Annotated in this window: 63 protein-coding genes and 2 riboswitches (1 of these 65 running past the window's edge); of the genes, 11 read left to right on the top strand and 52 right to left on the bottom strand. The window is 38.5% G+C overall.

The features are described from left to right. The 5 genes from OXPF_RS01930 to OXPF_RS01910 all read right to left on the bottom strand — a co-directional run. A protein-coding gene (locus OXPF_RS01930) for a P-loop NTPase family protein (RefSeq protein ID WP_054873533.1) crosses the window boundary here: on the bottom strand, positions 1–784 show its 5' portion. Its footprint begins 224 nt before the window's first position; 784 of the gene's 1,008 nt are visible here — the first part of the coding sequence; it begins with the start codon at positions 782–784; its stop codon lies off the left edge, out of view. Positions 785–808: 24 nt separating this feature from the next. After that, positions 809–1,336 (bottom strand): signal peptidase I, encoded by a 528-nt coding sequence (locus tag OXPF_RS01925; protein WP_054873532.1) that lies wholly within the window; start codon positions 1,334–1,336, stop codon positions 809–811. 114 nt (positions 1,337–1,450) lie between these two features. Then, positions 1,451–1,981 carry a hypothetical protein gene (locus OXPF_RS01920; protein WP_054873531.1) on the bottom strand — a complete coding sequence of 177 codons (531 nt, stop codon included), beginning with the start codon at positions 1,979–1,981 and terminating at the stop codon, positions 1,451–1,453. Positions 1,982–2,030: 49 nt separating this feature from the next. Next, the gene (locus OXPF_RS01915; RefSeq protein ID WP_242854298.1) at positions 2,031–2,222 is read right to left on the bottom strand and encodes a hypothetical protein; all 192 of its coding nucleotides are present in this window, start codon (positions 2,220–2,222) and stop codon (positions 2,031–2,033) included. 27 nt (positions 2,223–2,249) lie between these two features. Continuing rightward, positions 2,250–3,221, bottom strand: coding sequence for a cellulose binding domain-containing protein (locus OXPF_RS01910; protein WP_054873529.1), 972 nt, complete (start codon positions 3,219–3,221; stop codon positions 2,250–2,252). Between the two features lie 411 nt (positions 3,222–3,632). On the opposite strand from OXPF_RS01910, the gene OXPF_RS01905 reads away from it, so the two are divergent. Further along, complete coding sequence (locus OXPF_RS01905) at positions 3,633–3,917, top strand: type II toxin-antitoxin system RelB/DinJ family antitoxin (protein WP_083479652.1); 285 nt, start codon at positions 3,633–3,635, stop codon at positions 3,915–3,917. Then, a complete protein-coding gene (locus OXPF_RS01900; RefSeq protein ID WP_479724479.1) occupies positions 3,917–4,294 on the top strand; it encodes a type II toxin-antitoxin system YafQ family toxin in 378 nt (125 codons plus the stop codon). Before OXPF_RS01905 ends, OXPF_RS01900 begins: the two co-directional genes overlap by 1 nt. A gap of 55 nt (positions 4,295–4,349) precedes the next feature. Here OXPF_RS01900 and OXPF_RS01895 read toward each other — a convergent pair whose 3' ends face one another. The 5 genes from OXPF_RS01895 to OXPF_RS01875 form a co-directional block, all read right to left on the bottom strand. Beyond that, positions 4,350–4,952: an ABC transporter ATP-binding protein gene (locus OXPF_RS01895; protein ID WP_054873527.1), complete on the bottom strand. Its 603-nt coding sequence runs from the start codon at positions 4,950–4,952 to the stop codon at positions 4,350–4,352. Continuing rightward, the gene (locus OXPF_RS01890; protein WP_054873526.1) at positions 4,942–5,865 is read right to left on the bottom strand and encodes an ABC transporter ATP-binding protein; all 924 of its coding nucleotides are present in this window, start codon (positions 5,863–5,865) and stop codon (positions 4,942–4,944) included. The genes OXPF_RS01895 and OXPF_RS01890 overlap by 11 nt, the downstream gene beginning before the upstream one ends. A 10-nt stretch (positions 5,866–5,875) precedes the next feature. After that, a complete protein-coding gene (locus tag OXPF_RS01885) occupies positions 5,876–6,754 on the bottom strand; it encodes an ABC transporter permease (protein ID WP_083479651.1) in 879 nt (292 codons plus the stop codon). After that, entirely contained in the window at positions 6,751–7,737 is a 987-nt protein-coding gene (locus tag OXPF_RS01880; RefSeq protein WP_242854297.1) for an ABC transporter permease, read from the bottom strand. Before OXPF_RS01880 ends, OXPF_RS01885 begins: the two co-directional genes overlap by 4 nt. Positions 7,738–7,822: 85 nt before the next feature. After that, the gene (locus tag OXPF_RS01875) at positions 7,823–9,412 is read right to left on the bottom strand and encodes an ABC transporter substrate-binding protein (protein WP_054873524.1); all 1,590 of its coding nucleotides are present in this window, start codon (positions 9,410–9,412) and stop codon (positions 7,823–7,825) included. 473 nt (positions 9,413–9,885) lie between these two features. Here OXPF_RS01875 and OXPF_RS01870 point away from each other — a divergent pair, with 473 nt between their 5' ends. Both OXPF_RS01870 and OXPF_RS01865 read left to right on the top strand, forming a co-directional pair. After that, complete coding sequence (locus OXPF_RS01870; protein ID WP_054873523.1) at positions 9,886–10,101, top strand: helix-turn-helix domain-containing protein; 216 nt, start codon at positions 9,886–9,888, stop codon at positions 10,099–10,101. A gap of 24 nt (positions 10,102–10,125) precedes the next feature. Continuing rightward, on the top strand, positions 10,126–10,881 hold the full coding sequence (locus OXPF_RS01865; protein WP_054873522.1) for a Fic family protein: 756 nt from the start codon (positions 10,126–10,128) through the stop codon (positions 10,879–10,881). Positions 10,882–11,470: 589 nt separating this feature from the next. Here the strand turns inward: OXPF_RS01865 and OXPF_RS23585 are convergent. The 11 genes from OXPF_RS23585 to OXPF_RS01820 form a co-directional block, all read right to left on the bottom strand. Further along, the gene (locus OXPF_RS23585; RefSeq protein WP_423230552.1) at positions 11,471–11,614 is read right to left on the bottom strand and encodes a hypothetical protein; all 144 of its coding nucleotides are present in this window, start codon (positions 11,612–11,614) and stop codon (positions 11,471–11,473) included. A 142-nt stretch (positions 11,615–11,756) separates the two neighbouring features. Next, positions 11,757–11,897 carry a P-loop NTPase fold protein gene (locus OXPF_RS23580; protein WP_152967680.1) on the bottom strand — a complete coding sequence of 47 codons (141 nt, stop codon included), beginning with the start codon at positions 11,895–11,897 and terminating at the stop codon, positions 11,757–11,759. A gap of 155 nt (positions 11,898–12,052) precedes the next feature. Continuing rightward, positions 12,053–13,588 carry a glutamine-hydrolyzing GMP synthase gene (gene guaA, locus OXPF_RS01860; RefSeq protein WP_054873521.1) on the bottom strand — a complete coding sequence of 512 codons (1,536 nt, stop codon included), beginning with the start codon at positions 13,586–13,588 and terminating at the stop codon, positions 12,053–12,055. A gap of 12 nt (positions 13,589–13,600) precedes the next feature. Beyond that, positions 13,601–15,058: an IMP dehydrogenase gene (guaB, locus tag OXPF_RS01855; RefSeq protein WP_152967679.1), complete on the bottom strand. Its 1,458-nt coding sequence runs from the start codon at positions 15,056–15,058 to the stop codon at positions 13,601–13,603. Between the two features lie 84 nt (positions 15,059–15,142). Then, positions 15,143–15,244: riboswitch (purine riboswitch) on the bottom strand. A 66-nt stretch (positions 15,245–15,310) separates the two neighbouring features. Further along, on the bottom strand, positions 15,311–16,726 hold the full coding sequence (larC, locus tag OXPF_RS01850; protein WP_054873519.1) for a nickel pincer cofactor biosynthesis protein LarC: 1,416 nt from the start codon (positions 16,724–16,726) through the stop codon (positions 15,311–15,313). A 13-nt stretch (positions 16,727–16,739) separates the two neighbouring features. Next, the gene (gene larB / locus OXPF_RS01845; RefSeq protein ID WP_054873518.1) at positions 16,740–17,501 is read right to left on the bottom strand and encodes a nickel pincer cofactor biosynthesis protein LarB; all 762 of its coding nucleotides are present in this window, start codon (positions 17,499–17,501) and stop codon (positions 16,740–16,742) included. 5 nt (positions 17,502–17,506) lie between these two features. Continuing rightward, a complete protein-coding gene (gene larE, locus OXPF_RS01840) occupies positions 17,507–18,319 on the bottom strand; it encodes an ATP-dependent sacrificial sulfur transferase LarE (protein WP_054873517.1) in 813 nt (270 codons plus the stop codon). A 355-nt stretch (positions 18,320–18,674) separates the two neighbouring features. Further along, positions 18,675–20,297 carry a chaperonin GroEL gene (gene groL, locus OXPF_RS01835; RefSeq protein ID WP_054873516.1) on the bottom strand — a complete coding sequence of 541 codons (1,623 nt, stop codon included), beginning with the start codon at positions 20,295–20,297 and terminating at the stop codon, positions 18,675–18,677. A 20-nt stretch (positions 20,298–20,317) separates the two neighbouring features. Beyond that, complete coding sequence (gene groES / locus OXPF_RS01830) at positions 20,318–20,602, bottom strand: co-chaperone GroES (protein WP_054873515.1); 285 nt, start codon at positions 20,600–20,602, stop codon at positions 20,318–20,320. Positions 20,603–20,842: 240 nt separating this feature from the next. Continuing rightward, positions 20,843–21,280: an ACT domain-containing protein gene (locus OXPF_RS01825; protein ID WP_054873514.1), complete on the bottom strand. Its 438-nt coding sequence runs from the start codon at positions 21,278–21,280 to the stop codon at positions 20,843–20,845. 4 nt (positions 21,281–21,284) lie between these two features. Beyond that, entirely contained in the window at positions 21,285–23,480 is a 2,196-nt protein-coding gene (locus OXPF_RS01820; protein WP_054873513.1) for an AAA family ATPase, read from the bottom strand. A gap of 186 nt (positions 23,481–23,666) precedes the next feature. Beyond that, positions 23,667–23,789, top strand: a riboswitch (cyclic di-AMP (ydaO/yuaA leader). On the opposite strand from OXPF_RS01820, the gene OXPF_RS01815 reads away from it, so the two are divergent. Continuing rightward, positions 23,790–24,362 (top strand): cell wall hydrolase, encoded by a 573-nt coding sequence (locus OXPF_RS01815; RefSeq protein ID WP_054873512.1) that lies wholly within the window; start codon positions 23,790–23,792, stop codon positions 24,360–24,362. 121 nt (positions 24,363–24,483) lie between these two features. Here the strand turns inward: OXPF_RS01815 and OXPF_RS01810 are convergent, their stop codons facing one another. From OXPF_RS01810 to OXPF_RS01800, 3 genes are all read right to left on the bottom strand, one after another. Next, complete coding sequence (locus OXPF_RS01810; RefSeq protein WP_054873678.1) at positions 24,484–25,353, bottom strand: DNA-3-methyladenine glycosylase family protein; 870 nt, start codon at positions 25,351–25,353, stop codon at positions 24,484–24,486. Between the two features lie 94 nt (positions 25,354–25,447). Beyond that, the gene (gene trxA / locus OXPF_RS01805) at positions 25,448–25,780 is read right to left on the bottom strand and encodes a thioredoxin (protein WP_054873511.1); all 333 of its coding nucleotides are present in this window, start codon (positions 25,778–25,780) and stop codon (positions 25,448–25,450) included. A 5-nt stretch (positions 25,781–25,785) separates the two neighbouring features. Then, positions 25,786–26,658, bottom strand: a complete 873-nt coding sequence (locus OXPF_RS01800; RefSeq protein ID WP_054873510.1) for an NAD(P)/FAD-dependent oxidoreductase — start codon at positions 26,656–26,658, stop codon at positions 25,786–25,788. A gap of 254 nt (positions 26,659–26,912) precedes the next feature. On the opposite strand from OXPF_RS01800, the gene OXPF_RS01795 reads away from it, so the two are divergent. Next, positions 26,913–27,554 carry an HAD family hydrolase gene (locus tag OXPF_RS01795; protein ID WP_054873509.1) on the top strand — a complete coding sequence of 214 codons (642 nt, stop codon included), beginning with the start codon at positions 26,913–26,915 and terminating at the stop codon, positions 27,552–27,554. 177 nt (positions 27,555–27,731) lie between these two features. On the opposite strand, the gene OXPF_RS01790 is transcribed toward OXPF_RS01795, so the two are convergent. From OXPF_RS01790 to OXPF_RS01780, 3 genes are all read right to left on the bottom strand, one after another. Then, positions 27,732–28,214 carry an LURP-one-related/scramblase family protein gene (locus OXPF_RS01790; RefSeq protein WP_054873508.1) on the bottom strand — a complete coding sequence of 161 codons (483 nt, stop codon included), beginning with the start codon at positions 28,212–28,214 and terminating at the stop codon, positions 27,732–27,734. 43 nt (positions 28,215–28,257) lie between these two features. Then, positions 28,258–28,662 (bottom strand): C-GCAxxG-C-C family (seleno)protein, encoded by a 405-nt coding sequence (locus tag OXPF_RS01785; protein ID WP_054873507.1) that lies wholly within the window; start codon positions 28,660–28,662, stop codon positions 28,258–28,260. Positions 28,663–29,063: 401 nt separating this feature from the next. Beyond that, entirely contained in the window at positions 29,064–32,846 is a 3,783-nt protein-coding gene (locus tag OXPF_RS01780; RefSeq protein WP_054873506.1) for a phosphoribosylformylglycinamidine synthase, read from the bottom strand. 122 nt (positions 32,847–32,968) lie between these two features. Between OXPF_RS01780 and OXPF_RS01775 the strand changes: the two genes are divergently transcribed. After that, the gene (locus tag OXPF_RS01775) at positions 32,969–33,853 is read left to right on the top strand and encodes a LysR family transcriptional regulator (protein WP_054873505.1); all 885 of its coding nucleotides are present in this window, start codon (positions 32,969–32,971) and stop codon (positions 33,851–33,853) included. A 1-nt stretch (position 33,854) separates the two neighbouring features. On the opposite strand, the gene mnmL is transcribed toward OXPF_RS01775, so the two are convergent. After that, on the bottom strand, positions 33,855–34,817 hold the full coding sequence (gene mnmL, locus OXPF_RS01770) for a tRNA modification radical SAM protein MnmL/YtqA (RefSeq protein ID WP_054873504.1): 963 nt from the start codon (positions 34,815–34,817) through the stop codon (positions 33,855–33,857). A 3-nt stretch (positions 34,818–34,820) separates the two neighbouring features. After that, positions 34,821–35,216: an adenine nucleotide alpha hydrolase family protein gene (locus OXPF_RS01765; protein ID WP_054873503.1), complete on the bottom strand. Its 396-nt coding sequence runs from the start codon at positions 35,214–35,216 to the stop codon at positions 34,821–34,823. 271 nt (positions 35,217–35,487) lie between these two features. On the opposite strand from OXPF_RS01765, the gene OXPF_RS01760 reads away from it, so the two are divergent. Further along, positions 35,488–35,904, top strand: a complete 417-nt coding sequence (locus OXPF_RS01760) for a ferritin family protein (protein ID WP_152967674.1) — start codon at positions 35,488–35,490, stop codon at positions 35,902–35,904. Positions 35,905–36,143: 239 nt separating this feature from the next. Here OXPF_RS01760 and OXPF_RS01755 read toward each other — a convergent pair whose 3' ends face one another. The 9 genes from OXPF_RS01755 to OXPF_RS01715 form a co-directional block, all read right to left on the bottom strand. After that, on the bottom strand, positions 36,144–37,334 hold the full coding sequence (locus OXPF_RS01755; RefSeq protein WP_152967673.1) for an aspartate aminotransferase family protein: 1,191 nt from the start codon (positions 37,332–37,334) through the stop codon (positions 36,144–36,146). A gap of 13 nt (positions 37,335–37,347) precedes the next feature. Then, the gene (gene argB / locus OXPF_RS01750) at positions 37,348–38,193 is read right to left on the bottom strand and encodes an acetylglutamate kinase (RefSeq protein ID WP_054873501.1); all 846 of its coding nucleotides are present in this window, start codon (positions 38,191–38,193) and stop codon (positions 37,348–37,350) included. Positions 38,194–38,206: 13 nt separating this feature from the next. Continuing rightward, on the bottom strand, positions 38,207–39,439 hold the full coding sequence (gene argJ, locus OXPF_RS01745) for a bifunctional glutamate N-acetyltransferase/amino-acid acetyltransferase ArgJ (RefSeq protein ID WP_054873500.1): 1,233 nt from the start codon (positions 39,437–39,439) through the stop codon (positions 38,207–38,209). A gap of 18 nt (positions 39,440–39,457) precedes the next feature. After that, positions 39,458–40,498: an N-acetyl-gamma-glutamyl-phosphate reductase gene (gene argC, locus OXPF_RS01740; RefSeq protein ID WP_054873499.1), complete on the bottom strand. Its 1,041-nt coding sequence runs from the start codon at positions 40,496–40,498 to the stop codon at positions 39,458–39,460. Between the two features lie 271 nt (positions 40,499–40,769). Then, entirely contained in the window at positions 40,770–41,264 is a 495-nt protein-coding gene (locus OXPF_RS01735; protein WP_242854295.1) for a nucleoside deaminase, read from the bottom strand. Positions 41,265–41,392: 128 nt separating this feature from the next. Further along, positions 41,393–42,535, bottom strand: coding sequence for a pyridoxal-phosphate-dependent aminotransferase family protein (locus tag OXPF_RS01730; RefSeq protein ID WP_054873497.1), 1,143 nt, complete (start codon positions 42,533–42,535; stop codon positions 41,393–41,395). 92 nt (positions 42,536–42,627) lie between these two features. Beyond that, a complete protein-coding gene (locus OXPF_RS01725) occupies positions 42,628–43,977 on the bottom strand; it encodes a glucose-6-phosphate isomerase (RefSeq protein WP_054873496.1) in 1,350 nt (449 codons plus the stop codon). Positions 43,978–44,163: 186 nt separating this feature from the next. Beyond that, the gene (tatC, locus tag OXPF_RS01720) at positions 44,164–44,907 is read right to left on the bottom strand and encodes a twin-arginine translocase subunit TatC (RefSeq protein ID WP_242854294.1); all 744 of its coding nucleotides are present in this window, start codon (positions 44,905–44,907) and stop codon (positions 44,164–44,166) included. Between the two features lie 12 nt (positions 44,908–44,919). After that, positions 44,920–45,132, bottom strand: coding sequence for a twin-arginine translocase TatA/TatE family subunit (locus OXPF_RS01715; RefSeq protein ID WP_054873494.1), 213 nt, complete (start codon positions 45,130–45,132; stop codon positions 44,920–44,922). 353 nt (positions 45,133–45,485) lie between these two features. Between OXPF_RS01715 and OXPF_RS01710 the strand changes: the two genes are divergently transcribed. Beyond that, positions 45,486–45,893: an FMN-binding protein gene (locus tag OXPF_RS01710; RefSeq protein ID WP_054873493.1), complete on the top strand. Its 408-nt coding sequence runs from the start codon at positions 45,486–45,488 to the stop codon at positions 45,891–45,893. Positions 45,894–46,286: 393 nt separating this feature from the next. On the opposite strand, the gene OXPF_RS01705 is transcribed toward OXPF_RS01710, so the two are convergent. The 8 genes from OXPF_RS01705 to OXPF_RS01670 all read right to left on the bottom strand — a co-directional run bounded on the left by OXPF_RS01705 (position 46,287) and on the right by OXPF_RS01670 (position 51,381). Continuing rightward, complete coding sequence (locus OXPF_RS01705; RefSeq protein WP_054873492.1) at positions 46,287–46,514, bottom strand: thioredoxin family protein; 228 nt, start codon at positions 46,512–46,514, stop codon at positions 46,287–46,289. 21 nt (positions 46,515–46,535) lie between these two features. Then, positions 46,536–47,501 (bottom strand): permease, encoded by a 966-nt coding sequence (locus OXPF_RS01700; RefSeq protein WP_479724480.1) that lies wholly within the window; start codon positions 47,499–47,501, stop codon positions 46,536–46,538. Between the two features lie 86 nt (positions 47,502–47,587). Continuing rightward, a complete protein-coding gene (arsB, locus tag OXPF_RS01695) occupies positions 47,588–48,643 on the bottom strand; it encodes an ACR3 family arsenite efflux transporter (RefSeq protein WP_054873490.1) in 1,056 nt (351 codons plus the stop codon). Positions 48,644–48,656: 13 nt separating this feature from the next. Next, the gene (locus OXPF_RS01690) at positions 48,657–49,067 is read right to left on the bottom strand and encodes an arsenate reductase ArsC (protein ID WP_054873489.1); all 411 of its coding nucleotides are present in this window, start codon (positions 49,065–49,067) and stop codon (positions 48,657–48,659) included. Between the two features lie 29 nt (positions 49,068–49,096). After that, positions 49,097–49,456 (bottom strand): ArsR/SmtB family transcription factor, encoded by a 360-nt coding sequence (locus OXPF_RS01685; protein WP_341441813.1) that lies wholly within the window; start codon positions 49,454–49,456, stop codon positions 49,097–49,099. A gap of 152 nt (positions 49,457–49,608) precedes the next feature. Next, positions 49,609–50,103: an arsinothricin resistance N-acetyltransferase ArsN1 family A gene (locus tag OXPF_RS01680; protein ID WP_054873487.1), complete on the bottom strand. Its 495-nt coding sequence runs from the start codon at positions 50,101–50,103 to the stop codon at positions 49,609–49,611. Positions 50,104–50,114: 11 nt separating this feature from the next. Further along, complete coding sequence (arsM, locus tag OXPF_RS01675; RefSeq protein WP_054873486.1) at positions 50,115–50,924, bottom strand: arsenite methyltransferase; 810 nt, start codon at positions 50,922–50,924, stop codon at positions 50,115–50,117. A gap of 13 nt (positions 50,925–50,937) precedes the next feature. Next, on the bottom strand, positions 50,938–51,381 hold the full coding sequence (locus tag OXPF_RS01670; protein WP_054873485.1) for a MarR family winged helix-turn-helix transcriptional regulator: 444 nt from the start codon (positions 51,379–51,381) through the stop codon (positions 50,938–50,940). Positions 51,382–51,557: 176 nt separating this feature from the next. On the opposite strand from OXPF_RS01670, the gene OXPF_RS01665 reads away from it, so the two are divergent. Beyond that, positions 51,558–52,532 carry an arsenic resistance protein gene (locus OXPF_RS01665; protein ID WP_054873484.1) on the top strand — a complete coding sequence of 325 codons (975 nt, stop codon included), beginning with the start codon at positions 51,558–51,560 and terminating at the stop codon, positions 52,530–52,532. Here the strand turns inward: OXPF_RS01665 and OXPF_RS01660 are convergent. After that, on the bottom strand, positions 52,527–53,102 hold the full coding sequence (locus OXPF_RS01660; RefSeq protein ID WP_242854293.1) for a GNAT family N-acetyltransferase: 576 nt from the start codon (positions 53,100–53,102) through the stop codon (positions 52,527–52,529). The genes OXPF_RS01665 and OXPF_RS01660 overlap by 6 nt on opposite strands. 240 nt (positions 53,103–53,342) lie before the next feature. Here OXPF_RS01660 and OXPF_RS01655 point away from each other — a divergent pair, with 240 nt between their 5' ends. Further along, positions 53,343–53,612, top strand: a complete 270-nt coding sequence (locus OXPF_RS01655; protein WP_054873483.1) for a hypothetical protein — start codon at positions 53,343–53,345, stop codon at positions 53,610–53,612. Between the two features lie 82 nt (positions 53,613–53,694). Here the strand turns inward: OXPF_RS01655 and OXPF_RS01650 are convergent, their stop codons facing one another. From OXPF_RS01650 to OXPF_RS01630, 5 genes are all read right to left on the bottom strand, one after another. Continuing rightward, positions 53,695–54,618, bottom strand: a complete 924-nt coding sequence (locus OXPF_RS01650; protein WP_054873482.1) for a hypothetical protein — start codon at positions 54,616–54,618, stop codon at positions 53,695–53,697. Between the two features lie 210 nt (positions 54,619–54,828). Continuing rightward, positions 54,829–55,518, bottom strand: a complete 690-nt coding sequence (locus OXPF_RS01645) for a bZIP transcription factor (RefSeq protein ID WP_054873481.1) — start codon at positions 55,516–55,518, stop codon at positions 54,829–54,831. A 253-nt stretch (positions 55,519–55,771) separates the two neighbouring features. Continuing rightward, a complete protein-coding gene (locus OXPF_RS01640) occupies positions 55,772–56,323 on the bottom strand; it encodes a nucleotidyltransferase (RefSeq protein WP_054873480.1) in 552 nt (183 codons plus the stop codon). A 189-nt stretch (positions 56,324–56,512) separates the two neighbouring features. Beyond that, positions 56,513–56,854: an NUDIX hydrolase gene (locus OXPF_RS01635; RefSeq protein WP_054873479.1), complete on the bottom strand. Its 342-nt coding sequence runs from the start codon at positions 56,852–56,854 to the stop codon at positions 56,513–56,515. A 70-nt stretch (positions 56,855–56,924) separates the two neighbouring features. Continuing rightward, a complete protein-coding gene (locus OXPF_RS01630; protein ID WP_054873478.1) occupies positions 56,925–57,371 on the bottom strand; it encodes a YbaK/EbsC family protein in 447 nt (148 codons plus the stop codon). Between the last annotated feature and the right edge of the window lie 300 nt (positions 57,372–57,671).

Raw genomic sequence — 57,671 nt, 5'->3', positions numbered from 1 at the left:
CCACGGAATATATGTTTTTATCCCGTATTATAACCAAAATTTTATCATAATTGAATCTGAGATTGTCAACAGTGCCTTTATATATTAATCTTCCATCTGCTATAAAAGCTGTATGGCTGCATGTTTTTTCAATTAAAAGAGAGTTTTGGGTGCCTAGTATTAATGCTTTTCCTTTGTCCCTTATAAGTACCGATATTTTTTCAATTGCATTAATAAGTGTCTCATCGAATTCATACTCGGGAAAATTATACACAATCATCATACAGTCCGAATAAGCTGCAGCAATCAATTCCACGACAGCATTCTCTTCCTTTGTCAGCATTCTGTTGGGCGTCAATGATAAATTACCAAGGCCAATATCGATTATGAATTCAAAAATTCTATCCTGAAGCTCCACTTTATTGACCTTTTGTTTACCCATGGCGAACATCAGAAATTCCAGCATATTCATATTATTATAAATCATGTTGGAGTTTCCTATGTAGAACACATGCTTAAGTATGGTTCTTTTATTCCGCATCATGCCCCGCTCTATCAGTACGCATTTGCCGCAGTCGTAGGGCCTTATGTTAGCCATTATCTCCAGCAGCAGCTTTATTTCATAAGAGGATCTTCCGTTAATACCCCAAGCTTCGGACCTTTTAATCAGCAAATTTATATCCTCAAGAACACGCTTGGGTTCTTCGTTCTTATAGAAAAAATATTCGGCGGATGAAATATTCTCCATAGATACGATATTCTGCACCGGACTTTCACCTGTATTGTATTTTTGATTATGCTTCATATATGCATCTCCATCATGGCAGACCTATGTTAAAGGGATTTTCCCTATAAATACCGCCAATACTCTGTCAGGAGTAAGTAGCTCCCGGTCTGTAGAATTCCGGGGATTATCTCCTTTTGTGCGGTATGCAATGCCTCTATTTTCATCAGTTACAACCTCGACAATTCTGTGAGTAACGATATATCCTGAAAGATTTTTAAATGTTACTACATCATTTGTTTTAAGGTTATCAGGGTTTTTTGCCTTACGGCACAAAATTACCGAACCGATATTAAAAGTCGGCTCCATGCTGCCTGATTCCACGACAAAAAGATGAAAACCTAAAATCCCGGGAATTTCTCCCCTGGTCTTAGCAATATTGACATATACAATAGCTGTCGTAAGTGACAGAACCACGGAGAGGAATGCAATCCAGCCGAATATTTTAAAAACAAGTTTATTTCTTCCCGGACTCCGCTTGCCGCCTCTGCCGGATTGTCTTTCCTTTTCCGCCATTATCTCTTTTCGCATTGCTTCGATTTGTTCCTGTGTAGTAAACTTAGTCTGCAACATCCCTCCGCCTTTCCTTAATTGTTGTTATAAGAGATCGATTATAGTATGCCCCAATTAATATAAAAAAGCTGACCGGTTCAAATGGAACCAGCCAGCTTTTTTATCATTCAATTTTTACTTCTGTGTACCCGTTACAGATACTTGGACAGCTGTCCCGTAATCTGCTCCGGCGTAGTTTATATCAACTGCATCATTGCTTGGCCAATTAACAGACACAGTATATACCTTTTCCTGTCCATTGGCATTCAAACTAAATTCATCGGCAAATGTTATCAGCCCGTCTGCTGTAGTGCTACCTACTATAGTACCATCTGAGTTTTTAACGGTAAACACAAGAGGTGCTATAACTTCTTTACCGTCAGCAGCGATAATATCAACATTAAAGTTCATATCCATAGCTGTTTCACTTACTACAGATCCGTTATAATTCTTTACACTGAACTTCCATTCTGTTGTTTCACCGGGGGCCATATTCACATTTTTTATAAATGTGTCTGTCCCGCCTTCCATAAGGACGAATTCCTTAGCGACCACGCTGCCTTCCGCAAGGTTATCGATGGAAGTGGTATACATTGCAAGAGTTCCAGCTGTAATTGAAGCTGTTAACAGCAAAGCAAAGGCAATAGCTACAAGCATTTTTTTCATATTGGTGCCCTCCTATAAATTTTAAGATAAATCCTTTTATTCTTAATTATTATTTCATATCAATAATTGCCTGTTCCTGCACTTGATTGGCTTCATTTCTTTGATTATCCTTGCTTAAATCTGCGGCTACTTCAACGCTAAAACTGGATTCGGAAGTATAATTTGAAAGAGTTCCTACTGTTGAGGAGACAAATGCCGCACCGATAAGAACCAGTATCAATAGAATTTTTACTCTCATCATACGTACCTCCTCATCAATACAATTACGTTAATTCAGCGAAGATTTGCCAAATTCATAAGTTAAATCAACATTGCTGCTGGGAGCCATATTGCTGCCGCCAACGCTTATATTTCTTATGGCTTCAGTTCCATTGCCGATGGCCGGCCCCCTGAAGGATACGCTCTGTCCGGGCAGAATATCATCTGTTGCCACATTGTTGTATCCAGGGTTTATGAATTTATAAGAGCCTTCCGGCAATCCGGATACCATCCTGGCATTGCTCCATGCCCGGGTAATCCTGTCTGCCGGCAGTGAAAAGGCAATTTCCCAATCTTCGATGGCCTCATCCGAATTATTGGTAATGGTCACCTTATATTCAAATTCATTAATACCGCTTTGACCATTTTGCCACGGAGCCGTTGTTTCATATCGGACGCTTATTTCACTTTCTTCATTGGGATTTTCGTTACCCGGATTGCTGCCGTCAAATGGAAGCTGTGATGCCACGGCATCAACATTAATAGTTGTTCCAAAATTACTGCCTGCATAATTGATATCTGTGTTTTTGTCTCCCGGCCAATATATTTCAATGGTATAATCCCTCTCCTGACCGCTTTCCGAAAGAGGGAAAGAGCCAATGACGTCAAAAGTACCTATGCCGGCAACACTGTTCAGTATATTTCCACCGGAATCCTTAACATTAACAACTAAGGGTTGTATAGTTTTTTTACCGGCTGAAGCATTCACATTAAAAGTAAGCTTGTAATATAAATCCGTTTCAGTGATGATATGATTTTCATAGTTCTTAACTTTAAATTGCCATCTTACGGTCTCCGTAGGTGCAATTTTTATGCCATGCTGAAAAGAATCTGTTCCGCTGCCGACAAATACAAATTCTTTAGCCACAACACTTCCATCTGCCAGATTATCAATTGAAGTCGTATACATTGCAAGGGTTCCGGCAACTAATGAGGTCGCCATTGTTAAAACCAACAGTAAAGCAAATATAATCTTTTTCATAGGACCACCTGCAATCATTTATAATATAGTAACGCTTGTTTTACACATCCTTTTGTATGTCTTTCTCTCTTCGAAATCCTGCGAGGGATATCTATTTGCTATGATATCATGGGATGAAAGGAAGGTCTAATTGTATATTAATCCATTTTTAGAATTATATATGAGTCTGAAAGCGGAGAATGGGCTAAAGATAAGACTTAGGATTAAAAATCCCGGCAGTGTTTCTAGTTGATTCCTGCCGCTTGCTGATAATGTGAGTCTTGTAAGGTTTCGGGCCGGAGATTTTCTGTCGGATGCAGGCAGGGGTATGCCGTAGCCCTAAGGTGACAGGAAATATTATATATACTCGTGCAAGGTATTTACAATGCACATATTTTATGGTGTGTTGAATATACTAAAGCAAAGGAGTTGATGATTATGGCCGATACGACGAATATAACCATCCGAATGGACGTCGAGCTTAAAAAACAGGCTGAACAGCTTTTTAACGAGCTTGGGATGAACATGACGACGGCCTTTAATATTTTCCTGCGACAGGCCGTCCGTCAGCAGCGCATTCCCTTTGACATTACTCTTGAAATTCCTAACGCCGAGACGATGTCGGCATTTGAGGAAGTGGAACGAATGAAGAAAGACCCAACTCTCGGCAAAACCTATACGGATGTTGACGGGATGATGAAGGAGCTTTTGACTTGATGTATTCCGTCAGACCGGCCTCAAAATTTCAAAAGGACTTAAAGCGCATCCAAAAGCGTGGATACAATATTGACCTTCTGACGGCGGTTATCAAGAAGCTTGCCAGCGGTGAAACATTGGATGCTGTCTATCGCGACCATCCGCTCGGTGGGAATAACGTCAGGCGCAGGGAGTGTCATATCACTCCCGACTGGCTTCTCATTTATGAGATTTCAGAAGGCCAGTTGATTTTTATATCTCACCCGCACCGGTACTCACAGCGATTTATTTGGTTGACGGAAAGCGGTTCAGTAATTGTAGAAATAGGTGTTTACCCTTCTTTCACAGGGTTTTCAGACCTGACCCTAAAATTTTTAGGGTCAGGTCGAAACCGTTGATGATGCACATTTCCCATTTGCGGAGCAAACCGCCATATTATGGCGGTCAGGCCTTTCAAAGCTCCTCAAAGTTGACTACTCTTGAACAAATGCGCTGTGCCAGGTCAAGGCTGTGGGTTATGACCAAGAGGCCCAAATTTCTTTTTTGGATAATTTTTAACATGAGCTCCCAAATCTGCGCTTGAGTTATCATATCAAGCATGGTGCTCATTTCATCTGCTATGATGAATTTAGTCCCGGGTCCCAATGCTCTTGCGATGCAAAAGCGCTGCAGCTCCCCGCCGGATAATTCGGTTGGATAGCGGTTAAGCCATTCTTTTTCTATTCCCATGTCACTAAGAAAAGAATCATCAGGAGTCCAGGCTTCGTTTAATGTCTGTCCCAATTTCCACCTGGGATTTACTGCTTTTTCGGGATGCTGGTATATAAGCTGCACCGGGCAATAGCCCTTTTGGGGCAATGGTTTTCCCTCAAAAAGGATTTGTCCTGAAATAGGCTCCAGGTATCCCGCAAGAAGCTGGGAGAGGGTGCTTTTTCCGCAGCCTGACGGCCCTACCAGAGCCACTCGCTCGCCTTTATCAACACCGAAATTAACACTATTTATAATTATATTGTCCGGACTGTAACCAAAACTTATATTTTTAGCTTCAAGTAGCATGAATGCAGCAAACCTCCCCGCCTCTAAGTTCCCTCATGGGAATCTTTTTTTCGCAAGCCTCTGTCTTCATCAAGCATCGCGGTCCGAAAAGACAACCGTCAGGCAATGCACCTGCATAGGGCTGAATCCCTTTTATTGGTTTAAAGCCATTTTGAGGGATAGCTTCCCATAATGCCTTTGTATACGGGTGCCTCAAAGCATCGGGGCCTTTGGCAAAGTCTTCAACGGATGCAACTTCTACCGTTGTTCCCGCATAAAAAACCGCAATCCTGTCAGCATAGGACAGCGCCAAATCAATATCATGGGTTATAAGCAAAACAGCACAGCCTTCATCGGCCAGCTCACGAAAATGGCTCATAGCCATCTTAGCCATCTCTTTGCTCAAACCCGGTGTAGGTTCATCGGCAATAATAAGTTTTGCATTGCCTATGACTGCCGTGGATACCAGCACCCTTCTTGCCATGCCTCCGGAGAGCTGAAATGGAAACAACCTTTCAACTGCCTCAGAGAGATTATACTTTTTAAAGACTTCTCTTTGTTTATCTATGCTGCCGTCAACACCTGCAACCTGCTTTCCCACCCGCATCAAAGGATCAAGATATTCTACGGATTGAGGAACCAAAGCAAGCTCTTTTCCCCGCAGTTTCTTTTGAAGATTACTTGTTAGAGGTTTCCCGCAATAGAGCATTTCTCCTGCGACCTTTGCATTGTTTGGTAAAATTCCTAGAACAGCATGAGCTAATAAGCTTTTACCCGAACCGGAGGAGCCGGCGATTGCCAAAACCTCACCTTCCTTGACGGAAATATTTAAATTTGTTATTACCTCAAGATCCTTTTGTTCAAGGCCTTTATCGTACATTTTGAAAGATACAGAGAGATTTTTAACTTCCAATACAGTTTTTTTATCAGTCATATTATCCCCCCTATTCCTGTGCACTGCCGGGATCTAACAGAAGCTTTATCTGTTCTCCCAGCTTGTCAAAAAGCATAACTACAACTACAAGCAGCACTCCCGGAAAAAGCACCAGCCACCACATGCCTGTGGCAATATGCTTTAGAGCCTCAGACAAAATAATACCTATAGCCGGCGAATCGACGGAAAGTCCGAATCCTAAGAATGTGATGCCTGCTTCGTGAAGTATGGCATGTGGAAAAAGAAGTATAAGTCCGACAATAAATTGAGGCAAAACATGAGGTACAATATGATTCCATGCCACTTCCATCTTGCCTTTTCCGAATTTACGGGCAGTTTTTACAAACTGGGCCTCACGGATTTGCATAACCTCACCGCGGATAACACGGGTTAAATTTGGCCAATGAGTGAGAGCAACACCGATAATTATTCCCTTTAAGCCTCTTCCCATCATAAAGGAAATCAGCATCAAAAGCACCATATGGGGGATTCCCATAAACATATCCACAAAATAAGAAATAATTTTATCCACCCATCCACCTACGCTGGCTGCTATAAGCCCAAGCAACAGTGCGATAAAGGCGCTGACTGTAGCTGCAAGAGTTCCTATAAGAATACTGGTTGAGAGCCCTTTTATCGTACGGTAGAACATATCTCTTCCTAAATAATCTGTTCCGAAAATGTGCTGCAGAGAGGGAGCCAGCTTTTTAGCGCTGTAATCCGGGGCATATAGTTCAGGATTCATTGTGATGCCTGTAATTGCGATAATGAGGAACAATAAAATGATAGCTCCGGCAAGAATGATGGTTTTTGTCCTTCGGTTCAGCGTCACTTTGGAAGCAGCTTTTGTCTTCTGCTTTGCAGCTTCTATGACTGCATTTTCACTCATCTTAGCTTACCCCCTTCCCTTATCTGAGGATTCAGCACTCCATAGAGCAGGTTTGCTGTAAGATTGCCTATAAATACAAATAATACCGAAAACATTGCAACACCCAGGAGCAAAGGAACATCGCCTCTTAATCCTGCTATACTGGCAGCACTGCCTAATCCCGGGTAGGAAAATACATTTTCAGCGAGAACGCTTCCGCCGAAGAGCTCACTGAAGGAAGCAAACTGCAGCGTGATTGCAGGAATCGCAATATTGCGCAGTCCGTGACGTTTTATGAGCGTCCAATTGCTTTCACCTCGAGCCTTTGCAAACAATACGTAATCGCTCTTCAATACATCTATCATCTTCTGCCTTGTATGCAGAGCAATTGAAGCTACTCCGGTAACACTTAAAGTAAAGGCCGGCAAAACAAGATGGTAGATTCTATCCCAAATGGTTACATCTGCTGCCGCCTTCCCTATCGGGACAGCAAGACCTATGGGGAACCATCCCAATGAAATGGCAAAAACCATTAAAAGCAATAGCCCAATCCAAAATGTGGGGGTGGAAGAAAGAACAAAGCAAAAGGTTTTGATACATTTATCGAAGAGGCTGCCTTCCATGGCACCGCAAAGTACACCTAAAACAAAGCCCAGTATGCCGGACATTGCCCAGGCAACAGCCATCAAGACAAGGGATGCCACAAAGCGTTCACCTAAGATTGCAGCGACGGGTTTTTGAAAAGTAGGTGACATTCCCATATCACCTTTCAGCGTGTTTTTAAGCCATGTGACATATCTCTCGGCCGGTGGTTTGTCCAGGCCCCAATGCTGTGCTACCAAATCCTTCTGCTCCTGGGAGACCCCGGACTCGGCGCCTACAAAGGAAGTTACCGGGTCAATGGGAGCCGAAACTATCAGCATAAAGCTAACCAAACTTACGCCTAACAATAAAAGAAGCATTCGAAATATTGTGGTGGCGGAGTACTTTAACATTCGATTCATAGAGCCCCTCTTTTCCATGAAGTTTATACAAGAGGCAGCGCCTCTTGTATACTACTTACCGCATACAGCGGCAAATTTCATTATATTATTCAAATTTCCACTCATTTAAGTTTTGTACTACCGGTGTGCCATGTCCGTGCGGATGTATTCTCTGGACACCAAGGCTTAAACCGTCTCTTACGAAATAGGAATGATCGATATTTACCAGCCACAGATACGGGAAATCAACATTTGCGCCGGTTGTGCCGTCATATTGTGCTTTTTTAGCATATTCTATGGCTTCTTCTTCAGTAGTTGATGCTATCATTTTATCTAAGTATTCATCGACTTTAGGATTATCGTACATGGGCGAATTTCCAAGGTTAACTATGTCTATTCCGCCAAGTGATGAATGGAAGGCGTTAAAAACATCCTTATAGCTGTAATCACCTGTACCTATACAGGTAGGAACTGCTCTTGCTATTTTCTGTGCCGATGCCCAATCCATTGCTTCGGCAACTATGTTTATACCCAGTTTTTTAGCGTTTTGACTTAAAGCTACCGCCAGATTATAGCGCTGTAAATCATCTGTACGTCCGGTAATCTTAAATTCGCATTTTATGCCGTTTTTCTCACGGATTCCGTCACCGTCAGAGTCAACCCATCCTGCATCCTCAAGAAGCTTCTTTGCTTCTTCAACTTTTCCGTCAGTAAAGGCAGGTTCCAGACTTGCCCATGGCAAGCCTTCAAAGCGAACCCAGCTTGGTGTACCTACACCGTTTAATGCATTATCGATGATTTCCTGACGGCTTATTCCTATGTTTAATGCTTTTCTTACCGCCGGGTCTGAGGTTACATTGCTTCCTACCGTCACACCGGAGGAATTAACGGTTTCAGGAATGGTGGGCAGATTAAAGCCGCGGTTATCCGAGGTTTTTATTGTTACGATGTGCATTCCGTTTACTTCTTCTGATGCATATTCCGGATTGACCATAACAACATCAAGCTCGCCGGATTTTGCCGATGCAAGGGCTGCTTCTTCATCCAGGCTCAGGAATGTAATCTGCTTGAAGGGTGATTTTATTCCATAATAATATTCGTTGGGTTCAACAATGAGCTGCTGGTTTATATCAAGCTGCTTTACCTTAAATGGTCCGGTTCCTATGGGATTTGCGGCATATGTATCACCATATGCATGTTCAGGCACTATTCCAATGAGAGCGGTTGTCCTTATGAAAGGTGAATAAGGCTTATTTAATGTGAACTTCACTTTGCCGTCAATCACTTCCGCTTTTTCAAGCATTGTAAGATCTACACTGGAACCGCTGGTTTTTGCGGTCATGTAAGTAAATACTACATCCTCGGGAGTCAAAGGCTCGCCATCGGAAAATTTAACATCGTCTCTTATGGTAAAAGTATAAACTAAACCATCATCACTTACTGTATAGCCGGTGGCAAGGTCATACTCGGTTTGTACATCTGTGTTTATTTTCAATAAAGCTGTATGAAAGATACTGGTTCCATTGCTGCCATAACCTTTACATGGATCATAATTTCCTCCGGTTAATCCGCCTACGGAGACAACTAAAGAATCCTTTGCCGATGCTTCATTTGGTTTGTTGTTGTTGGCACAGCCTGCCAACTGGGATACTGCAAGCATAATTATCAGCAGAAAAGAAAGTAATTTTTTGTTCATTTGAATATCCTCCCTAAAATATTGTTTTCTACCCTTTCACTAATCATACCTTGACTTTACCTAAATACTTTTTTCTGCAAAAAATAAAAAGGCATAACATAAATGTTGTGCCTTCTGGCAACGATATAACCGTTCATTGGCCATATTTATAATATTATTTTTTACTGATTAAAAGTCTTTTAGATAATTTACCCAGCCATTTCTATGGCAAGCCGCAATTTCGTATCACGGTTATGCTGTAATTATATCAACTAACATTATTTTGTGTCAATCAAGTGCTTCCATTTGCGATAAAAATTACAATATTTTGACTACATTCTTTGATGTATACCGATGGATTCAATTTCAATCATGCGGTAAACTTTACTCCGATGAATTTCAGTGATTTTAACGTTTTTAAATAAATATTAAATATATTTGTTGATTACTTAAATATATTCGTTTATAATGAAGTTATGAAAGGAGTTGATGCCGTGGCAGTGTCTGAACAGCTTAAAATCCTTTGTGTAAAACTGAACATCAGCGTCTCTGAGCTTGCCCGGCTATCCGGAAAAAGTCCGCAAGCTTTCAGTCAGAAAATGAAGCGCGAAAGTTTCACTGTTGATGAATTAAAGCAAATTGCCGAATCATCAGGCTGTAAATATATAGGAGCCTTTGAATTGCCTAATGGCGAGAGGGTAGAATATTAATGGATTGGAGGATGGTGATTCTGAATGAAGATAATTGAAAAAATCGACCGCTGCCACGAGGCTATAAGTGCAGTTCGTCCCTTTGAAGGACACATGTTAAAGCAACTTAAGGACTACTACCGTATCGGTCTTACCTGGTCTAGTAATGCCATAGAGGGAAATACCCTTACCATCAGTGAGACTAAAGTAGTACTTGAAGACGGTCTTACCGTTGCCGGCCGGCCGCTTCGGGATTTATATGAAACGGTTGGTCATGGAAATGCTTATAATTTCATGTTCACCTTAATAAGAGAAAATCGTATTTCTACGACAGATATAAAAGCTATGCATCGACTGTTCTTCAAGGAGATTGACGAAGAGAATGCCGGCATCTGGCGTAAGGAGCCAATCATAGTCACAGGGACTGATTATGCATTCCCGCATCCGGGCGAATTGGATGGGCATATGAGTGAACTTGAAGACTGGATTGCGAAGGAACGCAGCAAATATCACCCTGTAACCTTTGCCGGACTGCTTCATCTCAAGTTCGTAAGTATCCATCCGTTTATTGATGGAAATGGCAGAGCCAGCCGCCTCATCATGAACCTTGCGCTCATTCAGGACGGCTACCAGCTGGCTATCATTCCTCCGGTACTCAGAGCGGAATATAACGATGCTATACGACAGTATCAGAACAAAGGAAATCCTGAACCCTTCTGTGATTTCATCGCTGAGCGGGTGTATGAGACGCAAAAAGAAATCATGCGATTGCTGCACATCCCTTTACCTGATATAAAATAAAAAAGCGAAAGGATTCTGCAATTTTGCGGGTGAAAATCTGACCTTGAATTCGGGTTGTCATGCTGATGTCGGTTTTTTACCAGATACTAATCCTTGGCGGTGTCATTTCTTTACAACGTTTAAAAGTCAAACCTCGAAAAATCATGATTTTTCGAAATAGTATATTTTTAGCGCTATAGATAAAAATATGCCCTGTAAATCTTTTAAAATCAAGGTTTACAGGGTCCTTATCCAGCTATTCCCACTCGCAAATTCAAAGCTTGTTCTAAACAATTCTGTTCAGATTCCATGATAGGTTTTTACTCCATTTGATACCAGTTATCCACCTTCTACGGGGTTCACTGATATTGTGTGTGTTATCAACTTGATTGCTCTGTGAATATACTCTATGTGCTTTGATTCACCGTTACCCTAAGCATTTACTCCTTCAACAACCCTTCTACTCTAAGATATTCTAGAAATTTGTTGTGTATATGCTTGTCTTCGTTCATCAATATCTGCTTCGGAAAAGTTTTCCTTTTACGTCAATTGGCGATACTCTTTAATTATACTTGCGGGATGCACTTTCCCTTTCGCATCGGTATACCCATTATAGTATTTTCTTATCTTCGAATCTATAATCTGATGCGCGGATGTTAATGGATTTCTCAAGCAGAATCTTGTTGCCTAATTCTTCAAGCTTTTCAGGATTCCGAAGTTTGTTTCCCTTGTTGTGCCGCTCTTTAGCATAGATATGCTCAATGTCAAAGCCGCTGCTATCAGAGGGCGGCCGTTTTTGTCCCTCAAACGTAAACGCATACCATGTAATCAGTGACCGCGTTACTCTAATTCTTCCATATTAAACAGAGAATTGTCAACTTCTCTTCTGCTAATTTTTATATTGCACTGACCAACCGGAAAATTAAACAAATTTGTTCATTAGAAAGTCTATCAATATCATCAATTACTGCCAAAATTCTCGAATCTAATTCTCTTAACGGTTTTTCTACTTCTTCTTTTCTAGGACAGTTTAGAATGGCGCTTTATATAAACACAAAAAGAGCTAACTGGCACTCAAAATCAGTTAACTCTTTTTCTATGAATAATATAATAGTATTGTCAAAACGTTGCCATAAGGTTATTGCTAGCCTTACAAACCCACTTGTATCAAGTGTTTACAACGTTTATGGTATCATTCCCACTCTATTGTTGCCGGCGGCTTACTGGTGATATCATAAACCACTCTGTTTACGTTTGGTACTTCGTTTACTATTCTGCTTGAAATCAGGCCGAGTACTTCATAGGGAACCTTTGCCCAGTCGCTGGTCATGCCGTCGGAGCTGGTTACGGCTCTTAGGGCTATTGTGTAGGAATAGGTCCTTTCATCACCCATTACTCCTACGCTTCTTATGTTGGGAAGGCAGGCAAAGTACTGCCATATTTCCCTGTCCAGGCCTGCTTTTGCAACTTCTTCTCTTAATATTGCATCGGCCTCGCGGACAATATGAAGCTTATCTTCTGTGATGTCACCTAATACCCTTATTGCTAGGCCCGGGCCCGGGAAGGGCTGTCTCCATACTATGTGTCTTGGAATTTTAAGCTCTTCTCCCACTTTTCTTACTTCGTCTTTGAATAATGTCCTCAAGGGCTCGATTAGCTTTAGGTTCATGTCTTCGGGAAGGCCGCCTACGTTGTGATGGCTTTTTATTGTTGCCGCAGTTTTTGTTCCGCTTTCAACAACGTCAGGATAAATGGTTCCCTGTACAAGGTAATCTATGTCACCAAGCTTGTTGGCTTCTTCCTCAAATACCCTTATGAATTCTTCGCCTATGATTTTTCTTTTCCTCTCAGGGTCGGATACCCCTTCTAATTTCTTTAGGAACCTGTCTTTGGCATCAACCCTTATAAGGTTCATATCAAACTGGCCCTTAAAGGTCTTTTCTACTTCATCGCCTTCATCTTTTCTTAATAGTCCATGGTCGACGAATATGCAGGTGAGCTGCTTTCCTACAGCCTTGTGAACCAGGACTGCTGCAACGGAGGAGTCAACTCCGCCGGAAAGTGCGCATAGTACTTTTTTGTCTCCTACTAAGGCTTTTATATCCTTAACCTGCTCATCGGTAAAGGAACCCATGTTCCAATCGCCTTTTAAGCCGCATATTTCAAATAAAAAATTCTTTATGATTTCTTTCCCCATAACGGTATGTTCAACTTCCGGATGGAACTGTACACCGTATATGCCCTTTTCTTCATTTTCCATTGCCGCAACGGGACAGGTGGCTGTTGTTGCAGAAATCCTGTACCCTTGGGGGATGGTGGAAACATGAAGGGTATGGCTCATCCAGCAAAGGGATTCTTCATCTATATCCTTAAAGAGCTTGCTGGACTTATCAAATTTTATATTGGTTCTTCCGTATTCCCTGGCTTCACCCTTTTCAACCTTACCTTCAAACAAATGGCCGATTAACTGGCAGCCATAGCATATTCCAAGGATGGGTATGCCAAGTTCAAACACTATTTTATCTATGGTTGGAGCACCCTCGTCATGTACGCTGCTGGGCCCTCCGGTGAAGATAATGCCCTTGGGGTTTTTCTCCCTTATTACTTCAACAGTTGTATCATAAGGTAATATTTCGCAATATACGTTATTTTCTCTTACTCTTCTTGCAATGAGCTGGTTATACTGACCTCCAAAGTCGATTACCAGCACCAGTTCTTTTTTATCCATATTATTCCTTCCTTAAATACCGGCAGTGTAGTTTGGTGATTCTTTTGTTATCTGAATATCATGAGGATGACTTTCTCTTAATCCGGCTGCAGTAATTGTAATGAATTTAGCGTTGGTTCTCAAATCCTCTATGGAAGCTGCACCGCAGTAACCCATGCCCGAGCGAAGGCCTCCCACCATCTGATATACAGTGTCTGCAAGAGGTCCCTTATACGGCACTCTTCCTTCAACGCCTTCCGGCACCAGCTTTTTAGCGTTTTCCTGGAAGTATCTGTCACGGCTTCCGCTCTGCATAGCTCCTAATGAGCCCATCCCCCTGTATACCTTAAAGCTTCTGCCCTGGAATATTTCAGTATCTCCGGGGCTTTCGGCAGTTCCTGCAAAGAGGGAGCCTATCATTACAATACTGGCTCCTGCAGCAAGGGATTTTACTATGTCCCCTGAATATTTAATTCCGCCGTCGGCTATAACAGGTATTCCGAATTTATCGGCTTCTTCCGCACAGTCAACAATTGCGGTAACCTGGGGAACGCCCACTCCTGCAACAACTCTGGTTGTGCATATGGAGCCGGGGCCTATTCCTACTTTGATACAATCTGCTCCTGCATTTATCAAGTCTCTTGTAGCTTCAGCAGTTGCAACATTACCTGCAATTACCTGCAAGGTTGGATAAGCTTCTTTGATTCTCGATAAACCTTCTATTACTCCTCTGGAATGGCCATGGGCAGTATCCAATACAACTACGTCTACCTTTGATTCAACTAGGGCTTTAACCCTATCCAGCATATCTGCGGTTACGCCTACTGCTGCTCCTACAATAAGCCTGCCGTTACTATCCTTGGCAGAATTGGGGAACTCGATGGCTTTTTCTATATCTTTTATTGTAATTAGTCCTCTCAGATTGAAAGCATCGTCTACCAAAGGCAGCTTTTCTATTTTATATTTTTTTAAAATATCTTCTGCCTTAGCTAATGTGGTATCCTCAGGAGCTGTGATAAGATTATCCTTGGTCATTACTTCCTTGATATATCTTGTGTAGTCTGTTTCAAATCTTAAATCCCTGTTTGTTAAGATGCCTACCAGTCTTCCGCTTTCGGTAATAGGTACGCCGGATATTCTGTATCTTGACATCAATTCCAGAGCATCGGACACCTTGTGGTCAGGTGATAAGAAAAAAGGGTCAGTAATGACACCGTGTTCGGATCTTTTAACCTTATCAACTTCTGACGCCTGGTTTTCTATGGACATATTCTTATGAATGATGCCTATTCCGCCTTCTCTGGCCATGGCTATTGCCAGCCTGGCCTCCGTAACGGTATCCATACCGGCACTCATGATTGGTATGTTGAGTTTTATTTTTTTAGTTAAATATGTTGAAGTGCTTACATCCCTCGGCAGGACTTCTGATTTTTGGGGTACAAGCAGTACATCGTCAAATGTCAGTCCTTGTTTTAAAAATTTGCCGCTAATTTTAATCACGTCTCCTTTCATTATTTATTCCGGTATTATATAGGATTACAAAAAGCACACAGAATATGAGTATCGCTGTGTGCAAAAAAACACTTGGACACCCATAGACGAGTAATTTACGGTTACTCAGTAGAGACTCCCGAACCATATTATCAGGATTATATGGATAGCATTCACATAATATTTAAAAAATTTAAATGTATAATGCATATAATTTTAGTTGTTAATGGATTCTTTGTCAAACACTTTTTATTAGAAAACATTTCTTTCAATTATGTTCAAAGATTCCTTAACAGCCTCGTTATAAACCTCTTTTACAGGAATTCCTGATTTTAATGCAGTTTCTTTGACATCTTCGTATTCGGGAGCAAAGTTTGAGAGAACTCCTTTTCTGTAGGCAGCCTTTATGCTAATTTCACCGTATTTTGTATCTACTTTAAAAATTTTTCTCTCCAATACTTCCCGCTCTACCGAATATTTTCTCAAGCCTATGGTTGAGGTTTCTGAAAAAATTATCTCAGATAATTTATCAACGGTTTCTTCCTTTGCTATAACAGAAAGCTTCACTGCCGGCCTTCCTTTTTTCATGATTATGTTTGTCAAAAATACGTCCAAAGCACCGGCATCAAATAATTTTTTCATAGTATATTCGTAAAATTCGCTATTCATGTCATCGATATTGCATTCCATCATTACTATATTACTGTTTTTTTTTACGTCACCTATGATTACTCTCAGAAGGTTGGGGATTTCAAGGTCTTTTTTCCCTGTTCCGTATCCGGTTTTCTCAACTACCATGTTAGGAATAGGGCCAAAGTCGGTGCAGAGAGTGGAAATTATAGCGGCACCTGTTGGTGTCACAAGTTCTGTTTTTATATCTCTTGAATAAATGGGAACCCCTTTTAAAAGCTCCAGAGCTGCCGGCCCCGGAACGGGTATTATCCCATGCTGGGATTTAACAAAACCCATGCCCGTATTTACCGGAGAAGCTGCAAAAGCTTCAATATCCAGCATATCGATGCAAATCGCACAGCCCACTATATCAACAATGGAATCTACTGCGCCGACTTCATGAAAATGAACCTCTTCTACGGGTTTTCCGTGAATTTTTGCTTCGGCAACAGCCAGCTTTTTAAATATATCCTTTGATATTTGTTTTGCCCTTGGACTTATTGTACTGTCATCGATGATTTTTTCAATATCACCAAGGTTCCGGTTGTGGCTGTGAGTATGTCCGTTATGACTATGCTCGTGATCATAGGCATCATGGGCATGCTCGTGGGTATGAAACTCACCGTTATGCTCATGTCCGTGGTTATGTTCCTCATGAGTATGACTGTGTCCGTGATCGTGGGAATGATTATCGTGACTATGTACATGTTCGTGACTGTGGTCGTGAGAATGCTCAGCTTCATGTTCATGGCTATGGTGGTCGTGGTCATGAGCATGTTCATACTCGTAGTGGCCATGTTCATGGAGTATAACATCAACATCCGTACCCTCTATGCTGTTTTTGGCTGCCCGTGAGAATTCCAGGGTATATCCGCCGATGTTTAATTTTGCAAGTTCCTTTTTAAAATCTTCTATATTTATGCCGCAATCAATCAAAGCTCCCAGAGTCATGTCTCCGCTTATCCCTGAAAAACAATCAAAATATAAGGTCCTCATTTTTAACCCTCTCCTAAACTCTACTTTCTCCCAGTTTATTAATCATCGAAGCAAGATATCCTGCCCCAAATCCATTATCTATGTTCATAACACCTATACCGCTGGCACAGGAATTCAGCATGGTCAAAAGTGCAGACAATCCTTTAAAGTTGGCACCGTATCCTATGCTGGTGGGAACTGCAATCACAGGCTTGTCAACCAATCCCGCCACTACGCTGGCAAGGGCGCCTTCCATTCCTGCAACCACTATTAAAACCCTGGCGTTAAAAAGCACATCGGTATTGGACAGCAGCCTGTGTATTCCGGCTACTCCCACATCATAAAGGCGCTCTACGGTATTTCCTAAAACCTCAGAAGTTATTGCTGCCTCTTCTGCCACGGCAATATCAGATGTTCCGCCGGTTACCACCAATATTTTGCCTTCTGTTTTTCCTATTTCTCTTTTTTTAATAAAGCATATCCTGGCCAATTCATTGTAAATCACTGAATCATCAACTTCTTTTATGGCGTTGTACACTTCAACTGATGCCCTGGTAGCAAGTATGTTGGAATCGCCCTTTAACATTACCCCGACGATTTTCTTAATATGCTCAAGGTTTTTGCCTTCACAATATATGACCTCGGGATATCCTACCCTTAAAGCCCTGTGGTTATCCACCTTTGCAAAACCGATATCTTCAAAGGGCATTTTTTTAAGCTTCAATAATGCTTCTTCCGTTGAAACATTTCCACTGCGTACATTTTCAAGCAGCGCTTTAAGTGAATCAGTTTCCATATGCATCACTCCTTGTTCAAGGCTTCGTTCATGCTCCCTGTCCTGTAGCCTTTTATGTCCAAAGTAACATAATTAAATCCTATTTCTTTAAACTTGGATGCTGTCTCATCCATTAAATTCAAAGAAAAAAATTTCTCTCTCTCATTAGGTGCGACTTCTATTCTGGCAATTTCTCCATGATGCCTTACTCTTACCTGTCTGAAGCCTTTATCTAAAAGGTACTGCTCAGCAATGTCTATCATACCAAGCTTTTCCCTTGTTATTTCCTGTCCGTAAGGAATCCTTGAAGAAAGACAAGCAAAGGATGGCTTATCCCAGGTAGGAAGATCCATATCCTTTGACAATGCTCTAATATCTGCTTTATTAAGCCCGGCCTCAAGTAGAGGACTTCTTACTCCTAATTCCCTTGCCGCGTCCATTCCCGGACGGTAATCTCCTTTGTCATCAACATTGGCACCGTCTATTATATATTTAAAGCCTTCTTCTTTTGCGGTTTGAGAAATTTTTGTAAACAATTCTTTTTTGCAGTGATAGCACCTGTCAATGGGATTTTGAGAGAATCCGTCTATGTCAAGCTCCTCGGATACAATAACCTTATGCTTTATTTTGTTATTTCCAGCAAACATAATAGCTTCATTCATTTCTCTCTGGGGAAATGCCGCCGAAGAAGCTGTGATTGCCATAACCTTGTCCCCTAAAACATCCGAAGCAACTCTAAGCAAAAATGTACTGTCAACCCCTCCGGAAAACCCAAGTACAACGCTTCCCATTTCTTTTAATATTTCTTTCAGTTTATCGAGTTTTTCATTTATGCTCATAAAATACCTCCCACATAACTTTCTAAGTTAGCTGTTGCATTTGAAACACTGCATACGTTGTTTCAAATGCAACAGTCCCTTTCATCTATTCTAATATTATATACAACTTATATTAAAAAGAATAGGCTTAATTAAGTTAATGATACCTAAGTTGAAGCCCTAACTTTATTTGTGTCCCCTTTCATTATTTCTCCCCGTTCCTAAATACTAAAGGGTCTGAAATGAAAAGAGGGCGGACATTGTTTGTACCCCTGAAGAAATAATGTTACACTGAATAATGTTAAGGGACACTCTTAAAAGAGTGTCCCAACTTTATGTGTCCTTTGGTTCAGTTAACTTTTTATTTGATTTTATTTTAGTACATTCCGTCCATTCCGCCGCCTGGCATTGCAGGTGCAGGAGGATTCTTTTCAGGTATGTCAGCAACTACGGATTCAGTGGTTAAGAATGTTGCTGCAACGGATGCCGCATTCTGAAGAGCGGATCTTGTAACCTTTGTCGGGTCAACGATACCGGCTTTAATCATATCAACATATTGTTCTTTAAGTGCATCAAAGCCTACGCCTTCAGGGCTGGTGCTTACTTTTTCAAGTATTACAGAGCCTTCCAAGCCTGCGTTTACTGCTATCTGTCTTACAGGTTCTTCAAGAGCGCGTTTTACGATATCAATACCTGTTTTTGTTTCTCCCTCAGCGCTTAATGCTGCAACTGCCTTAATGGCATTTACATAGCAAGTTCCGCCTCCGGGTACTATTCCTTCTTCAACAGCTGCCTTTGTAGCTGCCAAAGCATCTTCAATTCTTAACTTCTTTTCCTTTAATTCAGTTTCGGTAGCTGCACCAACCTTGATTACTGCAACACCGCCTGCTAATTTGGCAAGTCTTTCCTGAAGCTTTTCTCTGTCATAGTCGGAAGTAGTTTCCTCAATCTGTGACCTGATTTGAGCTACTCTGTCCTTGATAGTCTTCTTATCGCCTTCACCATTTACGATGATTGTATTTTCCTTTGTTACTTTAACCTTTTCTGCTCTTCCTAACATGTCAATTTTAGTATCTTTAAGTTCATAGCCTAATTCTTCGGTTATAACTCTGCCGTTAGTGAGTATTGCTAAATCCTGGAGCATTTCCTTTCTTCTGTCGCCAAAGCCGGGAGCTTTAACGGCAACGCAGGTAAATGTTCCGCGGAGTTTGTTCAATACCAATGTTGAAAGGGCTTCGCCTTCAACATCTTCAGCAACTAGCAGGAGTTTCTTGCCCTGCTGTACAATCTGTTCAAGAACAGGAAGTATTTCCTGTATGTTAGCTATCTTCTTATCGGTAATAAGTATATATGGGTCATCCAATACAGCTTCCATCTTTTCTGTATCAGTTACCATGTAAGCAGAAATATATCCTCTGTCAAACTGCATACCTTCAACAACATCAAGTTCAGTTCCCATGGTCTTGGATTCTTCAACGGTTATAACTCCGTCGTTTCCTACCTTTTCCATAGCATCTGCTATAAGAGTTCCTACGCTTTCATCGGATGCGGATATTGCTGCAACTCTTGCGATATCTTCTTTACCGTTTATAGGCTTGCTTATTTTCTTTATTTCATCAACTGCCACATTAACAGCCATGTTTATTCCTGTTCTGATTTGCATGGGGTTTGAACCGGCTGCCACGTTTTTCAAACCTTCTCTTATAATAGCCTGTGCAAGAAGTGTTGCTGTTGTAGTACCGTCACCGGCAACGTCGTTAGTTTTTGTAGCGACTTCTTTAACAAGCTGAGCCCCCATGTTTTCAAAGGGGTCTTCAAGCTCAATTTCCCTTGCAATTGTAACACCATCATTTGTTATAAGGGGTGCACCGAATTTTTTGTCTAATACAACATTTCTTCCCTTAGGTCCTAAAGTTATCTTTACAGTATCGGCAAGCTTATCAACGCCTTTTTGCAATGAACGTCTTGCGTCTTCGCCAAATTTAATCTGTTTTGCCATTATATTTCCCTCCTATAGAATTATTCTACTACTGCCAATAAATCGTCCTGTTTTAAAATTGTATATTCTACTTCGTCAAACTTAACTTCTGTTCCGGCATATTTTGAGAATATTACTTTATCTCCTACTTTAACCTGCATAGCAACTTCTTTGCCTTCAACTATACCGCCTGGGCCTACTGCAACTACTTCAGCCATCTGGGGTTTTTCTTTGGCAGTACCGGGAAGTACTATTCCGCTCTTTGTTGTTTCTTCGGCTTCAATCTTTTTAATAACAACTCTGTCACCTAATGGTTTAATATTCATTGTAACCCTCCTTATAAATTATGTAAATTTTATTTAAAAATCATTTTGTTAGCACTCACCATACGCGAGTGCTAATTACAATATAATATTAAAAAAAAGGTACAGTATTAGCAAATACTGCATACCTTCTAAAAATGCCCTATTTTCCCATACTTTATTATTTTTTCAATTTATCATAAGAATATACCGTATTCCTTAAATTCTCTTAGTTTTACTATTTTTTAATAATTTTTAATATATTCAAGACCTTGATAATATATCTATTTTTCTAACCTCATCGATGTTTCTGAGGCTGTTTATAAGGTCTTCCACGCCTCTTGTCATCTTTACTGTCTCCATAGAAATCACAATGAGCGCCATACCGTTTATGGGTATGTTTTGATTTATGGTAAGAACATTTGCCTGGCTTTCGGCGATAGTCTCCAATATGTTTGATAAGACTCCGGGAACATGCTGAACATTAAGTGAGAAGGTGACTATTTTTGCCCTTTTGTTTTCATAAAACTCGAAAACGCTGTCCTTGTACTTATAATATGTACTCCTGCTTATATCCACATTTTTGCATGCCGTGTTTATGGACATCTTCATATCCGTTTCCAGAAGCTTTTTTACTTCTACTACTTTTTTGAAAACCTCCGGCAGTACAGAGCCTTCTATTATATAATACTTGAGCTCCATTACATCACTCCCTCATTTTTATCATTCTGTTGTTTATGGTGACAGCTCCTATAATATATTCAAAGTATCTGTTGGACATTTTTTTGTTTAGAAATTTGTTCAAGGCTATGTCGCTTAAATCATAGGAATATACCGATTGCCTGAAGCTGTCCAAACCGGTGCACAGGGGCTCTCTAGTACACAGGATCTCAGGCTGTACAATGCGTCCTTTATATTCGGGGCGGCTTTTTTCGGATTTTACCACATAGCTATTATACCTCTCTTGGCTAAATTTAGAAATAATAGAATTTGCTTCTGTGTCTGTGTCAAATATCTGGTTTAAGTTTCTGCGGAATATATTCGAATACTCTATAAGCCTTTCAATGCTGTCTCTTTGCCAAGGGTTATCCTTGTTGGTATAGGCTTCACAGCTATGAGAAATTATTTTTACAGGAACAATGGAAATATCATCTGCCTGCGAAAGAACATCTGCCTCTATAACTAAAAATTCAGTGTTGTATTTTTCGAAATAGCCCTTGGCCTTTATATCTGCCTGCAGCTTCATTAACACTCTGTCATTTAAGACTATTTCTTCCCTATATATAGAATAAGCCATAGCCGGACTGTCTCCTTTAAAATATCCGGCGGCACACAATTCGTCCCTGCAGATTATCATAATAATGCTTTCACTTGAAAATCTGGGTTCTATTATTACCTTGTCAAAGCTTCTTTCCTTGTAATACTTCATTGAGTTTTGAAGCTGGCTTTCCAAGCTTTCATTATTTATGGAAGGCAAAATCGGCGGAATATATATTATCCATTTGATAATATCTTCTTTTGCTCTTAAAGTATCAACGGTATTTCTCAATTCTGCAAAATCAATTTTGATTTTGTGATCGTGTCTGTCTCTTAAACTCAAAGATTCTTTATAATCATCAAGTTTAATCTCCCGTTCCATCTCCTTTTGTTGCCTGCCTCCACGGTAATAGGTTCCCTGGGATTGGACTGAGACGAGCCCCTTTTCGGGATATCTCAAGGCAGTCAGGCTTCCTCCCATGCTAGCGCCCTGGTCGATATTTATGGTATTATTGACAAAAACCGCCTTGGAAACGGGAGTATGTCCGTAAACTATCATAGGTTTTCCGTAATAATTCGCTGCCCAATCACCTCTTATAGGAAGCCCTTTATCGTCAACTTCCCCCGTCACATCGCCGTACAGTACAAAATCAATTATTTTTTTTGACAGCTTTCCAATCATTTCTTCCTTTATTCCTGCATGGGCTACAACAAGATTGCCATTGTCCAGCATCAAATAAAGAGGAGAATTTTCATATAGCTCCAAAAAATCATTTTTAATTTTCTTTGCTTCGCTTTTTTCAAGCTTTTCGTATTCCTTGACCGTAGTTTCCAATCCATTCTTTATCTGCACCTTGCTGCCTTTTAAGTATCTGTAAAATTTATTGCAGTGATTTCCGGGTATATAAAGGGCATTTCCCGAATTGACCATATTGATGACGGTCCTTATAGTATCCATTGTCCTTGGTCCTCTGTCCACGATATCACCTGCGAATACAACCTTTCTTCCGTCAGGATGGCTGTATTTGAATCCATTTTTTCTGTAACCAAGTTTGTCTAGGAGCATTTCAAGCTCGGTACAGCAGCCGTGAACATCGGAAATTATATCAAACAAAGCTTTATCTTCAGTTTCTATATTATAGGAAACAATTTCATGTTTGAAATCATCGGCATCATTCTCATTCAGTACGATCACTTTGTCAAATCCCTCGTTTTCAACAGATTTTAAAGATTTAAGAAAAGCAGCATATTGTTTTTCTATAACATAACGCGACACCTTTCTTTGTCTTAAATTATTTCTTTCAATGGCAATTTCAGTGGATATATCAAATGCCAAGAGAATAGAATAATAATTATTGTCCTCTGCCAGGTCTAAAAGCTTTCTTCTTGCCTCGTGAGATACTGCCGTCGAGTCTGCAACCACTAATTTTTTAAGGTTCATTCTCTTTTTTATAATGTAATAAAAAAGTTCAAAGGCCTCTTTTGATACTTCCATATTCTCTTCATCATCGGAAACCAGAGCCCTGCATCTGTCAGAAGATACAACTTCAGTATCCTTGAAATTTTTAAGCGCAAAAGTAGACTTACCGCATCCGGCAATGCCGCAAAGCACAATAAGGGAGGTTGCAGGAATCTCAATCTTCATATTGCTCCACCTTTCACATAATACTTACCGTGAATTTCGGCCATTGCCCGGAGTAATTCTAAAATTACAGCTTATATAATAATTCTACGTCAGTTAGGTTAATTTCATCCATATTATATGAACAACATAATTCAAAAATAAAAAATATAAAAGTCTTTTTCGAATATTTTTCTTAAAAAGACACATATTAAGAATAAGCCGAAGTTTAATAAAACACGGGGGAACCAAATTTGGGGTGAATCGCGAAAGCGTAGGTTATGCCTTTACCGAACCCGTCAGCTAACCTCGTAGGCAAAAGGGGGTATACACATGAAAAAAAGAGTATTTTTACTCGTTGTTGCAGTGCTAATCGGATTAGGATCAGGCAGTGCATTTTGCAGGGATTCAAAGGACGATGACAGCACCTTCATCAAAATATTCACGCCATATCATAATATGAAAAGTGTCAATGTTCCTTCTGAAAATTCTTTGTCCGTTACAGCCTTTAAAAGCAATGAATCAAATAATTTCAAGTATGAACTTACAGATGATGAAGTTGAGCTTATTGCGAAGGTTGTATATGCTGAAAGCAAAGGTGAACCCTTCATTGGAAAAATAGCTGTTGCCTCTGTTATAATCAACAGGCTGTCGCATCCTGAATTCCCCAAGACTATTAAAGATGTTATATACGAAAAAAATGCTTTTTCCTGTCTGGATGAAAGGTATATGGATATAAATCCGGATGCTGAATCCTATATGGCAGTGGATGAGGCACTAAGGGGAAATGACCCTACAGATGATGCAATTTTCTATTATAATCCGAAATCTGCGACAAGTACTTGGATGAAAAATGCCACTAAAAATAAACCAACAACAATAGGCAGACATGTGTTCTTCAAATAAAAAACAAAAGCCGTATTAATTTACGGCTTTTGTTTTTTATTACGAAGTAACAAGGTTTCCGGGACCCGCTAGCAATCTTTGATTGCTATTAGCGGGTGGGGTTCTTATTTTTTTTAAAAAGCTATACGCTTATTTCCTTGCCCTTCAAATCCCTGGCATAGTAAAACAAATACTGCTGGGCAAAACCCGCTAATTTTTTAAACTTCTCCTGTCCGAATTTTTCTATTTTAGGCAGGCTGACATCTGGAGCAAGATAAAAATGCTGCATAACCCTTTTTACCCACACATCAACAGGGAAAGCCTCATAATAATACATTGAAAAAAGCAATATGCAGTCAGACACCTTAGGCCCTACCCCGGGAAGCTTCATGAGCTCATTTCTGGCTTCAGCATAAGTAAGGTTTTTCAAATTATATAGGTCTATCTCTTTGTTAATTACCATTTCCACAGTCTTTTTTATATATTTTGCCCGAAAGCCTGTATGGCAGCTTTCAAAATCCTCAACAGATGCATCTTTTAAATCTTGAGGGGAAGGAAAGGAATGATAAGTATTTCCTTTATATACAACAGGCTTTCCCCACTTTTCGGATATTTCTTTTATGGCTCTTTTAATCATGGGTATCCTGTTATTTGCAGATATAATGAATGAAATCAAAGTCTCCCATTCGTCCTGTTTTAAAATTCTTATGCCTTCTCCGAAGCCAATGGCTTCTTTTAGAGTATCATCCTCTGAAAGCTCGTTTTTGATTTTTCCATAATCCCTTCCCATATCGAAATAATCATACCAGAGACCATCAAATTCCTTCTTATCCGTATTATCCAATACAAGGGTTTGTCCATCTTTTTTCACATTAATTACTCTTCCCTGTACGACGCCGGTATAGCTTCCGTCACCTTCTTCATACCACCTGAAGCACTGGCCGCAATCAAATACATGTTTAGGCTCAAAATCCCGAATATTCTCTATGATAACTTTCCCGCCATCTTCCATAATTCTATTGTTCAAAGTAGTTCCACCTCCTTAGCCGATATAAATACATATATATTATTAAAACATAAAACCTGGCCTTACGCCAGGTTTTTAGTTATTTCAACAAAGTTTCAACAGCATTTTTAAAATCATCTCTTGATAAAAGGCCTACTGAGCCCTTTGGAGTTTCACCGCTTTTAAAATAAGCAACCGTAGGTATGCTTCTTATGCCGTATTCCATGGAAGTCTTGGGATTTGCGTCGGTATCAAGCTTGCAGAACTTTACTTTACCTTCGTATTCGGCAGCTACTTCTTCAAAAATCGGTGCAAACATTTTGCAAGGACCGCACCATGTAGCCCAAAAATCCACTACTACCGGAATATTCGATTCCAATACTTCCTGATGAAAACTATCATCTGATAAAACTACAATATTCTTTCCTGCCATATTATCTACCTCCTGAAATTTCTGATATACTCAATAATTTTTAAACCTGCAATTGCTCCCTGGCCTACTGAGACAGATACCTGTTTTATGGTGCCGGCACAATCTCCTGCAGCATACAGGCCCTTTAGATTGGTCTTTTGTTCGTCATCGACTTCTACTGTCCCGTCTTTTATTATAACACCGAGTTTCCTTGCAAAATCAACGGAAGACGCAGTGCCATAAGCAATAAATACAGCATCGAATTTTTCCTCATTACCGTCCTCAAATATAATGCTTTCCAAAAATTCTCCGCCATTTAATGATTTGAGCTTCCCTTCAAAAATCTTTACACCTTCAAAATCTACAGTCTTTTTGTTTCCGTTGGTCAAAAGGGTAATATCTTCAGTGAAATGCTTCATTTCTTCCAATTCGTTTTTGGCATATTCATTATATCCTAAGATAGCTACCTTTTTTCCTTTGTAAAAAAATCCGTCACAGGTGGTGCAATAATGGATACCTTTACCTTCAAACTTATCGATATTTTCAATGATTATGCTTTTCTTTTGCGAACCGGTGGCAAGAAGCACAGCATTTGAATGGTAAGTACCCTTCCCTGTTTTTACTGTATATTTATCGACGTAATCAAATTCCAGAGCTATAACCTGATCCTCTATAATGCCGGTGCCCAGCCTTTTAGCCTGATTTTCACCCTGTTTAAGCAATTCACTTCCGCTTATGCCGTTTTCAAAGCCAAAATAATTATCAATAAGATGGGCTTTTGATAAACTGCCGGCTTCTCCTATTATCAAAGTCTTAAGATTTGCCCTCGAGGTATACAGGGAAGCTGATATCCCCGCCGGGCCTTTTCCGATTATTATTACATCAAATACATCATTCATATGGTATACCCCCTGTAGGTATATTAACATAAAATTATTTCCAAGTCAACATATGGAATTTACTTTTTAACATAAACTTTATGTTGTTTAAAAATAAGGTATGATATAATGAATCCTGCAAGGATTCATTGTGATACGAATTTTACTATGTAAAATTCGCGATATAAAGATTTCAATTGGCACAGTCATTTGAAATCTTTTCATGATATAATTTAATATACCTTGAATGTGTGTTTATATACGGAGGAGACAAAATGTTTGATAATTTTGACGCAGTAATATTTGACATGGACGGTACATTGATTGATTCCATGTGGGTATGGAGGCGGGTAGACGAGGATTTTCTTCAAAAACGCAATATCGAAGTTCCGGTCAATCTTCAAAAAGAAATAGAAGGCAGCAGTTTTCTTGAAACCGCCCAGTATTTCAAAGACAGATTTAATCTTAATGAAAATATTAGTGATATAGTTGCTGAATGGATTTGCCTGGTAAAAAATTATTATGAAAATGTAATTGCATTAAAGCCGGGAGCCTTTGATTTTATTAATATGGTCAAGGAAAACAACTTAAAGATCGGCCTCGCCACTTGCAATTCAAGGGATTTGACCGAAATAATCCTGAAGCGTACCGGCATCGATGTCTTTTTTAATGCGGTAGTTACCGGAAGTGAGGTTACCAAGGATAAGACATGTCCCGATATTTTTCTTGAAGCTGCGGCACAGCTTGATGTGCACCCTTCAAGATGCTTGGTCTTTGAAGATACCCTGTCAGGCGTGCAAGGCGCAAAGAGAGCGGGAATGACTGCCATTGCCGTACATGATGAATTCTCTCATCCCTACAAGGAAGAAATCGCCAGTACCGCCGACAGGTATATAATAGGCTTTACGGAGATATAAAAGCGACATTCTAAAGGCATCTTATTGTGAAGAAGCGACAAGCGAGCATAGATGAAAGGTGATACAACTAAAGTTATGCCTCCGACTTATGCTGAGGCGCGGCGGTTAAAATCAGGAAGATTTTCCGGCCGATAAGCTCTTCACAATAAGGTGCCTGCTTAATAGATGTATTTTTGTTTATTTATTCTTGTTATCGTGTATAACCTGGTCAATTACTATGACCAGAGCCAGCAGAAAACCGTGATTTTCATCATCGTCTATATCCACACCATAGGTATCGGAAAAGGAGAAGAATTTTTTAGAGACTGAAGCAACAACATTTCCGTCTTTGGTTATATTAAACTCAAAGCCAAAGAAATCTCCCTCCACCTTGTATTCTCCCATTGAACTGTCTATATCAAACTTATGAGTCAAAAATGTAAACTTCTTTTTAACCGTAGCACAATGCTTTCCGTATAGGTAAATATTATACTCAGGCAAAAACTTGAAAAGCTTTTGCTCAATATATGACACCTCATTTTCCGAGGTGTCATATATCCTGAGCTTATCACCCAGCGCAAAAACCTTTCCCTTCACGATGAATTTATCGTTTTCCATTTCATCTTTTATAGTAAAATTATCTCCTATACTGAATATTTTCTGCCTTATAAGATATTTCATTTATATTTATTTACTCCTTTATAATTAATATAAACTATGCCTTTTATTTTCTCTCTCTTGAAACTATTTCATCCAGTGCTTCTGCTGCTGCATAAACTATATCCGTACATCTGATTTCATCATTCCTGTACATGGACTTTAACTCTTTGCAATTTACGGATTTCAGCTTCTCATTAAACTTCTGTATCATTTCCTTTGTTAAAGTTTTTATCCTGTCGGACTCATGGGCCTGTTTTTCTACAAACATTACTCCAAGAGCCATAATGGCGCCAGTCAGTGCACCGCAGTCGCCCTCGACAGCCATTCCCCCTCCAAAGCCTGCAGCAATCTTTAATGCTTTTTTATCCATATTTAAATCATACTCCTCGTTTGCCGCATACAAAAGAGTTTCCGCGCAGTTTAGGTCATAGCTCTTGTCATAGTACTTATTCACCATTTCCTTAAGCATTTCAATTCCCCCCATTGTTTATACACTTAATAATATATTAGCATAATGATTTTAACTGGCAAAGCCATTTGAAACCATTATCTCAGATTTATTATGCATGAGGCTGTCGCATTTGAAAACAACGCAAATGAGCATTTGTGAGAGTTCTCTCTAAAGCTCTTGGTGACTCTGCCAAAGATATTACTCAGAATTTTAGATTGTTTGAACGAAGAAAGTTTTATAATTCTTGTATCTTCAAGGCGGGGAAACTTAGAACTTGCAGAACTCAAGCACAGTAAACACAGTGCTTCACCATGATTGCTGCATAATATTTTCATTTGGACTACCAATTGGGCTTGTTAAATAAAATCAGCTTTCACACCAATTATCTTAACATTGATGTGAAAGCTGATCTCTATAAGTTAGATCTTAAAATAATCAACACCGGCTTTAAATATCTTCTGGTCCTTATCTCCAGGGATATTTGTAAAAACATTATAACCTGCTCTCTCGGAATGTCCCATTTTTCCTAATATTCTCCCGTCAGGACTTGTAATACCCTCAATTGCGCATATGGAACCATTGGGATTATAGCTTATATCCATGGTTGGCTTTCCGCTGAAATCCACATACTGAGTAGCAATCTGACCGTTCTTAACCAAGCTGTCAACTACATCCTCCGTTGCCCAGAACCTTCCTTCCCCGTGGGATACGGCAACGGTATGGACATCTCCTGCCTTTACGTTATTAAACCAGGGGGATGCTGTGGAAGCAATCTTGGTTTGAACCATACGTGATATATGCCTTCCCAATGTGTTGAAGGTAAGGGTAGGTGATGTACTGTCAATATCCCTGACTTCGCCGTACGGCACAAGGCCAAGTTTGATTAGAGCCTGGAAACCGTTACATATGCCAATCATCAATCCGTCCCTGTTTTTTAGTAAATTCATGACCGCATCCTTGACTTTAGGATTTCTTAAGGCTGTGGCTATGAATTTCCCCGAACCGTCGGGTTCGTCTCCTCCGCTGAAACCTCCGGGTATTGCTATTATCTGTGAACTTTCAATCCTTTTGCACAACTCATTTAATGTTTCTTCTATATCTTTTGGAGTAAGGTTTTTAACTACGAATATATCGGCTGTTCCCCCTGCTTTTTCAAAGGCCCTTGCAGTATCATACTCGCAATTGGTGCCAGGAAAAACAGGTATGAAAATCCTTGGCTTCATACTGGATACTCTGGGTTTAAGGCTGCTTTTTATATTTGATTCGAAAGTTTCAAGCTTTGTATCCAACGCTTTAGCCTTTGTCGGAAACACCTTTTCCAGTGGCTCCATCCAGGCATTTACAGCCTCGTCTAAATCCAATGCCATATACTTGGCTTTAATACACTTATCTTCAGTTGTATGGCCAAGCAATTTATATTCTACGTCCCTTAAAATTTCATCAAGCTTTTCTTCCTTTGGAATTTCAAGTATTATACTGCCGTAATCCGATGAGAAAAGCTTCTCTTCCTCCATATCCTCTGCAAAATCAAAACCTATGCTGTTTCCAAAGGACATCTTACTGACTGCTTCTGCAATTCCGCCGAGTCTTACTGTATATGAAGATAATACTTTACCTTTATTAATCAGCTCGGTAATCTTTTCAAAATTGAATTCTAAAACTTCAAATACAGGGAGATTATACTCATCTCTTGGGCATGGTATTAAAACAACCTGGCTGCCTTTGCCTTTGAATTCGCCTGAAATTACTTCATCTGTATTTATTAAATTAACAGCAAAAGCAACTAAAGTTGGAGGAACGTTTAAGTCCTTAAAAGTTCCCGACATGCTGTCCTTTCCGCCTATGGCCGGAATGGACAGCTTCATTTGGGTATAATATGAACCTAAGAGAGCTCCTAAGGGCTTCCCCCATTTTTCAGGATCCTTGCCAAGCTTTTCGAAGTATTCCTGAAGGGTTAACCTTATATTTTTGTAGTTTCCGCCTGCTGCCACTATCTTTGTAACGGCTTCGGTTATGGCATATACAGCGCCATGGAATGGGCTCCATTTTGCAAGCTCAGGATTATAGCCATAGCTCATTAATGTTCCGGTTCTTGTTTCTCCTTTTAGTACAGGAATCCTGGCTGCCATAACCTCCATGGGAGTCAGCTGAAATTTTCCGCCAAAGGGCATTAGAACCGTTCCTGCGCCTATGGTGCTGTCAAACCTTTCTACCATTCCCTTCTGGCTGCATACGTTAAGATCCCTTAAATTATCAAGCCATTTTTCCTTCAGGCTTTTTTGCTTTGAATCAAAATTTTCAAGCCTTGCTTTGAAATAATTATTTTCTTCTTTGGGGAGTTTAATATGGGCATTGCTGTATTGCTTTGCACCGTTTGTATTGAGAAAATCCCTGCTTATATCAACTATTTCCTTGCCCCGCCAGGTCATTTTGAGTCTGTTCTTATCCGTTACCTGTGCAACCTCAACGGCTTCCAGATTCTCTCCCCCGGCTAAAGCTATGAACCTTTCAACATCAGCTTGGCTTACGACAACTGCCATACGCTCCTGGGACTCGGATATGGCAAGCTCTGTCCCATCCAGGCCTTCATATTTTTTAGGCACTTTATCCAAATCTATTTCCAGTCCGTCGGCCAATTCACCTATTGCAACAGATACGCCGCCGGCTCCGAAATCATTACATCTTTTAATAAGCTTTGAAACTTCAGGATTTCGAAAAAGCCTCTGTATTTTTCTCTCGGTGGGAGGATTTCCTTTTTGTACCTCTGCGCCGCAGCTTAAAAGGGACTCTTCATCGTGCTCCTTTGAAGACCCTGTAGCGCCGCCGCAGCCGTCACGCCCTGTCCTTCCCCCTAAAAGAATGATTTTGTCTCCCGGAGTCGGACTTAGCCTTACGACATTGCCCTTTGGCGCAGCTCCTATAACCGCTCCTATTTCCATCCTCTTTGCAACAAAATCCGGATGATATACTTCAGAAACCAGGCCCGTTGAAAGCCCTATCTGATTCCCATAAGAGCTGTAGCCTGCCGCAGCGCCGGTGGTTATTTTTCTCTGGGGCAGCTTTCCGCTTAAGGTATCTTCTATCTTTGTTCTTGGGTCACCGCTTCCTGTCACCCTCATTGCCTGATAAACATAAGACCTCCCTGATAACGGGTCTCTTATAGCTCCGCCAAGGCAGGTTGCCGCACCTCCGAAGGGTTCTATTTCTGTTGGGTGATTGTGTGTCTCGTTTTTAAACATTATAAGCCACTCTTCATCTCTGCCGTCAACATCCACATTGACCGCAATACTGCAGGCGTTTATCTCTTCAGATTCATCCAGGTCCTTTAAATATCCCTTTTTTCTTAATTCCTTCATGGATATGGTTGCTAAATCCATGAGGCTTACATCCTTTTCTCTGTCCCCGTATACATATTTTCTGGAAGCCATATAATCAGACAAAACTTTTTCAATTACACTCTTGTATTTGCCTTCTTCAATGGATACTTCCTTTATATTTGTAAGAAATGTGGTATGACGGCAGTGGTCCGACCAATATGTGTCAATGACCCTAATTTCAGTTATGGAAGGGTCCCTCTTTTCAGTGTCTTTAAAGTATTCCTGTACGAATATTAAATCCTCCATGCTCATGGCAAGACCCATAAAAGTCATAAACTCATCTAATTTTTCCTTTGAAAAGCCGGTAAAGCCTTTTAAAACTTCAACATCCTCCGGCTCATTATAGTTCACTTCCAAAGTCTCCGGCTTTTCAAGAGAAGCTTCCCTTGATTCAATGGGATTTATGCAATATGATTTTATTCTGCCAAAATCACTGTCACTTATATCCCCTTCAATCACTATGACCTTTGCTGACAACACTTCAGGCCTTTCTTTTTGAGTAAGTATCTGCACGCACTGGGCGGCGGAGTCGGCTCTCTGGTCATACTGGCCGGGCAGGTATTCTATAGCAAATGCCCGCAAACCTCCCTTTAAGTTCAAAGCTTCATCATATACATCATCCACAGGAGGCTCCGAAAAGATGATATATTTGGATTTTTCATACTCATCATCTGTCATTCCCGAAATATCATAGCGGTTTATAATGCGTATATTATGAAGTCCGGCTATAATCAGGTTTTCTTTGATATCATCGGTTAAATTTTTTGCTTCAACGTCAAATCCCTTTTTCTTTTCCACAAATATTCTTCTGACCTTATCACGCATTTCTTATACCACCTTATATTAAAGATAATTATACACATTAATATTTACAAATAAATTGTAACATATTAATATTAATAAGGATAATTAATAGTACTTATATTTTTAATAAGGAGAATTAATATATGGATATAAATTTTGAACTGTATAAAGTTTTTTATCATGTGGCTAAGCATTTAAGCTTTTCCGAGGCTTCACAGGAATTGTTCATTTCTCAGTCGGCAGTAAGCCAGTCCATAAGCCTTTTAGAAAAAAAGCTTAACTGCAAGCTGCTTTTTCGAAGCACTAAGAAGGTTAGCTTATCCCATGAGGGGAAAATTCTCTTTGAACACATAGAGCAGGGTTATAATTTCATAAAATCGGGGGAGAGGAGCGTTCTTGAAATGCATTCCGTTGTCCAGGGAGATGTGCGAATCGGTGCCAGTGACACCATATGCAAATATTATCTGCTGCCCTATCTGAAAAAGTTTAACAGCCAATACCCCAATGTAAAAATACATATAACCAACAGAACCTCACCTGATTGCATTGAGCTTTTAAGAAAAGGCTATGTTGATTTTGCCGTTATAAACATCCCCAAGAATCCCGAATATGCGGATATGGAAGTCAGGGAGCTTAAGACCATAAATGATGTTTTTATAGCAGGCAAAACCTTTGAACATCTTAAGGGCAAAAAGATAAGCATAAAGGATTTGAAAAGCTACCCTATTTTGGCTCTGGAAAAAAACACTTCCACCCGTGACTTCTTCGATAATTACATAAAGAGCAGCAATATTAAAGTCACTCCTGAAATTGAACTGGGAAGCAATGACTTGCTCATAGAAATGGCAAAAATAGGCTTAGGCATTTCCTTTGTCATGTCATTTTTCATAGAAGAATATATAGAAAAAGGGGATATATTTATTTTGGATATAAAAGAAGAAATACCTTCCCGAAGCTTAGGGGTTATAACTCATAAATCAATCCCCTTGACTGTAGCTTCAAGAAGGTTTATAGATATATTAGGCTAGATTATTCTCTGAATTTATCCAGGGCACGCCCCCCCAGATAATTAAACTTTTTACCTTGAAATGTATTCAGTTCATTCATTTTGTCTTCAATATAATCCTTGATTTTCCACCAGCTGGTGTTCCAGTTGGCAAAAAGTGAATCAGCTTCGGGGACTCTTCCCACAAGCCTTTGTATTACTATATCCGGTGAAAGGTATTCTAAAAAGGTCACCACTCTATTTATATATTCCTCCATGGATATGGGTGAAATTTCGCCATTCTGATACAGGTCCCCTAGGGCTGTCTCCTTTACAATATAAAGAGAGTGAATTTTAACATGGTCTACTCCTATTGAGGATAATATTTTAGCACACTCCACTACATCATCCATGTTATCCCAGGGAAAATCTAAAATGACATGGACGCATAATTCAAAACCGTACTTTTTAACTCTCAATGCCCCATCTAGAAATTCCGCCAATGTGTGGCCTCTGTTTATTTTCATAAGAGTATGATAATTTACAGTCTGGAGGCCTAACTCAATGCTGATATTCTTGTTTTTTTCTCTGCTTACATCATAAAGAAACTCAAGGTAACTATCGTTTATGCAATCCGGCCGGGTTGAAACGGAAATTTCCACCACATCCTCCATACATGCTTCCTTTATGTATTCCTTGAAATTCAAAAGAGGCATATAAGTATTGGAGTAGTTTTGAAAATAAGCAATGAATTTTTCCGCCTTGTACTTTTGACGAATATAATCCATATTTTTTTGAAGCTGCTCTTTTACGCTTAAAGAGTTAGGCAGGCTTTCAAAGCCCGCACCCTTTTCCCCGCAAAAAATACACCCTCCCAAGCCAATGCTGCCATCCCTGTTGGGGCATGTACACGACACATTAATAGGAAGCTTATAAACCTTACAGCCGTATTTTTTATTAAGATATCCCGAATAGGAATTATACCTTTCTTCCTCCACGTGTATCATCCTTTAATCTATTGTATCCTTTGCCGGCATTATATATATGTCTGCAAATTCCAATTTTCTCTTAAGTTCGTTAACTATTGTGTTGCTGCGCCCGTCCGGGGGCTCTCCAAGGACAACATTGGTAATCTTGTTTTCCTTTGCAAATTGTATTATCGTCTTTATAACATCATCAGATCTTAATACCGTAAGGTCGGCTCCTGCTGATTTTGATATGCTGAAAAGATATTCCAATGCATCCGCTTCGCTAATATTTCCGAGAAAATTTGCTCCGCTGGCTGCAACGTGAATTACCAATAATTCCCCCTCAATCTCATCTCTTATATTTGCCCCTTTTCTTATAAGCCTCTCACATGTCTTTTGCACAGTTACGCATACTAAAACCTTTTTTACACTGCCCATGTTAACGGCCCCTTTCAAAACTGCAGATATAAACTCGTATATGTTTTTAAACTTAAAGATTTTTTTGACCACCGCTTTATCAAGCTATTATATAATATGCCAAATAACAAATTTTATCAATAGACCTATAAATATATAATACTTAATTAATAATTGATTAATTCATGCACACAATTTTATTTTTGATAATATATTATGAATGGATGATAGCACATAGCCGATGGCATTCATAATATATTATTACACAATAAAAATGGAGCGTGCCTATCTTATGGTTAATAATATTAAGCTCATTAATATGATTCAAAAGTTCATTATTGAAGAATCCACCGACAGCTTGTTTTATAAAAAACTGTCCGAAAATGCTCCAAACGATCTTGCAAAGGAAATACTGACGGGATTGAGCATTGACGAAGAAAGCCATGCCGAAAGCTTGAAAAAAGCTTATTGCTATCTGACAGGCTCAGCCTTTATTATGCCTGCCATTATGACTCCCGAAGTGCCTTCTTTTGAAGAAGCCTTGATGATGAGCATGCAAAATGAAACAAAGGATTATAAAAAATATGGAGAGCAATTTATTAAATCTACGGACAAATATCTCAATCATTTGTTTTTCATGATTAAAACAAATGAAGGCCAGCATGCATTAAGGATACCATTGCTTCTGGAAGATTTAGAGGCCATTTAGATTGTGCCCATGCTAAGCACACATATAAGGGGCTGTAGCATTTGAAACACTGCATTTACTGTGCTCGAGCTCTGCAAGTTCTAAGGTTCCCTGCCTTGAAAATACAAGAATTTTTAAACTTCATTCGTTCAAACAATCTAAAATTCTAAGTAATATCTTTGGCAGAGTCACCAAGAGCTTTAGAGAGAACTCCCACAATGCTCATTGCGTTTTTTCAAATGCTACAGCCCCTCTAAGTTTTACACCAATAAAGCCAGCACAGATTTTAAAATATCCATGGCTTTATCTACTTCTTCAGAATTGATAACAAGAGGAGGTACAAGCCTTAGCATGTTGTTTCCTAAAGAATTAAGTATAAGTCCCTTTTTAAGGCACTCTTCAACTACTTTGCCGCTGTCTACGGTAATCTTTACTCCCAGCATCAAACCCATACCCTTAATGGATTCGATACAGTTCAATTCCTTGTTTATATCATCAAGCTTGCTTAAGATATAAGAGGACATGGTATTTACATTTTGGAGGAGGTTTTCTTTTATTTCTTCAATTACGGCACAGCCTGCAGCACATGCCAGATGGTTTCCTCCGAAGGTGGAGCCGTGATCTCCCGGAACCAAAACGCCTCCGAATTTCTCATTTGCCGCCAGGGCACCTATGGGTACTCCTCCTGCCAGCCCCTTTGCCAGTGTCATCACATCGGGAGCAACGCTTAACTTTTCATAGGCAAACAGCGCACCTGTTCTTCCCACGCCGCATTGTACCTCGTCAAATATCAAAATTATGTCCTTTTGAGTGCAAAGTTCCCTTACTTTTTTGATGTAATCCAATTCAGCAGGGCATATTCCGCCTTCGCCCTGAACCGGCTCTAAAATAACGGCACAAATACTGTCGTCAATCAAGCTTAACAATGAATCATAATTATTAAACTCTGCAAATTTAAATCCAGGCAGCATGGGAAGGAAATTCTTATGATATTTTTCCTGGCCTGTTGCCGATAATGACCCCATAGTCCTTCCATGGAAAGAATTTACCATGGATATAATATTATAGCGTTCACTGCCATATTTATTAAGGCTGTATTTTCGCGCAAGCTTTATTGCGGCTTCATTGGCTTCAGCGCCGCTGTTGCAGAAAAACACCTTGTCGGCAAAGGAATTTTCACATATCAATTGAGCCAATTTTACCTGGGGTTCAACCCAGAATAAATTAGATGAATGCATTATTTTTTCGCTTTGTTCCTTTATGGCTTCAACAAGCTTTTTATTGTTGTAGCCAAGAGAGTTAACAGCAATACCGGCTAAAAAATCTATATATTCCTTGCCGTCGGCATCCCATACCTTAGAACCCATACCCTTAACAAAGGCTGTGCTTCCTCTTTTGTAATTACCCATTACATATTTATTGCCAATCTCCATTATTTCATTGTTAGTCATAAACTTAATCCCCCTACATTTCTATTAAGGTGCCGTTCATTTCACCCATTACTACATTTTTTACAAGGCTGTCATGGGCCTTGTTGCTGATTATAAGGACGGATTTAACTCCGTTTTTTATTGCATCAATTGAGCACCTGATTTTCGGTATCATGCCGCCCTTAACAATGCCATCCTTTATAAGACCTTCAGCTTCCTCTATATTCATCTTCTGTATCCTTGAATTTTTATCATTAAAGTCCTTGTATACGCCTTCCACATCCGATACCAGTGCAAAGAAGTCGGCTCCCATCGCCGATGCGATGGCAGAAGCCGCATCATCACCGTTTATGTTATAGCTCCCACCTTCGTCACCGATACCGATAGGTGCGATAACTGGTATTATATTATTGGAAAGCAGCAGGTTTAAAAAATCTGTATTTACTTTCTTTACCTCTCCTATGAATCCGCCGTCTATATAAGTCACATTACCGTTTTCATATTTGCTGATGTATTTTTTTGAACAAAGCAAAAGCTTTGCATCAATGCCGCTGAAGCCCGCGGCGATGCCGCCTATAATGTTTATAGCAGCAACAAGCTCTTTATTTATTTTGCCTATGAGTGCCATTTTTGCAATGTTTAAAGTCTCGGCATCCGTGACCCTCAAGCCCTCTATAAATTGCGGCTTTATTTCAAGCTTTTCCATCAATGATGATATTTCGGGCCCTCCTCCATGTACAAGTATCACCTTACCGCCTATGCTTTGCATATATACAATCTGTTTTAAAAGGTCGGTAATGGCACCGTCATTTGCCATGGAGCTTCCGCCGTATTTTATGACAACCGTCTTGCCGTCAAGATTTAAAACCTTATCTCCCATTTTCAAACCTCCATCAGCTTCTATAATCGGCATTGATTTTTACATAATCATAAGTCAAATCGCATCCCCAGGCTGTTGCAGAATTTGTACCGTCCTTCATATCGATGACGGCTTCAACTTGCCTTTTTGAAAGTATCTCCTTTGCCATCACTTCATCAAAGACCAGCCCGGCTCCATTCTCGGCTACTTTTATGCTCATGCTCCCGCTTTTTAAGTATATATCCACCTTTGTCTCGTCAAATTGAGCCTCCGAATAGCCAACGGCTGCAATAATTCTTCCCCAGTTGGCATCCTCGCCGAATATTGCCGTTTTGACAAGGCTTGATTGAATAACGGATTTAGCAATCTTTTTTGCATCTTTTTTAGTTGTGCAATTTAATACATTTACAGTAAACAGCTTGGAAGCGCCTTCACCGTCTTTTGCAATCATTATGGATAAGGCTTCTAAAACATAATACAAACCATCATAAAACTTTTTATAATTATCATCAATATCTCTTATTTCCTTATTTCCTGCCATACCGTTGGCAAGTACAACTGCCATGTCGTTTGTACTGGTATCGCCGTCAACGGTTACCATATTAAAGGTATCATCAATTATTTCCTTTAATGCGGTATGCATTAGCTTCTGATCTATGAATGCATCCGTTGTGACAAAGCAAAGCATAGTAGCCATGTTAGGGTGAATCATGCCTGAACCCTTTGCCATGCCGCCTATTTTAACAGGTGTACCGTTAATATCAACCTCGATGGCGATTTCTTTGGAACAGGTATCCGTAGTCATAATGGCTTCAGCCGCATCATGGCCTCCTTCATAGGAAAGGGATGAAGCTGCTTTTATGATTGCTTTTCCCATGACTTCCATGTCTAAGTTAACACCAATAACTCCTGTTGAAGCCACAGCCACATCCTGCTCTTTTAAGTTTAAGTTTTGTGCTGTTATGGCAGCCATTTGTTTTGCATCAAGATATCCCTTTTCTCCGGTACAGGCATTGGCATTGCCGCTGTTTACAACAACAGCCTGCAGGATGCCGTCCTTTATATATTCCTTTGTAACAGTCACAGGTGCAGCTGCATATCTATTCAACGTATATGTCCCTGCAGCCCTTGAAGGTTTATCTGATACTATCAAAGCCACATCCTTCTTGGTTGTATTGTTCTTTTTTATTCCGCCGTTTACCCCGGAAGCTCTGAACCCTTTCGGAGTGCACACATTTCCCTTATCTATGATTTTAAACTTGTCCATTTTAACAATTTATCCCCCTTAAATATACAGTCCCGGTGCTTCCAATCCAGTAGTCTCCGGCAAACCAAACATTATGTTCATATTCTGTATTCCCTGGCCTGCAGCGCCCTTTACCACATTGTCTATGGCCGATACGATTATAAGCCTCTTATTATATTCATCAATTTCAAAACCGATATCACAGAAATTGGAGCCGTATACCCATCTGGTTTCGGGGTATACTCCTTTATTCATTATCCTTACAAAGCTGCTGCCTCTATAGTATTCTTTATACAGACCTATGACATCTTCCGCCGTAGTTATATTTTTAAGCCTGCAGTATATGGTGCTTAATATTCCCCTGCTCATAGGAACAACATGGGGAGTAAAGGTTATATGAACATCATTTTTAGCCAGTTTCGAAAGCTCCTGGTTTATTTCAGGAGTGTGCCTGTGTTTGGAGATATTGTATGCTTTGACACTTCCACTTATCTCGGTAAAAAGGTTAGAAACGGATGCGCCTCTTCCTGCTCCCGATATGGCGGATTTAGAATCGGAAATTATGGATTCTGTCTCTACGAGATTGTTTTCTAAAACAGGAGCCAGTCCCAAAATTATACTCGTGGGATAGCATCCCGGATTTCCAATTATATTTGCATCTTTTATTTTTTCTCTGTTGATTTCAGGCAAACCATAAACCACATCGCTTAATACTTCAGGAAGTGCATGAGAAACTCCATACCATTTCTCATATACTTCCTTGCTGTCAAAGCGAAAATCTGCGCCCATATCGATTATTTTCTTATTATAGCTTAATACTTCTTTAGTCAATGCCGCGGAATGTCCATGAGGCAGAGATAAAAATATTATATCGGATTTTTTTACGATATTCTGGATATTAAGCTCTTCGCAAACCAAATTTACTCTGCCTCTTAAGCTTGGAAAAACATCTCCGATATCCTGGCCTACATAATTCTGAGTAGTGGCACCCACAATCTTTGTGTCAGGATGTGTTGACAGGATCCTTACTAATTCCTCTCCAACATATCCCGTTGCTCCTACTATACTTGCTGATATCATAAAAATACCTCCGTAAAATTACTGATAATTTTTTATTGAAAAACTGTTATAATCCATATAAAATGAGCAGTTTAAAACATTATATAAATTATTAATTTAATATTGATAATTATAAGCCACATTGCATATGTATTCAATAGATTTTTATAATATTTATATATTTTTTCAAAGCCGCCTGCGGATATTTGTCATTCAAACCGGTATATACAACACAGTAACAATTGCATAATTATACTATAAGTGTTTATATTTATTTATTGGGTACTTAAAATTATATAAGTGTTTTTACCCAATTATGCATACTTCCATTAGGACAAATTTTTAAATATTCTTCGAATAATTCTCTGCTTTCTTTTTCCAAGATACCGCTAAATACTTTTGGCGGCTTAAATGACGAAACAGCATGATTTCCATCCCAGGTCTTTTCCATCCATACAACTCCGCCATCAGTAGGAGATTCAATAGAGTAGTATATTTCCCCCACAAAAGAATGAATTGCAGCTCCCAGGCACATCATACAAGGTTCTAAATTGGTAAACAATTGCATTTTCCGTCTTGCACTGATAGGGTATTTTTGTTCATCCATAGCAAGAAGTGCTTTTAATTCAGCATGTATTAAATACCTTTCATCTTGCTTTTCAGTTGTATAAGCTTTAGAAACAATCTCATCATCATGAAAAATTATAGCAGCAATGGGTAATTCACCATACAGCATACCTTCTTCAGCCAATTTTAAAACCAGCCTCATCTTTTCTTCAAAGGTCATTTTCCCCACCCGTTATCACCTCCGCCATATTTAATTTATTATCTTTCTTTACATCCAATTAACCTCTAATGTAATTATATACCAAGTGCACGCCAGCAAGAAAAAAAATTCTGCCTAAAGCAGAATTTTTATCTATCATTCATTATTTGATCAAAAGTTTTATGAAGGCTTTCTTTTGGTGTTATTCCAAAATCCCTGAAAGCTGAATCCATAGCTTTTAATGCCTTATATACCTTGTCAGCATAGCAATTTTCACCCATGTGGCCTATCCTCAGTACTTTTCCGTCAAGGACATCAAAAGCTCCTGCAATCATAACTTCATAGTTGTCGGCTAAATGCTCCCTGTATTTTTTCTCATCAAGACCTTCCGGAGTTAAAAAGGAAGTTACTGTATTCGAATATCCATCCAGAGGGTATAGTTCAAAACCCCCCTTTTCCAGTGCTTCTCTTACTGCATTTCCTATTTGGGAATGTCTTTTGAATTTTTTATCATCATTAACTGCATTGTCTACTGCGCATTCCAATGCAAAAAGGTCGGATACCGGCTGGGTATAAGGAAACCATTTTTCCTGATACCACCTTTTCCACAGTGAAAGATTGCAATAAAATCCTGTTATGGGTGTCTTTCTGTTCAACATCACATCCCATGCCTTTTCGCTTATGCTTACAATGGTCAGTCCCGGAGGTGCTGATAAACATTTTTGAGAGCCTCCTAAGGCTATGTCTATATTCCAGTCATCCACTCTTAAATCTTCACCGGCTATGGATGAAACAGCGTCCACAACTGTAAGTATATTATATTTATGAAGTAATGGACATATTTCTTTAACAGGATTTAAAAGTCCGGAAGGTGTTTCGCAGTGCACAATGGTTGCCATTTTAAAATTGCTGTCTTTTTTTAAGAACTCCTCCAGCTCATATGTGTCAATGGGCTTTCTGTAATCACCTGTAAAATAGATGGCCTCTCCTCCGTACATTTTCACAAAGTCTCCGAATCCTCTTCCGAATATCCCATTATCAATACAAAGCACCCTGTCTCCGGGTTCTATTATAGAAGCACAAGCTGCCTCCAAACCTAAGATTCCTTCTCCGCACAAAATTAAAGCATCATTTCTGGTTTTAAGAAGCTTTGCCACCTGTTTTGTTAATTTATAGTAAAACTCATAGAAATCGTCATCCAAATCAGGATTTACAACTGCCCTTGATAGCGCCCTTCTTACCTCTTCATTTACATAGGTAGGGCCCGGCGTCATCAGTAAATTAGATAACATGATTTCACCTCCTAATTCTTGTTAGGGCGTTGCATTTGAAACAATGCTCATTTGCGTTTTTCAAATGCAACAACCCCCAAGTAGTATCCCATTTATTTCAATCGCTTTTCCAATTCTTCTTTTTCTTTTTCGTATCCCGGTTTTCCTAAAAGTGCAAACATATTTTTTTTATATTCTTCAACTCCCGGTTGGTCAAAAGGATTTACCTTCAATAAATAACCGCTTATTCCGCAGGCCTTCTCAAAGAAATATATAAGATATCCTGCATAATACTCGGATATTTCCGGGACGCTTATTACAAGATTTGGGACACCTCCGTCAACATGGGCAAGGGTGGTGCCGTGAAAGGCCATTTTATTCACATAGTCCATGGTCTTACCCGATATAAAATTCAGGCCATCGGTATCGTATTCATCATGAGGAATATTCATTTCAACCACCGGTTTTTCTATATTTATCACCGTTTCAAAAATATTTCGCATGCCTTCCTGTATATATTGACCCATGGAGTGAAGGTCTGTTGTAAATTCCACGGAAGCCGGGAATATACCTTTATTATCCTTTCCTTCACTTTCACCGTAAAGCTGTTTCCACCATTCCGAAAAATAGTGAAGGGATGGCTCATAATTTACCAATATCTCAGTAGTTTTACCTTTTTCATATAATATATTCCTTATGGCTGCGTACTGGTAGCAGTAATTTTCTTTAATGTCCTTTATACTGCAGTGTTTATATGCTGCCTTTGCACCTTCCATCAGGCTGTCTATGTCAGCACCGCTTACGGCTATAGGTAATAGTCCTACGGCAGTCAACACCGAGTACCTGCCCCCTACCTCATCGGGGATAATAAAGGCCTCATAGCCTGCGGAATCTGCAAGGGCTTTTAGAGCACCTTTTTTCTTATCTGTAGTTACATATATTCTTTTTTTAGCTTCCTGACCATATTTATCTTCTAAAAATTGTCTGAATATCCTGAATGCAATGGCAGGCTCTGTGGTAGTTCCGGATTTTGATATAACATTTATGGAAACATCCTTATCCTTGATGATATCCATCAAACCTTTTATATATGAACCGCTTATATTATTTCCTGCAAAAAATATATAGGGGCTTTTCTTATTTTCCCCTTCCAGGTTGTTATTAAAAGGATGATTAAGCATTTCGATAACTGCTCTTGCTCCCAAATAAGAACCGCCGATACCTATTACAATAAATACTTCGGAATTTTCCCTTATAGCTTTTGCAGCTTGTTTAATTCTCTCAAATTCTTCTCTATTGTAATCGTTGGGGAGATCCATCCAGCCGGTATAAAAGCTTCCTGCTCCCAATCCTTGATGCAGCATATCATGTGCTTCATATACTCCTTGAGAGATGTCGTCTAAATCATGTTGGTCAAGAAAATCCTTGGTTTTTGAATAATTTAACTCTATTCTTCCGGTCATAAATTATAATTCCTCCACAGGTTTTAGAATTAACAATAGCTTTCCGTATCATCCAGTATATGTTATGAAGTATAGTGATATTTTATAATATTATTGCCTATACATTCAAGCCGGATAAAAAAATAGATGCTTAAATATTTCAAGCATCCATTCTTTAATAATATTCAGCATCAAATACAGTGCTTCTTATTGGCTGGCTCTTGCTAAATCTTTTTTATCCTGCTTGCCTTCTTTTCCAATAATATAAGACAGCATAACACTTACTTCAAATAATAAAAGCATAGGCCCTGCCAGCAAGAGCTGTGTAATAATGTCTACCGTTGGAGTTATAATGGCCGCCGCTATAAATATGATAAGTATAACCATTTTTCTGTTCTTCTTAAGCATTTTATCATTTATTATTCCGAACTTGGTTAAGGCTATGGATAATATGGGCATTTCGAACACTAACCCAAAAGATAACAGTATAGACCCAATAAAGCCTATATAATTTTCGAAGGAAATCATAGGCTTTATGGACTCAACAGTAATGTTCGCGAAAAATGCAATAGTCATCGGGAGCACTGTCTTGTATGCAAAAGCTACACCTAGGGCAAAGAATACAAATCCCCCTAGAATAGATAAAAATACATACCTTTTCTCCTTTCCCGTAAGCCCCGGCTTTATAAACAGCCACACCTCCATGAAAACAATGGGCATGGAAACAGTAATGCCTATTATAATGGCCAATTTTATATATGCCATAAAAAGCTCAGGGGGAGAAAGATATATAAACTCCAGCTGGCTTCCCAATTTTAATAGTTCATCTACAAATATTTCAATATAGTAGTAACTTAAAGAGCTGGCTGCAATTATAGCTATTGCAACTACCACAAGCCTTTTTCTAAGTTCTTGCAAATGTCCAACCAGTGTGAGCTTTTTATCATCCACTCTTTTCAACCCCTAGTTATTACTGGAACCGCTGTCTTTAACAGGTGCACCTTCTTTATTGGAATCAACATCTGTGTCATTTGATATCTTGTTTGCATGGCTCTTGAATTCATTGATAGCCTTTCCTAAGGATTGGCCAATTTGTGGCAATTTTGAAGGTCCAAATATTACAAGGGCAATAGCAAGTATCAGTATTAATTCTCCTGCACCAAGTCTACCAAACATAAAAAAACCCCCTCTTATTTATTCCTGTTCTGATCAGCTGATTTGATATAAAAAATTAAATAGTACATTAAAAATTTTACATCATCAATTATGTCAGCCTTTACTATAAGTATATACTATCACAATTTCATGTCAATACTTTCACGAATTCAGTTGTTAATTGTTTAATACCATATAATTGAATTTTATTTTTAATATATTAAATAAAACCCAATAAACACAAGAATTTGACCTTATTTAAACCTTTAAAAAATAAAAACTATATTATTTTGTTAATTATATCTCAAAAAAAAGTGGAAATATACCGAATAATATAATATAATAAAGACAAGCATTATAGGAGGTGGATTTAAATGAAAAAAATATTAACAATGGGTTTGACAGTTGTATTAGCATCAGCCCTGCTTATTGGATGCGGCGGTTCAAAAGCTTTGAAAGATGGTACTTATGATTATGCTTCCGAAGCTGATTCACATGGCTATAAAAAGACTGTTCAGGTTACAGTTGCTGGCGGAAAAATAACAGCTGCAACATATGACGAAGTAAGCTCTGACAACAAGAAAAAGAGTGAAGATGCAGAGTACAAAGCAAACTATCAGAAGCTAGTAAAGGATGCAGATCCTAAGGCTACTTATGAAAAACTTGCTGCAAGCCTAGTTAGCACACAGGACCCATCAAAAGTTGAAGTTGTTGCAGGTGCAACAGAATCATCAAACGGATTCAAGGAAGCAGCAGCTAAAGCCCTTGAAAGTGCTAAATAATTAATCTGATACTTAAAAATAAGAAAGCATATCAGCTGTACTTATGTACGCTGATATGCATTTTTTTATTGTCCCATACTGCTTGCTTACTATATATCTCTTCTCTGACGCCTTTGCCAATTATTGCTTAATCATATAACCTATTATAATTATTCCGATAATATTTACTATTAACCTTATAATCGTAAATTTAAATCCCAATGCTGAAATTTCAAACAAAAGCATGGGAATTTTAGCAGCTGATCAGGCGCCCATAAAAATAATTACATTTGAAAATCTGCTCCCTTTTTTCATTAATACCAGGGCTACAGGAAAGGCTGCATATAAAGGATCTGCTGCAAAGGAGCCATATTAGTATTTTTATTGGGGGTATTTAAATAATTAATAGCCGTTTTATAAATATTTTTTTATTTCTTCTGATGAGGGTACCCTGCCCATAATCTTTACTTTCTCATCTATAACAAGAGCCGGGGTTTTCATTACCCCGTAAGACAATATCTTCTTGACATCCTCTACCTTTTCTATAGCCGCATCTATGCCCATTTCATTTACGGCCTTTCTTGTGTTTTCCTCCAATCTCCTGCAATTTGCACATCCTGAACCTAAGACCTTTATTATCATACATTCCATCTCCTTTTTAATTTAAATAAAAATATATGAAAAAGTATTAAATAAGTAGCCTATTATGATTATCCCCATTGTCACTATAGCCGCGAAAATTATCAAAAGTTTTGGCTTCACAATCTTACCAAGCATTATTAAGGAAGGAAGCGAAAGGGCCGTTACCGCCATCATAAAGGATAAGACAGTGCCGACAGGTACTGATTTATCAAACAACGCCTCAGCTATTGGTATGGTGCCGAAAATATCACCATACATAGGCACTCCTATAAGAGTCGCCAATACAACTGCAAAGGGGTTATTATCACCAATGGCTTTTTCTACTATATATTGAGGAATCCAATTGTGTATTAAAGAACCAATGCCCACGCCAATTAATATATAAATCCACACTCTGCTGATTATTTCTACTACCTGCTCTTTTGAATATAATATCCTTTCACTGCGGGACATTTTTAGAATTTCACCTTCCGTATTCTCTATCTCCCGGACATAACCTTCCACATATTTTTCAAGTCCCATTTTATCTATAAGTGTACCGCCTGTTACCGCAAGTATTAAGCCCACAATAACATAAGCAATTGCTATTTTGGCTCCAAAAAAGGACATTAATATTAATAAGGAAGCTAAATCCACCAGAGGAGACGATATTAAAAAAGAAAATGTTACTCCCAGGGGAAGCCCTGCCGATGTAAATCCTACAAAAATGGGCATGCTTGAGCAACTGCAAAATGGAGTAATAGTTCCTAACAGTGCCCCTAATACATTTCCCTTTATGCCTTTTATCCCGCCCAGGATATTTTTTGTTCTCTCAGGGGGAAAGTAACTTTGTATATATGAAATAATAAATATAAGCGCCGATAATAATATAAAAATCTTTATGGTATCATATATAAAAAAATGTATACTTCCACCCAGTCTCTCATTGATTGATAACCCTATCAAATTTTCCACAGCCAACCGTACCAGCTCGTAAAGCCATGTCATTTTCAGCAGCTGATTGTTTAGTGCCTGGAATATTTGAACTAATATATCCACTAAAATCCCCCCAGAAAGCTTCAGGATGCTGCCCTTTAATTATTAAACCAATGCCTTGTATTATTTGCTATCTTAACCAAAGTCAGCATAATCGGTACTTCAGTTAACACTCCTACAACCGTGGCCAAGGCTGCTCCTGATTGTAAACCAAAGCTTGCAATGGCAACGGCTACAGCCAGTTCAAAGAAATTGCTGGCTCCGATCATGCCTGCCGGAGCCGCTATGCCGTGGTTAAGTTTCCATAATTTTGCCCACCCATATGCAATGCTAAATATAAGAAAAGTTTGTATCGTCAGGGGAACTGCAATTAAAAATATATGCAGGGGATTATTTAAGATGATCTCGCCCTGGAACGAAAATATTATAACCAATGTCAGAAGAAGTCCCATTATGGTGATATTATCAAATTTCTTTAAAAATACATTGTTGAAATACTCAATTCCTTTATTCTTTATAACATTGCTTCTGGTAATATAACCTGCCGCAAGCGGAATAACAACAAATAAAACCGTTGATAATATGAGAGTTCCATAAGGCACAGACACATCACTTACGCCTAAAAGAAATGCTACTATTGGTGTAAAGGCAAAGAGTATAATCAAATCATTAACTGCTACCTGTACCAAAGTATATGCCGGGTCTCCCTTGGTTAAATGGCTCCACACAAAAACCATTGCAGTACAGGGGGCCGCCCCTAGAAGCACTACGCCGGCAAGATATTCCGTGGCAAGGTCAGCTTCTATAAATGGCCTGAATACGATTTTTAAGAAAAATGCTGCTATAAGATACATTGTAAAAGGCTTGATGAGCCAATTCGTCACGCAGGTTACTACAAGACCTTTAGGCTTTTTAGTTGCGTTTACTATGCTGGTAAAATCTATTTTAAGCATCATGGGGTATATCATAAGCCATATGAGTATGGCTACGGGTATGGATACATTGTAATATTCAAATTTATTTAAAACCTGAGGTATAACAGGTAAAAACTGTCCTACTGCAATGCCGGCAACTATACATAGAGCCACCCATAATGTCAGGTATCTTTCAAAAAAACCTATCCCGCTTGCCTTAGCCTTGCTTTCTGCTGTCATAAAAACTTCCTCCTTATAATTCAATAACGTTATTTTTTATACTTTCGGCTAAATCCTTAACCTTTTCTTCTATAAGCTTTGCGGTTTTTCTGAACTCATCCTCACCTTTTCCTGTTGGGTCGTCCAGTCCCCAATCTTCTATATGTTTTGCATACACAATAGGACATACCACATTGCATCCCATCTTTATAGCTATATCAACTTTGGGTAAATCTTCAATGAGCTTTGGATATTGCGTTTGGTTCATATCAACGCCGTACATTTCCTTGATTACCTTAACCGCATCCGGATTTAACTCTGTTTTTTTCTCCGTACCTGCTGAATAGCATTGGAAAACATCAGATGCAAATAGTTTTCCCAAAGCCTCTGACATCTGAGAACGGCAGGAATTGTGCACACATATAAAAGCCACCTTTGGCTTCATATGATACCCTCCCATAAATTATAATTTTATTACTTAAAGCAAGACTTGCCTACCTTTAAATCATCGCAGCTTAAACCGCTGTTTCTATACTTAGCAAGTCTCTCATTGTCTGCCAGACACATTTTTAATTTGGCAGTTTCCTTTTCGATTATATCCTTAAGAAAAGGAAATTCTGATAAAGCATCCTGATTTATCTTGTAATATACATATTTGGCAACCTTATAAAATTTAAGTATATCGGCGTTGGTAAGCTTGACTAAGTGCCGTGATGCATTTGATTGGTTAATATTCAGAATGGTTTCCAGCTCACAGACGCATAAGTCTCCGCCCCTTAGAATATTTATCATCCTTATGCGGGTTTCATCCGCCAATGCCTTTATCACTTGCATTAAATCCAAATTATAACCTCCTCATATGAACATATTCGATTTTAATCATATGATATGCTGAAAGTTAAAATAAGTCAACCTTTATTCTATAAACTTAATATGGATTTAACAAAGAAAAAAAGCCTGTAATAAACAAGCTTTTAATAAAATTATCACAGCAGCTTTTCCATTATTGTCACATTTACATATTTACCGTCCAGTATTCCGTGATTCATATAAGTTCCAACTTCTCTGAAACCTAAGGATTTATATAGCCTCTTTCCCGGTTCATTAAAATCAAAAGCACTTAATACGAGCTTATCAAACTCCTGCTTTTTTGCAACATCAATGAGATAATTCAAAAGGATTTTACCAAGTCCCTTTCCCCTCATAGACCTTTCGATATATATAGATATATCTGCAACACCGCTGTAACAGCATTTTGAACTAAAAACATTAATAGATGCCCAGCCATAAACCTTGTCTTGTTCATCAGCTATTACCAAAACCTTATAGCCTTCACTTCTGCCAATCATATAGTCTCTCATTTCATTTTCAGATACTAAATCCGCATCCAGTGTCGCCACCCTGTCTTCTATTCCTTGGTTGTATATTTGAGTAATTATTGAGATATCATCCAATCCTGCTTCTCTTGTCACGTATCCCATAATTAGCTCACCTACTTTATGGCTTTAACACTGGCACCGGCATATGCACCGTCAAGCAAATCTATATCCCTGCCATTTAATATGCCTTCAATATCTTTGCTGCCTGCGATGCTCTCTATGACTTCCTTTGTATATATATTAACCGGCTCAATCTCAATATTTTTGAAGCCCGCTTTTTCTAAAATAGCTCTGTATTCATCAACATGCAGGGCGCCTGCGATGCAGCCTGCCCACATTTCAACATTTCTTTTCATATTATCGGGAACATCTTTTAAAGCAATTATATCGGCAATTGCAAGCCTTCCTCCCTTTTTCAATACCCTGTATACTTCACTTAACGCTTTTTCCTTGCTTTCACAAAGATTTATTACACAATTAGAAAGTATAACATCAAATTTTTCTTCGGGAAAAGGTATATTTTCAATCTCGCCCTTTATAAATTCTACATTTTTAACACCTATTTTTTCTTTGTTTTTATTGGCAAGCTTAAGCATTTCATCTGTCATATCCAAACCGTATACTTTACCGCTATTGCCTGCATATCTTGATGCAATAAAGCAATCTATGCCTCCGCCGCTTCCCAAATCCAGAATTGTCTCGCCTTCTTTCAATTCAGCAAAGGCTATGGGATTGGCACATCCTAGAGATGCATTTATTGCCTCAACCGGAAGTCCCATCAGATAATCCATATCGTAAATAATTGAATTATCAGAGACACAGCAGGATGAACTTGAGCTGCAGGAACAGCCTGCGCTTTCATCCACCTGTTTTGCTATACTGCCATAGTATTCTTTTACCTTTTCCTTAATTTCAGAACTCATGATTTTCCCCTTTCTATTTACAACATTTATTTTTATTTACTGCTTCTACTAAAAGAATCATACTCTCTATAACCTGTTCTCTTTTATCTTCCGGTATGGAAGCAAAAACGTCCTTATAATATACTTCCATATTGCTTTCAATTGTTTTGAATACTTCTAATCCTTTCCCTGTCAATCTAATTACCAAATATCTTCTGTCTTCGGGATGTGTTTCTCTTATGGCAAGCTCCTGACTCACAAGATTGTTGACTGTCCTGCTCATGGTGCTGTTATCAAGATTTAGAGTTTCTGCAAGTTCATTTAATGAAATCTCTTTTTTTCTGCCTATCTCTATAATTGCATGACACTGTGAAAGAGTAGTACCGCAGCAGGATGCTTCGCTTCTGTCTAAAATACCTAAGTTTCTTACCAATATTCTTATAAGTTCTCTTAAGTAATTGCTGTCATTTTTATACAAGTTAACCACCTCTGATATAATTGTAATATAAAACTGTTGTAATATACAACTATTGTTTTAAATTTTAAACCGGAAAAATACAATCTTTATCCTGATTATTATAGTTATTATTCCCATATCAATGTTATAATTATTGATAACAGTTCTCATTAATTATATTTATAAGGAGCTTAATTATGAATCTAGCAAATAAATTGCAGACTGTTATTATACTTACTTCGGTACTTCTGGGCATTGTACTCGGACAACTCAGTTTCGCACAAGCCCATGCAGATAAATTGATAATGCCATTTTTGATGATAATGCTCTATGGACTGTTTCTCCAAATTCAGCTCAGAGATATAAAAAATTCCTTCTTAAATTACAAATTCACTTTTACATCGGTAGCCATTAATTTTATATGGACTCCTGTTTTTGCCTGGCTGCTGGGGAGAATATTGCTAAATGATGTCCCAGAACTATGGCTGGGCTTTATTATGTTAATGGTTACTCCCTGCACAGACTGGTATTTGGTTTTTACAAGTCTTGCCAAAGGAAATGTTCCATTGGGAGCATCCATTCTTCCTTTGAATTTTATACTTCAGATTGTACTTCTGCCATTTTATCTCGTTTACCTGGGAGGCGCCTTTGTAAGCATTGATGTATTCAACCTTCTTCGGGGAACCTTATTTGTGCTGGCAGTACCGCTGATTTTAGCAAGCATATCAAGAAAGTTATCCGTTAGTTTTTTTAATAAGGAATGGTTTGATAAAAATATTTTATCTAAAACAAATGCCATACAGATGATTTTCCTCAACCTTGCTATTGTGGCTATGTTTGCATCCCAGGCAAGTATAATGATTAAAAATCCTGCACTTTTCTTAAAGCTGCTGCCGCCGGTAATTATATTTTTTATAGTCAACTTTATAGTTGGTCAACTTACAGGAAGAGCTCTTAAGTTTCAATATAGAGATATCGTCGCGCTCAACCTGACTACACTTGCAAGAAATTCACCTATTTCTTTAGCAATAGCTGTGGCTTCTTTTCCTGATAAACCCTTAATATCCTTAGCATTGATCATAGGTCCTTTAATTGAGCTTCCGGTTCTGGCTCTTATATCCCAGCTTTTATTGATGATTCATACCAGCACTCCGATTAATAATAAACTATAAAACTATCTCATATAGTTTAAACCAAACTAATTCGGGTATGTTTAATCCAAGGTCAACAGTTCCCACATATCTGTATCCGCACTTTTCATACAATGAAATTGCAGGGGCATTATGAATAGAAACATCTAAACGGATTGCTTTCATTTTCTGTTCCATACTATAACTTTTAGCAAAATCCATTAATCTTCTTGCGACGCCTTTTTCCATATATTTCGGGTGGACCGTAAGGGTATGTATCACGATTATGTCATTATAATCCGCTTCAATTCCCCAGGTAATCTGAGAATATGCGATTTCAGGTTTATGATTTAATATTACGGAACCTGCTATTTCATTATCTATTTTCAATATAAATAAGCTATTGCTCTCAATCCCATTAACGGCTGTTTCCCTAACAGGATATATCCCCTTTGCCCATCCCGGATAGTTTATGCCCTGCGCTAAATAATCATTTAAATTATCATATAGATTTTCTAATTGATCTATATCATTTATTGATCCCTTTTCAATAATATAGCCATTGCTATCCGGCTTTTCCATGAATGTATTAAATGCCTGAACACTATCCATCGGCTATCACTTCCTATAACATAAATAATCTCTATTATACACTACTTTACCGCGGCTCACTATATGCTTTCATCGTATCCTTCATTTGAAAATGAATAACCTTGCACTGTCTGCATCAAAAATTGCATCTTTTTCAGACTCAGATTGTGTTTATATCAGAATTAATTTGTTCAATATATTATCAATTGCAAGCTTGCGGCATAATAATTAAATATAAAAATATTTTATGGGGGCAGTTATATGTTTTGTGGGAAAGAAAAGAAAACAGATAAGAAAGGAGCTCCAATACCAAAAATTGAACAGTTACTCCCTGATATGATGGACATATCGGCAACGGATTCAGTAAAAATAAAATGCTCTGCCATCGAGATAGTAAGTATGCTGGAAGTACACCATCCGGATATGATTAGGGTTCTGACGGATTGCAGCATGACTCTTAATGAGGCAAAGCTTTATTTAACCCGAGTTATTGAAATGTCTCTTTCGCACCATATGATGCACAAAATATAAAATTTTCTGCCTTTTACAGCCTTTGGAGCAAGTTTATATCATATTAAACTTTAAGGATATGCAATAATGCATATCCTCATTATCATAATGATACTTTCCTTATACGAGGAACTACAGTATCTACATCATCTTTAAGCTGTCTAAAGATAGAAGAAATACCTAAAAAGGCCATAAGCAGACCCAGCCCTAAGTCTCTGTATACCCAGCCTGCTATCTCCGGATGAGTGAAAGAAATTATATAGTTCTCCAGAGACACATAAGCGCCTTCCTGAATCATAAGGATTGCTAAGCTTACAAGTTCGGCAGCTATTACTGAAAATGTCGTTGCAGCTCCTATAATAAATCCGGTTGGCTTTCCTATTTTTCCTTTAAATAATGTGTAGCCTTTTAATGATGCTTTTCCGATTAGAAACCCTAAAATTGATGCGTAAAGACCTAAATAATTCTCTACAATTACCCAGGGTATAACACCCACCAGGCCGCCTAATAATGCACCTATAAATCCTATTGCATAGTTTTTTTCTTCCGTAGCGTATTCCTTGCTCATTTCTTCCACATCATCTATGGATTGCCTATAACACGTACCGCACAAGGATACTATGCTATCGTTGATGGCCACAGTATCGTGGTTTCCCTGAGCTCCGCATATAGCGCAATGCTCCTTGCCGTATATGCCTTCGCTTAAAAAGAAATCTGTCAATGCCTTTAATATGGCATCCATCTCCTGAATTTTCATAGGCCGGATTAACTCTTTATATTTTACAGTCAAAACATTGCTCTCAATGCTATATTCGGATATTTTTAACCTTTTCTTATTCTCTTTTATAAAACTGAATATTTTTTCTTTCTGTTCTTCCGTTAGATTTGGAATCATTGTTGTAAAAACCTTGTAGTTTCTTCCGTCAAAGGCAGTAAATATATAACCGTTATAATTCCCGTAAACAAAATTCTTGTCAAGCTGCCATCCTTTTAATTTTGCCCACTTTTTAAGTCCTGGAAAGATCATTGTTGTCCTCCTCAAATAGTTGCCTTTTATTGTAATTATAAAGTTTTATTAAATTTCAGTCTACATACATATATTGGATATGAGGTAAGTATGTGAGCTAATTCTATATCACTTATAATCAGATTTTCATTAACAGTTTACAATTTTATTCTTTATTATTTCGAAATTTTTTATGAAAATAAGCGAACTTAAATTTTAATGTAAGAAATTTTATTGGTCGTCAGCATCCCATTTTTCAACAGGTGTCATTTGCCCGTTTTTATAAATCCATCGCTGATAAAAAGGCTGATTAAATCCATCAGGTTTCAGGCCACGATTCATTATAACAATGCTGCCGCTCTTACATTTGTTATCGTAAAGTAACCCAACAGCAACTTCATAGTTATCCCATTGTATTCTTTTTAATTTATTACTGACAGGATCAAACAGATAAGCCCCGTAGTAATTCCCCATTGAACCGCCGCCCCATTGAAGTGTAATAAGCACAGGTGTTTTTGCCCCTGCATCATAAATGCCTATCATGTTTAATATGCCCGTTTTTTCATCAAGAAGAATATCGCCTTCGGCAGACTTGACCATAAGAGAGCCTCCATTTTCAAATAATGATATGGGTGTTGGTGACGGAGGACCGGTTATTATCTCATTTATTCCATCTCCGGTTAAATCTGTTGACCAGCTGCTGTACATTTCGTCAAGCTGAGATTGTAAAATCTTATTTTGATTTTGTAACAGCTCTATTTCCTTGTTAAGAATCTCATTTTCTTGCGTTAATTTTTGAAGTTCATCCTGTTTTAATTGCAATTCATGGTCATAATCAATAGATGTCTTAGAAGCATTACAGGAAGAAACTAGAAACAATAGTGCAAAAGCGATTGTTAATACAGCACTTTTTTTAAGCAAGCCTTTCACCTCCCTATGCCTTCATTTAAACTAATAAATTCTTTACATTTATCCTTACATATGGCCGTTCTACCGTTCTATCCTACATTCTTGAAATTCCAATCGAAAATACCGTCAATAGGCAATAATTACTGGCTGTCTATTAAAACAAGAATAGTTTTTAAATACTGAAGAGAAGCAAGTATGATATGTACGATGAGTGTAACTTTACCAGGCAGGGCTTATAATTTAGCTAAGACGCTTAATGAGAAAATTATGAACCTAACATCTTCTTAACTCTTTCTCGAACTTCTACTGATAAACATCCTTCTAATGCTCTCTTCAATAGAATAGGTTTTTTAACTCCATTTGATAAAAGATATTTTTCTATCATTTCTACTTTGGGCTGTCTATTAGGAATTAATTGATAAATAACATACCAATCCTCCAAGGAAGTGAAAGGAATGTCCACCTCATTAATTATTTTAAATTCTGAAATGGAGTTATGGTCAAAGATATACTCAAATACTCCATGGTTATGATTAACTGTAAATCCTGCCATTACGTCAACATCAATTTCATCTATTATATATTCATAGAAGTATTTTGTTGAGTATGTCGTAGTCCTTTCCCATTCCTTTCTTTCACCAATACTTTTAAGAATTTCATTTGCTTTTTCTATATTCTTAATATCTACAAAAATATCTATATCATTAGGTTTATCTACAAGTCCAAATTGATTTAGTAATATTGAAGCGCCAACTCCCCAGGTTATCTCATTATCATTCAATTTTTCACCAATGAGACTTAAAACCTTAAAAATCACATTAACCACCTCACAAATAAAATATTATCTTTGTCCTTTTGTAAATATCATCCTAACCATTTAACTTAAAAATAATTTTTCGACCAGTTTATCATTTTCCTCACTCTCTAAATTCTCATTCTCATTCTGAATATAATGTACTGTATCCACTTGGAATAATCATTATATCTTGTTAATCTGCAGCAGACATTAATTGAAGCTTATATCTAACCTCACCCACTTATATTTGTCGTGTTCCTCCGATAATCTTACCTTGTTATTCTTAGTTTTACACAGGTATATAATTCCGGTGATTTGATATTTATCATTTATGATATTCCATGTATCTAAAATTCTCATAGGAGTTACTGAAAGACCGGTTTCCTCTTGAACTTCCCTATTCAATGTTTCTTCAGCAGTTTCTCCAAATTCCATTCTTCCTCCCGGAAGTTCCCATACATTCTCTTCTTTCCTGGTTTTATGCATAATTAAAAAATTATTTTCATGAAGAATTAGGGCTTTAACAGCAAAATATATTTTATTATCTTTCATTGTATATCCCCCACTTTAATAATTCTTAATCAGAACTATAAATAATAGTTAAACACGTTTAAATGCTGTTTTATTCTAATATTAAAGCAACATTATTTAACTTAAATAGAGCATTGGGCTCAACTTTTAAGGTTGTGTTTTCCTGACCGCATCCCCCGTAGATAAAAGGATAATTTAAAAGCCTTCTATCCACTATATAAGGCAATGGAATTCCGAACATGGGAACGTTTCCAGCAGGAAATCCGGTTACAGTTTTAACTTCGTCTTTAGTTGCTAATCTGACATCTTTACTATTTAAAATATTTTTTATTTCCTTGAAATCAACTCGGCCTCTTTCGCCGGATATAACCAATGCATAAAATCCAGCATCGGTATATATTATCAATGTCGGAGCCATTTGAGCGATATCAATTTTGAAATAATCGGCGCCTTCTTTTGCAGTATAAATAGGTATATCATTATGAATCAATTCAAATAAAAAGCCATCATTTTTTAAAACATCTTCTATGTTTCCCATTAAATTACCTCCGTTTAATACGCATATAAAGGATGTTCGTAATTATAAAGAAGTGTGAAATAATCAAATAAATTTTTCGTAAGATACGGCATATTCCTTAAATCCATGTTTCTCATACAATCTTTTTGTATTATGGTTACAGAAATAGGCATGTAACCTTATCCTGTTTATTCCGGATTAGACCCCTTACTTTGGACAAGATCGCCCAATAACTACGAATATCTCAGTATTTTAAGATTTTATATTATGACTATAAACGTATAGCCATACTTTCAATTTCCTTTCCAAGGTTTTGAGCAT

Origin of the sequence: Oxobacter pfennigii, assembly GCF_001317355.1 — a bacterium.
In the GTDB taxonomy this organism is placed as follows: Bacteria; Bacillota; Clostridia; order Clostridiales; family Oxobacteraceae; genus Oxobacter; species Oxobacter pfennigii.
Note: the sequence above shows the minus strand (reverse complement) of the source record. Positions and strands in the feature narration are given on the sequence as shown.

Bases quoted from the DNA above. Each gene is read 5' to 3' on its own strand.
- OXPF_RS01925 (WP_054873532.1), bottom strand. From the start codon at position 1,336: ATGTTGCAGACTAAGTTTACTACACAGGAACAAATCGAAGCAATGCGA.
- OXPF_RS01920 (WP_054873531.1), bottom strand. From the start codon at position 1,981: ATGAAAAAAATGCTTGTAGCTATTGCCTTTGCTTTGCTGTTAACAGCT.
- OXPF_RS01915 (WP_242854298.1), bottom strand. From the start codon at position 2,222: ATGATGAGAGTAAAAATTCTATTGATACTGGTTCTTATCGGTGCGGCA.
- OXPF_RS01910 (WP_054873529.1), bottom strand. From the start codon at position 3,221: ATGAAAAAGATTATATTTGCTTTACTGTTGGTTTTAACAATGGCGACC.
- OXPF_RS01905 (WP_083479652.1), top strand. From the start codon at position 3,633: ATGATTATGGCCGATACGACGAATATAACCATCCGAATGGACGTCGAG.
- OXPF_RS01900 (WP_479724479.1), top strand. From the start codon at position 3,917: ATGTATTCCGTCAGACCGGCCTCAAAATTTCAAAAGGACTTAAAGCGC.
- OXPF_RS01895 (WP_054873527.1), bottom strand. From the start codon at position 4,952: ATGCTACTTGAAGCTAAAAATATAAGTTTTGGTTACAGTCCGGACAAT.
- OXPF_RS01890 (WP_054873526.1), bottom strand. From the start codon at position 5,865: ATGACTGATAAAAAAACTGTATTGGAAGTTAAAAATCTCTCTGTATCT.
- OXPF_RS01885 (WP_083479651.1), bottom strand. From the start codon at position 6,754: ATGAGTGAAAATGCAGTCATAGAAGCTGCAAAGCAGAAGACAAAAGCT.
- OXPF_RS01880 (WP_242854297.1), bottom strand. From the start codon at position 7,737: ATGAATCGAATGTTAAAGTACTCCGCCACCACAATATTTCGAATGCTT.
- OXPF_RS01875 (WP_054873524.1), bottom strand. From the start codon at position 9,412: ATGAACAAAAAATTACTTTCTTTTCTGCTGATAATTATGCTTGCAGTA.
- OXPF_RS01865 (WP_054873522.1), top strand. From the start codon at position 10,126: ATGAAGATAATTGAAAAAATCGACCGCTGCCACGAGGCTATAAGTGCA.
- guaA (WP_054873521.1), bottom strand. From the start codon at position 13,588: ATGGATAAAAAAGAACTGGTGCTGGTAATCGACTTTGGAGGTCAGTAT.
- larC (WP_054873519.1), bottom strand. From the start codon at position 16,726: ATGAGGACCTTATATTTTGATTGTTTTTCAGGGATAAGCGGAGACATG.
- larB (WP_054873518.1), bottom strand. From the start codon at position 17,501: ATGGAAACTGATTCACTTAAAGCGCTGCTTGAAAATGTACGCAGTGGA.
- larE (WP_054873517.1), bottom strand. From the start codon at position 18,319: ATGAGCATAAATGAAAAACTCGATAAACTGAAAGAAATATTAAAAGAA.
- groL (WP_054873516.1), bottom strand. From the start codon at position 20,297: ATGGCAAAACAGATTAAATTTGGCGAAGACGCAAGACGTTCATTGCAA.
- groES (WP_054873515.1), bottom strand. From the start codon at position 20,602: ATGAATATTAAACCATTAGGTGACAGAGTTGTTATTAAAAAGATTGAA.
- OXPF_RS01825 (WP_054873514.1), bottom strand. From the start codon at position 21,280: ATGGAGCTCAAGTATTATATAATAGAAGGCTCTGTACTGCCGGAGGTT.
- OXPF_RS01820 (WP_054873513.1), bottom strand. From the start codon at position 23,480: ATGAAGATTGAGATTCCTGCAACCTCCCTTATTGTGCTTTGCGGCATT.
- OXPF_RS01815 (WP_054873512.1), top strand. From the start codon at position 23,790: ATGAAAAAAAGAGTATTTTTACTCGTTGTTGCAGTGCTAATCGGATTA.
- OXPF_RS01810 (WP_054873678.1), bottom strand. From the start codon at position 25,353: ATGGAAGATGGCGGGAAAGTTATCATAGAGAATATTCGGGATTTTGAG.
- trxA (WP_054873511.1), bottom strand. From the start codon at position 25,780: ATGGCAGGAAAGAATATTGTAGTTTTATCAGATGATAGTTTTCATCAG.
- OXPF_RS01800 (WP_054873510.1), bottom strand. From the start codon at position 26,658: ATGAATGATGTATTTGATGTAATAATAATCGGAAAAGGCCCGGCGGGG.
- OXPF_RS01795 (WP_054873509.1), top strand. From the start codon at position 26,913: ATGTTTGATAATTTTGACGCAGTAATATTTGACATGGACGGTACATTG.
- OXPF_RS01790 (WP_054873508.1), bottom strand. From the start codon at position 28,214: ATGAAATATCTTATAAGGCAGAAAATATTCAGTATAGGAGATAATTTT.
- OXPF_RS01785 (WP_054873507.1), bottom strand. From the start codon at position 28,662: ATGCTTAAGGAAATGGTGAATAAGTACTATGACAAGAGCTATGACCTA.
- OXPF_RS01780 (WP_054873506.1), bottom strand. From the start codon at position 32,846: ATGCGTGATAAGGTCAGAAGAATATTTGTGGAAAAGAAAAAGGGATTT.
- OXPF_RS01775 (WP_054873505.1), top strand. From the start codon at position 32,969: ATGGATATAAATTTTGAACTGTATAAAGTTTTTTATCATGTGGCTAAG.
- mnmL (WP_054873504.1), bottom strand. From the start codon at position 34,817: ATGATACACGTGGAGGAAGAAAGGTATAATTCCTATTCGGGATATCTT.
- OXPF_RS01765 (WP_054873503.1), bottom strand. From the start codon at position 35,216: ATGGGCAGTGTAAAAAAGGTTTTAGTATGCGTAACTGTGCAAAAGACA.
- OXPF_RS01760 (WP_152967674.1), top strand. From the start codon at position 35,488: ATGGTTAATAATATTAAGCTCATTAATATGATTCAAAAGTTCATTATT.
- OXPF_RS01755 (WP_152967673.1), bottom strand. From the start codon at position 37,334: ATGACTAACAATGAAATAATGGAGATTGGCAATAAATATGTAATGGGT.
- argB (WP_054873501.1), bottom strand. From the start codon at position 38,193: ATGGGAGATAAGGTTTTAAATCTTGACGGCAAGACGGTTGTCATAAAA.
- argJ (WP_054873500.1), bottom strand. From the start codon at position 39,439: ATGGACAAGTTTAAAATCATAGATAAGGGAAATGTGTGCACTCCGAAA.
- argC (WP_054873499.1), bottom strand. From the start codon at position 40,498: ATGATATCAGCAAGTATAGTAGGAGCAACGGGATATGTTGGAGAGGAA.
- OXPF_RS01735 (WP_242854295.1), bottom strand. From the start codon at position 41,264: ATGACCTTTGAAGAAAAGATGAGGCTGGTTTTAAAATTGGCTGAAGAA.
- OXPF_RS01730 (WP_054873497.1), bottom strand. From the start codon at position 42,535: ATGTTATCTAATTTACTGATGACGCCGGGCCCTACCTATGTAAATGAA.
- OXPF_RS01725 (WP_054873496.1), bottom strand. From the start codon at position 43,977: ATGACCGGAAGAATAGAGTTAAATTATTCAAAAACCAAGGATTTTCTT.
- OXPF_RS01715 (WP_054873494.1), bottom strand. From the start codon at position 45,132: ATGTTTGGTAGACTTGGTGCAGGAGAATTAATACTGATACTTGCTATT.
- OXPF_RS01710 (WP_054873493.1), top strand. From the start codon at position 45,486: ATGAAAAAAATATTAACAATGGGTTTGACAGTTGTATTAGCATCAGCC.
- OXPF_RS01705 (WP_054873492.1), bottom strand. From the start codon at position 46,514: ATGATAATAAAGGTCTTAGGTTCAGGATGTGCAAATTGCAGGAGATTG.
- OXPF_RS01700 (WP_479724480.1), bottom strand. From the start codon at position 47,501: ATGACATGGCTTTACGAGCTGGTACGGTTGGCTGTGGAAAATTTGATA.
- arsB (WP_054873490.1), bottom strand. From the start codon at position 48,643: ATGACAGCAGAAAGCAAGGCTAAGGCAAGCGGGATAGGTTTTTTTGAA.
- OXPF_RS01690 (WP_054873489.1), bottom strand. From the start codon at position 49,067: ATGAAGCCAAAGGTGGCTTTTATATGTGTGCACAATTCCTGCCGTTCT.
- OXPF_RS01685 (WP_341441813.1), bottom strand. From the start codon at position 49,456: ATGCAAGTGATAAAGGCATTGGCGGATGAAACCCGCATAAGGATGATA.
- OXPF_RS01680 (WP_054873487.1), bottom strand. From the start codon at position 50,103: ATGGGATACGTGACAAGAGAAGCAGGATTGGATGATATCTCAATAATT.
- arsM (WP_054873486.1), bottom strand. From the start codon at position 50,924: ATGAGTTCTGAAATTAAGGAAAAGGTAAAAGAATACTATGGCAGTATA.
- OXPF_RS01665 (WP_054873484.1), top strand. From the start codon at position 51,558: ATGAATCTAGCAAATAAATTGCAGACTGTTATTATACTTACTTCGGTA.
- OXPF_RS01660 (WP_242854293.1), bottom strand. From the start codon at position 53,102: ATGGATAGTGTTCAGGCATTTAATACATTCATGGAAAAGCCGGATAGC.
- OXPF_RS01655 (WP_054873483.1), top strand. From the start codon at position 53,343: ATGTTTTGTGGGAAAGAAAAGAAAACAGATAAGAAAGGAGCTCCAATA.
- OXPF_RS01650 (WP_054873482.1), bottom strand. From the start codon at position 54,618: ATGATCTTTCCAGGACTTAAAAAGTGGGCAAAATTAAAAGGATGGCAG.
- OXPF_RS01635 (WP_054873479.1), bottom strand. From the start codon at position 56,854: ATGAAAGATAATAAAATATATTTTGCTGTTAAAGCCCTAATTCTTCAT.
- OXPF_RS01630 (WP_054873478.1), bottom strand. From the start codon at position 57,371: ATGGGAAACATAGAAGATGTTTTAAAAAATGATGGCTTTTTATTTGAA.